General features: G+C 73.2%; 14 protein-coding genes (2 of these 14 running past the window's edge). 9 read left to right on the top strand and 5 right to left on the bottom strand.

Going from position 1 to position 57,671, the window contains the following annotated elements:
• The 7 genes from ACWD11_RS30055 to ACWD11_RS30025 form a co-directional block, all read left to right on the top strand.
• Nucleotides 1-739, top strand: part of the annotated coding region (locus ACWD11_RS30055; RefSeq protein WP_451286747.1) for a type I polyketide synthase (this coding region is incomplete at its 5' end). 10,108 nt of the annotated region lie to the left of the window's left edge; 739 of its 10,847 annotated nt are in view.
• Nucleotides 740-769: 30 nt separating this feature from the next.
• Nucleotides 770-6,403, top strand: a complete 5,634-nt coding sequence (locus tag ACWD11_RS30050) for an SDR family NAD(P)-dependent oxidoreductase (protein WP_451286745.1) — start codon at nt 770-772, stop codon at nt 6,401-6,403.
• A gap of 60 nt (nt 6,404-6,463) precedes the next feature.
• Nucleotides 6,464-19,294 (top strand): SDR family NAD(P)-dependent oxidoreductase, encoded by a 12,831-nt coding sequence (locus ACWD11_RS30045; protein WP_451286743.1) that lies wholly within the window; start codon nt 6,464-6,466, stop codon nt 19,292-19,294.
• 29 nt (nt 19,295-19,323) lie between these two features.
• A complete protein-coding gene (locus ACWD11_RS30040) occupies nt 19,324-29,808 on the top strand; it encodes a type I polyketide synthase (RefSeq protein ID WP_451286741.1) in 10,485 nt (3,494 codons plus the stop codon).
• An 11-nt stretch (nt 29,809-29,819) separates the two neighbouring features.
• Nucleotides 29,820-42,638: an SDR family NAD(P)-dependent oxidoreductase gene (locus ACWD11_RS30035; protein ID WP_451286739.1), complete on the top strand. Its 12,819-nt coding sequence runs from the start codon at nt 29,820-29,822 to the stop codon at nt 42,636-42,638.
• 40 nt (nt 42,639-42,678) lie between these two features.
• A complete protein-coding gene (locus ACWD11_RS30030) occupies nt 42,679-49,917 on the top strand; it encodes an SDR family NAD(P)-dependent oxidoreductase (RefSeq protein ID WP_451286738.1) in 7,239 nt (2,412 codons plus the stop codon).
• Nucleotides 49,918-49,994: 77 nt separating this feature from the next.
• A complete protein-coding gene (locus tag ACWD11_RS30025) occupies nt 49,995-50,918 on the top strand; it encodes an SDR family NAD(P)-dependent oxidoreductase (RefSeq protein ID WP_451286736.1) in 924 nt (307 codons plus the stop codon).
• Nucleotides 50,919-51,059: 141 nt separating this feature from the next.
• Here the strand turns inward: ACWD11_RS30025 and ACWD11_RS30020 are convergent, their stop codons facing one another.
• A complete protein-coding gene (locus ACWD11_RS30020) occupies nt 51,060-52,667 on the bottom strand; it encodes an ABC transporter permease (RefSeq protein ID WP_451286734.1) in 1,608 nt (535 codons plus the stop codon).
• Nucleotides 52,664-53,608: an ATP-binding cassette domain-containing protein gene (locus ACWD11_RS30015; protein ID WP_451286732.1), complete on the bottom strand. Its 945-nt coding sequence runs from the start codon at nt 53,606-53,608 to the stop codon at nt 52,664-52,666. Before ACWD11_RS30015 ends, ACWD11_RS30020 begins: the two co-directional genes overlap by 4 nt.
• Nucleotides 53,609-53,699: 91 nt before the next feature.
• Between ACWD11_RS30015 and ACWD11_RS30010 the strand changes: the two genes are divergently transcribed.
• Complete coding sequence (locus tag ACWD11_RS30010) at nt 53,700-54,257, top strand: GbsR/MarR family transcriptional regulator (protein WP_451286730.1); 558 nt, start codon at nt 53,700-53,702, stop codon at nt 54,255-54,257.
• A gap of 8 nt (nt 54,258-54,265) precedes the next feature.
• Here the strand turns inward: ACWD11_RS30010 and ACWD11_RS30005 are convergent, their stop codons facing one another.
• From ACWD11_RS30005 to ACWD11_RS29995, 3 genes are all read right to left on the bottom strand, one after another.
• Nucleotides 54,266-54,409: a DUF5959 family protein gene (locus tag ACWD11_RS30005; protein ID WP_451286728.1), complete on the bottom strand. Its 144-nt coding sequence runs from the start codon at nt 54,407-54,409 to the stop codon at nt 54,266-54,268.
• A gap of 197 nt (nt 54,410-54,606) precedes the next feature.
• Nucleotides 54,607-56,040: a Gfo/Idh/MocA family protein gene (locus tag ACWD11_RS30000; RefSeq protein ID WP_451286726.1), complete on the bottom strand. Its 1,434-nt coding sequence runs from the start codon at nt 56,038-56,040 to the stop codon at nt 54,607-54,609.
• 244 nt (nt 56,041-56,284) lie between these two features.
• Nucleotides 56,285-56,995 carry an FAD binding domain-containing protein gene (locus ACWD11_RS29995; protein WP_451286724.1) on the bottom strand — a complete coding sequence of 237 codons (711 nt, stop codon included), beginning with the start codon at nt 56,993-56,995 and terminating at the stop codon, nt 56,285-56,287.
• A gap of 173 nt (nt 56,996-57,168) precedes the next feature.
• Between ACWD11_RS29995 and ACWD11_RS29990 the strand changes: the two genes are divergently transcribed.
• Nucleotides 57,169-57,671, top strand: the 5' portion of a protein-coding gene (locus tag ACWD11_RS29990) for a helix-turn-helix transcriptional regulator (RefSeq protein WP_451286722.1). It continues 193 nt past the right edge of the window; the window shows 503 of its 696 coding nt (coding positions 1-503); its start codon is at nt 57,169-57,171; its stop codon lies beyond the right edge, outside the window.

The following is a 57,671-nucleotide window of genomic DNA, read 5'->3' as shown; positions in this document are numbered from 1 at the left end:
CGACCCCGAACTCGCCCTCACCGCCTTCCAGCAGGTCCTCGACCACGACGAGGTCAACATCGCCGTCGCCGACGTCGAATGGGAACGCTTCACCCAGCTCTTCACCTACGCCCGCACCACCCACTTCCTGGACGACCTCCCCCAGGCCCGGCCCCACCTCCCCACCCCCGGACAGACCGCCCCCGCCCCCGGCGCGGACACCTCCGAACTCCGCGCCCGCCTGCGCGCCCTGCCCGCCGGTGAACAGGAGCGTGAGCTCCTGGAGCTGGTACGGAGCCAGGCGGCGGCCGTCCTCGGCCACAGCGGCCCGGCGACCATCGAACCGACCCGCGTCTTCCGCGACCTCGGCTTCGACTCCCTGACCGCCGTCGAGCTGCGCAACCGCCTCGGCGCCGCCACCGGCCTCGCCCTCCCCACCACCCTGGTCTTCGAATATCCCACCGCCGACGCCGTGGTCGCCCTGCTCCGCGACGAGATGGCACTCGACGGCGACGCCCCGGGCAGCGGAGACGTGCTCACCGAACTCGGGCGACTCGAAGAGGCGTTGGCCGCGGCCACCCCTGATACCGACACCCGGCTCAAGCTCACCCGGCAGCTCCAGACCCTGCTGCTGCGGCTGAACGACGACGCGGCAGGCACCACCACCACCGGCACCGACACCACCGACGAAGGGGACCTCGAAGCGGCGACCGCCGACGAGATGTTCGCACTGATCGACCGCGAATTCGGTACCTCCTGACACCCGCTCCGGCCCGACCACCCAGCAACAGTGGAGATGTCGACGATGGCGCAGAACGAAGCGAAGCTCCTCGAATACCTCAAGCGGGTGACCACTGACCTCCGCCACACCCAGAACCGCCTCGCCGCCGTGGAGGAGAAGGACCGCGAGCCGATCGCCATCGTCGGCATGGCCTGCCGCTACCCGGGCGGCATCACCTCGCCCGAGCAGCTGTGGCAGCTCGTCACCGAAGGCGGCGACGCCATCGGCGGCCTCCCCGACAACCGCGACTGGGACCTGGACAACCTCTACGACCCCGACCCCGACCGGCACGGCAAGAGCTACGTCCGCGAGGGCGGCTTCCTCCACGACGCCGACCGCTTCGACGCCGCACTCTTCGGGATCTCGCCGCGCGAGGCGGTGGCCATGGACCCGCAGCAGCGGATCCTGCTGGAGGTCGTGTGGGAGGCCTTCGAACGGACCGGGATCCCCGTCACCTCCCTGCGCTCCACCGCCACCGGGGTGTTCGTCGGCTGCAACCCGCTCGACTACCGCTCCGGCATCCACCAGGTCCCCGAAGGCGTCGAGGGCCACCTCGTCACCGGCAGCGCCAGCAGCATCGTCTCCGGCCGGATCGCCTACACCTTCGGCCTCGAAGGCCCCGCCGTCACCCTGGACACCGCCTGCTCCTCCTCGCTGACCGCCCTCCACCTCGCCGCGCAGTCGCTGCGCGGCGAGGAGTGCGGCCTCGCGGTCGCCGCGGGCGTCGCCATCATGTCCACCTCCGACGAGTTCAGCGGCTGGAGCCGCCAGCGCGGACTCGCCGCCGACGGCCGCTGCAAGGCCTTCGCCGCCGACGCCAACGGCATGGGCCTGTCCGAGGGCGCCGGCGTCCTCGTCCTGGAACGGCTCTCCGACGCCCGCCGCAACGGCCACCGGGTGCTGGGGGTCGTCCGCGGCTCCGCCCTCAACCAGGACGGCGCCTCCAACGGCCTGACCGCCCCCAGCGGCCAGGCCCAGCAGCGCGTCATCCGGCAGGCGCTGCTGAACTGCCGCCTCAATCCGGCCGACGTGGACGCCGTCGAGGCACACGGCACCGGCACCCCGCTGGGCGACCCGATCGAGGCCCGGGCCCTGCTCGCCACCTACGGCCAGGGCCGGGACCCCGACCGTCCGCTGCTGCTGGGGTCCATCAAGTCGAACATCGGCCATGCACAGGCCGCGGCCGGTATGGCGGGCGTGATCAAGATGGTGATGGCGATGCGGGCGGGCGTACTGCCCAAGACCCTGCACGTCGACGAGCCCACCCCGCACGTCGACTGGTCCGCCGGAAGCGTCTCCCTCCTCACCGAGCCGACGCCCTGGCCCGCCACGGGCCGTCCGCGGCGCTCCGCCGTCTCCGCGTTCGGGATCAGCGGGACGAACGTCCACGTGGTGCTGGAGGAGGGTCCGGCAGAGCCCGTCGAGCCGTCATCCGCCCCGGCTGAGGTCGGCGGGCTGCTGCCGTGGGTGCTGTCGGCCGGTTCGGCGCAGGCGTTGGTGGCGCAGGCCGGGCGGCTGTCGGGGGTCGTTGCCGAGCTGGATCCGGTGGATGTGGGGTGGTCGCTGGCGACCGGTCGGGCCGGGTTGGGGCATCGGGCGGTGGTGTGGGGGCGGGACCGTGCGGAGTTGACGGCGGGGCTGGCTGCCGTGGAGTCCTCCGACGGGACGGTGGACGGGCGCCTCGCGCTGCTGTTCACGGGGCAGGGGTCGCAGCGGGCGCGGATGGGCGCTGAACTGGCCGCCGAGTTCCCGGTGTTCGCGCGGGCGCTGAACGAGGTGTGCGCCGGGTTCGAAGGGCTGCTGCCGGGGTCGCTGGTGGAGGCGCTGTCGGACGAGACGGGCGGGCTGCTGGACCGGACGGTGTTCACACAGGCCGGGCTGTTCGCGGTCGAGGTCGCCCTGTACCGGCTGGCGGAGTCCTGGGGCGTGTGTCCCGACTTCCTGATGGGGCATTCGGTCGGTGAGCTGGTCGCCGCGCATGTGGCGGGCGTGTTCTCGCTGGAGGACGCCTGCCGGCTCGTCGCGGCACGCGGGGGACTGATGGACGCGCTGCCCGGGGGCGGGGCGATGCTCGCGGTGCGCTCGGGCACTTCCCAGGTGCGCGACGTCCTCGCCACCCTCGGCAACGCGGTCGACGTGGCGGCGGTGAACGGGCCGACGTCGGTGGTGGTGTCGGGCTCGGTGTCGGATGTCGAGGCGGTGCGCGAGCGTTTCGACCTGGCGGGCATCAAGACCCGGCGGCTGACCGTCTCGCACGCCTTCCACTCCTCGCTTATGGAGCCCATGCTGGGCGAGTTCGAGCGGGTCGCCGCCGAGGTCGCGTACGCCGAGCCGCGCATCCCCGTCGTCTCGAACGTGTCGGGCCGGGTGGCGGGCGACGAGATACGCACCCCCGAGTACTGGGTCCGGCACGTCCGGGAGTCGGTGCGGTTCGCGGACGGCATGGCGTGGCTGGCCGGGGCCGGGGTGAGCAAGTTCCTGGAGCTGGGCCCGGACGCCACGCTCACCGCGATGGGCGCCGAGAACGTGGAGGGCCTGTTCCTCCCGGCCACGCGCCGGGGCCACGGCGAGGTGAAGACGTTCACGCAGGCGGTGTCCCGGCTGTGGACCAGCGGCGTCGACGTCGACTGGGCCGCCCACTTCACCGGGCGCGATCCGCACCCCGTCGACCTGCCCACGTACCCCTTCCAGCGTGAGCGCTACTGGCTCCAGGTCCACGACGGCTCCGGCGACCCCGCCGGACTCGGCCTCGCCGCGGCCGGTCACCCCTTGCTGGGCGCGGCCGTGCGCCTCGCCGCGGACGGCGGTGCCGTGCTGACCGGCCGCCTCTCCACCCGGACCCACCCCTGGCTCGCCGATCACGCGGTGGCGGGGACTGTGCTGCTGCCGGGGACGGCCTTCGTGGAGCTGGCGGTGCGTGCCGGTGACGAGGTCGGTTGCGGGAGTGTGCGCGAGCTGACGCTTCAGGCGCCCCTGGTCCTGCCTGAACAGGGTGGTGTGCAGATCCAGGTCGTCGTCGGTGCCCCCGAGGAGGACGGGCAGCGCTCCCTCGCCGTCCACTCCCGCCCCGAGGACGCGGGCCCGGACGCCCCCTGGACCACGCACGCCGAAGGCATCCTGGCCGACGCCCAGGACACGACCCCCGCCGACCTCACGGCCTGGCCGCCGGACGGCGCGGAGCCGGTCGACGTCACCGGCTTCTACGCCGCCGCCGAGACCGCCGGTTACGGCTACGGCCCCGCCTTCCAGGGCATGACCGCCGCCTGGCGCAGGGGGGAGGAGGTCTACGCCGAGATCACGCTGCCCGAAGCCGTCCGCGCGGACGCCGACGCCTACGGCCTGCACCCCGCCCTCCTCGACGCGGCCCTGCACCCGCTCGGCGTCCTCGCCGACGCCGAGACCCACACCATCCGCCTGCCCTTCGCCTGGCGGGACGTCACCCTGCACGCCGCCGGAGCCGGACAGCTCCGGGTGGCCCTCACCCCCGGCGGCCCCGACGGCACCTCCCCGGCCGTCGCCGTCGCCGACCCGACCGGCCGCCCGGTGCTCACCGCCGCATCCCTCACCCTGCGCCCGCTGCGCCCCGACCAGCTCCCGGCCGCCCCCGTCCATGGCGACCGGCTCTTCCGCCTCGACTGGCAGCCCCTCGACACGACCCTGCCCGAGACACCGCACGACGAGGCCTGGGCGACCCTCGGCCCCGACCCGCTGGCCCTCGCCGCGGGCCTGCAGTACGCCGGTACGACCGTCTCCGCGTACCCGGACCTGGCCGCGCTGACCGCCGTACTCGACGCGGGCGTCCCCGCGCCCCCCGTGGTGCTGCTTGCCTGCGCCGCTCCCGCCGACCCGTCCGCGCCTAACGCCGAAACCGCGCACGACGCCGAGACCCCCCACGACGCCGAAACCGCGCACGACGCCGTCCGGACCACCCTCGCCACCCTGCGCGCATGGCTCGCCGACTCACGGCTCGCCGAGACCCGCCTGGTCCTCGTCACCGCCGGCGCCGTCGCCACCCGTACCGGCGAGGACGTCACCGACCTCGCCCACGCCCCGCTGTGGGGCCTCGTCCGCACCGCCCAGAGCGAGCACCCCGACCGCTTCCTCCTGGTGGACGCCGAGGACGCCACCGGGGCGGAACGCGAGCTGCTGGCCGACGCGGTACGAGCCGCCCTGGCCGCGGGGGAGCCGCAGGCCGCCCTGCGCGGCGAGCGCGTCCTCGTGCCCCGCCTCGCCCGCTGGACCCCCACCGGTCCCGACGACCGCACCTCCCCCTGGCGCACCGAGGGCACCGTGCTCATCACCGGCGGCACCGGCACACTCGGCACCTTGGTCGCCCGCCACCTTGCCGGGCACCACGGCGTCCGCAGGCTCCTGTTGACCAGCCGCTCCGGCGACAACTCCCCCGGGGCGGACGCCCTCGTGGCCGACCTGGCCCGGCTCGGCACCGACGCCGAGATCATCGCCTGCGACGTCGCCGACCCCGGCGAACTGGCCACCCTCCTCGACAAGATCCCCGCCGAGCACCCGCTGACCGCGGTCGTCCACGCCGCCGGAGTCGTCGACGACGCCGTCCTGACCGCCCTCACCCCCGACCAGGTGGAGGCCGTGCTGCGCCCCAAACTGGACGCCGCCCTCACTCTCCACCACCTCACCCGCGACCTCGACCTGTCCGCGTTCGTCCTGTTCTCCTCCACCGCCAGCGTCTTCGGCGGCCCGGGCCAGGCCAACTACGCCGCCGCAAACGCCTTCCTGGACGCGCTCGCCCATCACCGCCGCGCCCACGACCTGCCCGCCACTTCCGTCGCCTGGGGCCTGTGGGGTGAGACCAGCGGGATGACCGTCCGCCTCGACCAGGCGGACCTGGACCGCATCACCCGCTCCGGGCTCGCCCCGCTCTCCTCCCCGGCGGCCCTCGCCCTCCTCGACACGGCGAGCGCCGGCGGCGACGCCCTGCTCGTCGCCGTCGAGATCTCCATGGCCACCCTGCGACGGAACGCCCAGGCCGGCATGGTGCCCCCCATCCTCGGCGGCATCCTCCCCACCCCGCCCCGGCGCGCCTTTGCCCGCGCCACCGACACCGGCGGCCCGAGCCTCGCCCGGCAACTCGCGGGCAAGGACGCCAAGGAACGCCTCGCCCTCTTCCAGGAACTGGTCCGCGGCCATGTGGCCGAAGTGCTGGCCCACGGCAGCTCCGTCGAGGTCGCCGTCGACGCCGACCGCGACTTCAACGACCTCGGCTTCGACTCGCTCACCGCCGTCGAACTCCGCAACCGGCTCGGCACCGTCACCGGACTGCGCCTGCCCACCAGCCTCGTCTTCGACTACCCCAGCCCCCGCGCGCTCGCCGCCCACCTCAACAGCCGACTCACCCCCGAGGACGAGGGGCAACCCACCGCCCTCGGTGAACTGGAGCGGCTGGAGGCGGCCCTGGCCGCCGCCCCGCCCACCGCCCGGGGCCGCTCCGCGCTCCTCAAGCGCCTCCAGTCACTGGTCTGGCGACTGGAAGCCACCGACGAGGACGACAGCCCCGAAGCGCCCGACGGCACCCCCCTGGGCGCCGGGCCGCAAGCGACCGCCTCCCTCGACACCGCCACCGACGACGAGATGTTCGCCCTGATCAACAAGGAACTCGGCCTCGGCTGACCACCCCGAGCACCCCCGCTCCCCAGCGCCCGCCCCAACCCCTCCTGGAGACAAAGGCAGATGTCCGGCAACGAAGCCAAGCTCCGTGAGTACCTCAAGTTGGTCACCGCCGACCTCCAGGAGACCCGTCAGCGCCTGCAGCGGACCGAGGCCAAGAGCCACGAGCCGATCGCCATCGTCGGCATGGCCTGCCGCTTCCCCGGCGACGTCACCTCCGCCGACGACCTGTGGCGGCTGGTCGCGGAGGGCGGCGACGGCATCACCCCCTTCCCCGTCAACCGGGGCTGGGCCGAGGACCTGTACGACCCCGACCCGGACACACCCGGCAAGAGTTACGTCACCGAGGGCGGCTTCCTGCACGACGCCGACCGGTTCGACGCCGAGTTCTTCGGCATCTCACCGCGCGAAGCACTAGCCATGGACCCCCAGCAGCGGCTCCTGCTGGAGACGGGCTGGGAAGCGTTCGAGCACGCGGGGATGGCCCCCGGCTCCCTGCGCGGCAGCCGCACCGGCGTCTTCGTCGGCGCGTCGAGCTTCGGCTACCTCACCGACATGCTGAACGTCCCCGAACAGGTCAGCGGCTTCTCCCTGACCGGCAACGCCACCAGCGTCCTCACCGGGCGCCTCTCCTACACCCTGGGCCTGGAAGGCCCCGCGGTCACCGTCGACACGGCCTGCTCGTCGTCACTGGTCGCCCTGCACCTCGCGGTCCAGGCACTGCGGAACGGCGAGTGCGACCTCGCCCTGGCGGGCGGCGTCACCGTCATGCCGAGCCCCGGCGTCTTCGTCGAGTTCAGCCGCCAGCGCGGTCTGTCGGCCGACGGCCGCTGCAAGGCCTTCGCGGCCGCAGCGGACGGCACCGGCTGGTCCGAGGGCATCGGCGTGCTCGCCGTGGAACGCCTCTCGGACGCCCGCGCCAAGGGCCACCGCGTCCTCGCCGTCGTCCGTGGCTCCGCCGTCAACCAGGACGGCGCCTCCAACGGCCTCACCGCCCCCAACGGCCCCTCCCAGCAGCGCGTCATCCAGCAGGCGTTGGAGAGCGCCCGCCTCACCCCGCGCGACGTGGACGCGGTGGAGGCCCACGGCACGGGCACGACGCTGGGCGACCCGATCGAGGCACATGCGCTGCTGGCCACGTACGGCCAGGAGCGCTCGGCGGAACGGCCGTTGTGGCTGGGGTCGGTGAAGTCGAACATCGGTCATACGCAGGCCGCCGCGGGCGTCGCGGGCGTCATCAAGATGGTGATGGCGATGCGGGCGGGCGTACTGCCCCGCACCCTGCACGTGGACGAGCCCACCCCGCACGTGGACTGGACGGCCGGCCACGTCTCCGTGCTCACCGAACCGCGAACCTGGGACGCGGCAGAGGAGGGCGGGACGCGACGCGCGGCGGTGTCCTCCTTCGGTATCTCCGGGACGAACGCGCACGTGATCCTGGAGGAGGCACCCCCAGAGCCGGCGCCGGAGCCGGTGGTCGCCGCCGGTGCTGGGTGGCCTGTAGTGCCCTGGTTGGTGTCGGGGCGTACGGCGGGAGCGTTGGCTGCGCAGGCGGGTCGGTTGGCGGGGGTGTCGGGTGAACCGGTGGATGTGGGGTGGAGCCTGTGGGCTTCGCGTACGGCGCTGGAGCATCGGGCGGTGGTGTGGGGGCGGGAGCGCGCCGAACTGACGGCTGGGCTGGGGGCGCTGGCGTCGGGTGCTGTCGCGGGTAATGCGGTGTCGGGTGCGGCTGTGGCGTCGGGTGCGCCGGTGTTCGTGTTTCCGGGGCAGGGGTCGCAGTGGTTGGGGATGGGGCGGGGGTTGTTGGAGTCCTCGCCGGTGTTCGCGGCGCGGATCGGGGAGTGTGAGGCGGCGCTGGGGCCGTTCGTGGACTGGTCGTTGAGCGAGGTGCTGACCGGTGACGATGACGGGTGGATGCAGCGGGTGGACATGGTCCAGCCGGTGTTGTGGGCGGTCATGGTGTCGCTGGCTGCTGTGTGGGAGTCCTTCGGTGTGACTCCGGCGGCTGTCATCGGTCACTCGCAGGGGGAGATCGCGGCTGCTGCGGTGGTCGGTGCGCTGAGCCTGGAGGACGCGGCTCGGGTGGTCGCGCTGCGTTCAGCTGCGATCCGGGATGAACTGGCCGGTCGTGGCGGGATGTTGTCACTGGCGACCGGTCCGGAGCAAGTGGCGGCGTGGGTGTCGTCGTATGGCGACCGGGTCTCGATAGCCGTCTACAACGGCCCCGATGCCACCGTCGTTGCCGGTGATCCGGAAGCCCTGGAGGAGATCGCTTCGGTGGCGGAGGTCGCTGGTGTTCGTGCGCGGCGGGTTCCGGTCGATTACGCCTCGCACTCCGCCCATGTGGAGGACATCAGGGCCAAGCTGCTGGAAGCCCTCGCCCCGGTGGCACCGCAGACCTCCCGCATCCCGCTCATCTCCACCGTCACCGGTGCCGTGTTGGACAGCGAGACCATGGGTGCCGCGTACTGGTACGAGGGCCTGCGCCAGCCGGTGCGCTTCACCGAAGCAGTTCAAGTCGCCCTGGAACAGGGCCACTTCCGGCACATCGAGATCAGTGCGCACCCCGTCCTCAGCACGGCCGTGCAGGCCATCGCGGAGGCGGCGGAGAAGCCGGTCACCGTCGTCGGCACCCTGCGACGGGACGAGGACGAGAGTGCCCGCCTCATCGCGAGCGCCGCCGAACTCTGGGTCCACGGCACCGACATCGACTGGTCGGCGGTCTACGCCGGCCGTGCCGCCACCCGGGTCGATCTGCCGACGTACGCCTTCCAGCGGGAGCGCTTCTGGCTGGAGTCGGCCGGCTCCGCGGGTGACCCCGCCGAGTTGGGTCTCGGTGCCGCAGGGCATCCGCTGCTCGGGGCGGCCGTCAGTCTCGCGGCGGACGGGGGACTGGTGCTGACCGGCCGGCTCTCCACCCGGACCCATCCGTGGCTCGCCGATCACACCGTCGCGGGCACTGTCCTCTTCCCCGGCACCGGCTTCGTGGAACTGGCGATCCGCGCCGGGGACGAGGTGGGCTGCGGGCATCTCACCGAACTCACCCTCCACGCCCCGCTCCTCCTCCCCGAGAGCGCGGGCGTGCAGGTCCAGGTCGTCGTCGCGGCCCCCGACGACACCGGCCGCCGGGCCCTGAGCGTCCACGCCCGGCCCGAGACCGACGCCACCGTGGACACGCCGTGGACCCGCCACGCCGAGGGCGTCCTCGCGGCCGCGACCCCCGTCGCGCCCGAGCCCGAGGCCGAGCTGACCGTCTGGCCTCCGCAGGGCGCCGAAGCCGTCGACCTCGCCGCCTTCTACACCGAGGCGGAGGCGGCCGGGTACGGATACGGCCCCGCCTTCCGCGGTCTGCGCACGGCCTGGCGGCTCGGCGACGCGGTCTACGCCGAAGTGGAACTGCCGGAGGAGCAGCACGCGGACGCCGCCCGCTTCGGTGTCCACCCGGCTCTGCTGGACGCGGCGCTGCAGGCGATCGGCCTCGGCCGGTTCGGCGGGGACGACGGCCGGGACGAGGGTGTGGTGCGGCTGCCGTACGCCTGGTCCGAGGTGGCGCTGGCGGCCGTAGGAGCGGCGGCGGCCCGGGTACGGCTGCGGCCGGTGGGTCCGGACGCCGTGACCATCGACGTCGCCGACGCGGCGGGCCGCCCGGTGGCTCGCGTGGGTTCCCTGGCGCTGCGACCCGTGCGCCCCGAGCTGGTGGCGGCGGCTGTATCGCCGAGCAGCGACGGCCTGTTCGCGCTGCGGTGGAGCTCCGTACCGGCGGTGGCGGCCGAGACTTCGGCCGCTTGGGCGGTCGTCGGTGACGACCCCCTCGGCCTGGCCGCCGCCGTGCAGGTCGCGGGCGTGGCCGTCGACTCGTACCAGGATCTCGCCGGGCTCCGTGAGGTCGTGGAGGCCGGGGTCCCGGCCCCGCGCACGGTCCTGTACGTGCCGCCCGCCGCGTCCGGCGCAGGGCTCGCCCGGGACGCGGAGGCGGTGACGGCCGCCCTGCTCGCCCTGCTCCAGGAGTGGCTCGCCGACGACGCGCCGGCGGAGTCCCGGCTGGCCGTGGTCACCCGGGGCGCGGTGGCCACCCGGACCGACGAGGACATCCCGGACCTGGCGGCGGCCGCCGTCTGGGGGCTGGTCCGTACCGCCCAGACCGAGGCGCCGGGCAGGTTCCTGCTGGTCGACCTCGACCCCGGCGAGCAGGCGGTCGACGAGGTCACCGACGCCGTCGCCGCCGCGCTGACCGCGGACGAGTCGCAGGTCGCGGTCCGCTCCGGCGAGGTGCTGGCACCGCGGCTGACCCGTGCCGACACGGGCGGCGCACTCGTGCCCCCGGCCGGCGAGCGGGCCTGGCGGCTGGACACGGCCGCCTCCGGCACCCTGGAGGGCCTGCGGCTGCTGCCCGCTCCGCAGGCGGCGGCCGAACTGGCCCCCGGTGAGATCCGGATCGGGGTCCGCGCCACCGGCGTGAACTTCCGGGACGTGCTGATCGGGCTGGGCATGGTGCCCGGCCAGACGGTCATGGGCAGCGAGTGCGCGGGCGTCGTGCTGGAAGTGGGCGCGGAGGTCACCCGCTTCGCCCCGGGTGACCGCGTCGTCGGCATCGTCGACGGCGGCTTCGGCCCGCTGGCCGTGGCCGACGCGCGCATGGTGGCGCCGGTGCCCGAGAGCTGGTCGTACGAGCAGGCCGCCTCCGTGCCGGTGGCCTACCTGACCGCCTACTACGGGCTGATGGACCTCGGAGGCATCGGACCGGGGCGCACCGTCCTCGTCCACGCGGGCGCGGGCGGCGTCGGGATCGCCGCGATCCAGCTCGCCCGGCACTTCGGCGCCGACATCCTCGCCACGGCCAGTCCCGGCAAGTGGGACGTGCTGCGCGGCCTGGGGCTCACGGACGACCGGATCGCCTCCTCCCGGGATCTCGAGTTCAGGGAGAAGTTCAGTGCCCAGCGCGTGGACATCGTTCTCAACTCCCTCGCCCGCGAGTTCGTCGACGCCTCCCTCGACCTGCTGCCGCGCGGCGGACGGTTCCTGGAGATGGGCAAGACCGACAAGCGCGACCCCGAACAGGTGGCGCGCGATCACGCGGGCGTCGTCTACCGGGCGTACGACCTGAAGGAAGCCGGAGCGGAGCGCTGCGGCGAGATGCTGGCCGAGGTGCTGGAGCTGTTCCGGCGGGGCGCGCTGCGGCCCATGCCGATCACGACCTGGGACGTCCGGCGCGGGCCCGAGGCGTTCCGGCACATGAGCCAGGCCAAGCACACGGGAAAGGTGGTCCTCACCGCGCCGCCCGCCCTCGACCCGGACGGCACGGTCCTCATCACCGGCGGCACCGGCACGCTCGGCTCGCTCCTCGCCCGCCACCTGGTCACGGACTATGGCGTCCGCAACCTCCTCCTCACCAGCCGCACCGGCCCGGCGGCACCGGGAGCAGCCGAACTCATAGCCGAGCTGGGCGAGTTGGGGGCGACCGCGACCGTCGCCGCCTGTGACGCAGCCGACCGCGACCAGCTCGCCGCCCTCCTGGACGGCCTGAACCTGACGGGTGTCGTCCATGCGGCGGGCGTCCTCGCCGACGGCCTGGTCACCTCCCTCACCCCGGACCAACTCGCCGCCGTCTGGCGGCCCAAGGTCGACGCCGCCGTCAACCTCCACGAGCTGACCCGCGACGCCGACCTCGCCCTGTTCGTGCTCTACTCCTCCGCCTCCGGCGTCTTCGGCGGGCCCGGACAGGCCAACTACGCCGCCGCGAACGTCTTCCTGGACGCGCTCGCCCAGCACCGCCGCGCCCAGGGACTGCCCGCCACCTCCCTCGCCTGGGGTCTGTGGGCACAGGCCAGCGCCATGACCGGACACCTCGCCGACACCGACATCAACCGGGTCGCGAAGAACGGCTTCGTCCCTCTCACCGACCGGACCGGCATCGCCCTCTTCGACGCCGCCGCCGCCCGTGACGAGGCCCACTTCGTCGCCGCCCAGGTCGACACCGCCGCCCTGCGCGCCGCCGTCGCCGGAAGGCCGGTGCCGCCGCTGCTCCGCGGCCTCGTGCGCGGCACCGCCCGCCGCACCGCCGAGACCGGGGAGGCGGACCGCACCGGCTCCCTCGCCGGACTCGCCGCACGGATCGCCGCGCTGGCGCCCGCCGAACGCGAACGTCACCTGCTCGACCTGGTCCGCTCCCATGTCGCCGCCGTCCTCGGCCACACCACCCCGGGCTCCGTCGACGCCGAACGCCCCTTCAAGGACCTCGGCTTCGACTCCCTCACCGCCGTCGAGCTGCGCAACCGCGTCAACGCGGCCACCGGTCTGCGCCTCCCGGCCGCCCTCACCTTCGACCACCCCACCCCGGCCGCGGTGGCCCGCCTCGTCGCCGGTGAGCTGTCCGGCGTACGGGACGACTCCGCCACCGCCCCCGTCACGGCGGCGGTGCCGGACGAACCGATCGCGATCGTCGGCATGGCCTGCCGCTTCCCCGGCGGCGTCGGCTCGCCCGAGGACCTGTGGCGCCTCGTCGGCGACGGCCGCGACGCCGTCACCGTCTTCCCCGCCGACCGCGGCTGGGACATGGAGTCGCTCTACGACGCCGACCCCGACGTCCGCGGCAAGACCTACCTGCGCGGCGCCGGACTGATGGCCGACGTCGCCGGGTTCGACGCCGAGTTCTTCGGGATCTCACCGCGCGAGGCCCTGGCCATGGACCCGCAGCAGCGGCTCGCGCTGGAGGTCTCCTGGGAGGCCGTCGAACGCTCCGGCATCGACCCGGCCTCGCTGCGCCGCAGCCAGACCGGAGTCTTCGTCGGGGCACTCAACTCGGAGTACCTCTCCCGGCTCGACTCGGTCCCCGACGAGGTCGAGGGCTTCCTCGGCACCGGCAACATGCTCAGCGTCACCTCCGGCCGCATCGCCTACCAACTGGCCCTCGAAGGCCCGGCGGTCACCGTCGACACGGCCTGCTCCTCCTCCCTGGTCGCCCTGCACATGGCCGTCCAGGCGCTGCGCAGCGGCGAGTGCGACATGGCCCTCGCCGGCGGGGTGACCGTCGTCTGCACCCCGGCCGGATTCGTCGAGATGAGCCGCCAGCGCGGCCTCTCCCCGGACGGCCGCTGCCGCGCCTTCTCCGCCGACGCCGACGGCTTCGGCCCGGCGGAAGGCGTCGGCATGCTGCTCGTGGAGAGGCTGTCGGACGCCCGCGCCAACGGCCACCGCGTCCTCGCGGTCGTCCGCGGCTCGGCCGTCAACCAGGACGGCGCCTCCAACGGCCTCACCGCCCCCAACGGCCCCTCCCAGCAGCGCGTCATCCGCCAGGCACTCGCCGCCGCCGGGCTGACCGCCGCCGAGGTGGACGCGGTGGAGGCACACGGTACGGGGACGACGCTCGGTGACCCGATCGAGGCCGCCGCCCTCCTGGCCACCTACGGCCAGGACCGGGACCCCGACCGGCCGTTGTGGCTCGGCTCGATCAAGTCGAACATCGGGCACACGCAGGCCGCGGCCGGTGTCGCGGGCGTCATCAAGATGGTGATGGCGATGCGGGCGGGCGTACTGCCCCGCACCCTGCACGTCGACGAACCCACCCCGCACATCGACTGGACGGCAGGCGGCCTACGACTGCTGGCCGAGGAGCAGGACTGGACGGCGAACGGCCACCCCCGCCGGGCCGGAGTGTCGTCCTTCGGGATCTCGGGAACCAATGCCCACGTCATCGTAGAAGAAGCCCCGGAGGACACCCGGGCCGAACCGGCGCCCGTCGTGGTCGCCGGTCCCGAGGGCCTGTCCGTCTCGCCCGTCGTGCCGTGGCCGCTCTCCGCCCGCAGCGCGGCAGGACTCACCGCCCGCGCCGCCTCCCTCGCCGAAGCGCTCACGGACGCCGACCCCGTCTCCGCCGGCTGGACGCTCGCCTCCGGCCGCTCCCCGTGGGAACACCGTGCGGTCGTCTGGGGAGGGGACACCGGTGAGCTGACCGGGGGCCTGGCCGCACTGGCGTCGGGTCGGGTGACGGGGAACGTCGTCTCCGGTGTGGTGGGTTCAGGCTCCGGCGCTGTGTTCGTGTTCCCGGGGCAGGGGGCGCAGTGGCTGGGGATGGGGCGGGGGCTGCTGGAGTCCTCGCCGGTGTTCGCGGCGCGGATCGGGGAGTGCGAGAGAGCGCTCGGGCCGTACGTGGACTGGTCGTTGACCGAGGTGCTCACCGGCGACGACGACGCCTGGATGCAGCGGGTCGACATGGTCCAGCCGGTGCTGTGGGCGGTCATGGTTTCCCTGGCGGCTGTATGGGAGTCATTGGGCATCGAGCCCGCTGCCGTCATCGGCCATTCGCAGGGGGAGATCGCGGCTGCGGTGGTGGCTGGTGCGTTGAGTCTGGAGGACGCCGCCCAGGTGGTGGCGCTGCGGTCCGCCGCGGTCCGGGACGAACTGGCCGGCCGTGGCGGGATGCTGGCGCTGGCGACCGGCCCGCAGCAGGCATCGCAGTGGGTGTCGTCGTATGGCGAGCGGGTCTCGATAGCCGTCTTCAACGGTCCCGATGCCACGGTCGTTGCCGGTGATCCGGAAGCCCTGGAGGAGATCGCCTCGGTGGCGGAGGCCGCTGGTGTACGGGCCCGGCGGGTCCCGGTCGATTACGCCTCGCACTCCGCCCATGTCGAGGACATCAAGGCCCAACTCCTCGACGTCCTTACGCCGGTGACACCGCAGACCTCCCGCATCCCGGTGATCTCCACCGTCACCGGCGAGGTGTTGGACACGACGACCATGAACGCCTCGTACTGGTACGAGGGCCTGCGCCGTCCGGTGCGCTTCACCGAAGCAGTCCAAGTAGCCCTGCAACAAGGCAATTACACCCTCATCGAGGTCAGCGCCCACCCCGTGCTCACCATGGGCGTGCAGGCCATCGCCGAGGCGGCGGAACAGCCGGTCACCGTCGTAGGCACCCTGCGCCGGGACGAGGACGAAAACGCCCGCTTCCTCGCCAGTGCCGCCGAACTCTGGGTCCACGGCACCGACATCGACTGGTCCGCCGTCTACGCCGGGCGCCCCGTCAATCGCGTCGACCTGCCCCCGTACGCCTTCCAGCACCAGCGCTACTGGCTGGAGGCCAGCGCCACCACCGCCGATGTCAGCGGCGCAGGTCTGGCCACCACCGATCACCCGCTGCTGGGTGCCGCCGTCAGTCTCGCCGCGGACGGCGGGGTCGTGCTCACCGGGCGGCTCTCCACCCGTACCCACCCCTGGCTCGCCGACCACGCCGTCGCCGGGACGGTCCTGCTGCCCGGTACCGGGTTCGTCGAGCTGGCGATCCGGGCCGGGGACGAGGTCGGCTGCGGGCACCTCGGCGAACTCACCCTGCACGCGCCCCTGGTCGTCCCGGCGGACTCGGGAGTGCAGGTCCAGGTGGTCGTCGGAGCGCCGGACGAGGGCGGGGTGCGCGAACTGGCCGTCTACTCCCGGCCCGAGGGCGCCGAGCACGACCATCCGTGGCTGCGGCACGCGGAAGGGCTGGTGAGTGCGGAGCCGGTCGATCCGGCGTCCGCGATCGACCTCACCGCCTGGCCGCCGCCCGGCGCCGAGGCGGTGGACGTGTCGGCGTTCTATCCGACGGCCGCTGCCGCGGGATACGGCTACGGGCCCGTCTTCCAGGGCCTGCTGGCCGTCTGGCGGCGGGGCGAGGAGGTCTTCGCCGAGGTCGCCCTGCCGGAGGAGGAGCACGCCTCGGCGGCCCGCTTCGGCGTTCACCCCGCGCTGCTCGACTCCGCCCTGCACGCCATCGGTTTCGGCTCCTTCGGCGGCGATCCGGCCGCGCTGCGGCTGCCGTTCGCCTGGACCGGTGTCTCGCTGTTCGCGGGCGGTGCCGAGCGGCTCCGGGTGCGGATCGCCGCGGCCGGGGAGGACTCCCTGAGCGTTCAGGTCGCCGATGTGACCGGCGCTCGCGTGGCCGCCGTGGACTCACTGGTGCTGCGGACCGTCACCGCCGATCAACTCGCCGCCTCCGAGGCGCCGGAGGCCGACTCCCTCTTCGTCGTCGACTGGATCCCGGTGCCGGTGCCGGACGGCATACGCGCGGACCGCTGGGCGGTGCTCGGCGACACGGTGCCGTTGCCCTCCGGCGCGGTCGCGCACCACGATCTGGCGGCGCTGCAGGCGGCCGTCGAGGCGGGCGCGCCGGTTCCCGAGGCGGTTCTCTGGTCGCCGCCCGCCCCCGGTGCCGGTTTCCCGGCCGACTCGGCTCGGCAGGTCACCGCGGACGTCCTCGCCCTCGCCCAGGAGTGGCTGGCGGACGAGCGGCTGGCGGACTCCCGGCTCGCCGTCGTGACCAGGGGCGCGGTCTCCACCGGCCGGGACGCCGACCTCACCGACCTGGCCGCCGCGCCCTCCTGGGGCCTGATCCGCTCCGCCCAGTCGGAGAACCCGGGCCGCTTCCTCCTGCTCGACCTGGACCCGGCGGAGGAACCCGGCGGCGCCGCCGTCGCAGCGGCGCTCGCCGCCGCCCTGGCGGCCGACGAGACCCAGGTCGCCGTGCGCGAGGGCACCCCGCTGGTGTCCCGGCTGGTGCGCCCCGGAGGATCGGACGCCCTGGTCCCGCCCCCGGGCGCCGCCTGGCGGCTGGACACGGCCACCTCCGGAACCCTGGACGGGCTGACCCTCCTGCCGTACCCGGAGGCCACCGCGCCGCTCGCCGCCGGAGAGGTCCGGGTCTGCGTCCGTGCCGCGGGCGTCAACTTCCGCGACGTCCTGATCGGCCTCGGCATGGTCCCCGGCCAGACCGTCATGGGCAGCGAGGGCGCCGGAGTCGTCACCGAGGTCGGGCCCGGCGTCACGCGGTTCGCCCCCGGTGACCGGGTCCTCGGCCTCATGGGCGGCGCCCTCGGCCCGCTCGCCGTCACCGACCAGCGGGTCCTGGCCCCCGTACCGGAAGGATGGTCGTTCGAGCAGGCGGCGTCCGTGCCGGTGGCGTTCCTGACCGCGTACTACGGCCTGGTCGACCTCGGCTCCGTGAAGGAGGGCGACTCCGTCCTGGTGCACGCGGGCGCGGGCGGCGTCGGAATGGCCGCGATCCAGCTCGCCCGGCACTTCGGCGCCACCGTCCTCGCCACCGCCCACCCCGCCAAGTGGGAGGCGCTGCGCGAACTCGGTCTGCCGGACGAACGGATCGCCTCCTCCCGGGACCTCGACTTCCGCGACACGTTCAAGTCGGCCACCGGCGGTTCCGGCGCCGACATCGTCCTCAACTCCCTGGCCGGCGAGTACGTCGACGCCTCCCTCGACCTGCTGCCGCGCGGCGGCCGGTTCCTGGAGCTGGGCAAGACCGACCGGCGTGACCCCGCCCGCGTCGCCGAGGACCACCCCGGTGTCTCCTACGCGGCCTACGACCTCGCCGACGCCGGGGCCGGCCGCATCGGCGACATGCTCACCGACATCCTGCGGCTCTTCGCCACCGGAGCGCTCCGGCCGCTGCCCGTGACCACGTGGGACGTCCGCAGGGCCCCGGTGGCGTTCCGGCACATCAGCCAGGCCCGGCACACCGGCAAGGTCGTCCTCTCCATGCCGCCGGTCCTCGACCCCGACGGCACCGTCCTGATCACCGGCGGCACGGGCACCCTCGGCTCCCTCCTCGCCCGCCACCTGGTCGCCCGGCACGGCGTACGGAACCTGATGCTCACCAGCCGGCAGGGACCGGACGCCTCCGGCGCCGGTGACCTCCTGGCCGAACTGACCGAGCTGGGTGCCACCGCCGAGATCGTCGCCTGCGACACGGCTGACCGCGAGCAACTGGCCCGCGCCCTCGCCGCCGTACCCGCCGCGCATCCGCTCACCGGCGTCGTCCACGCCGCCGGGGTCCTGGCCGATGGTGTGCTCGCCGCGCACGGGCCCGAGACGCTGGCCCAGGTGTGGCGTCCCAAGGCGGAGGCCGTCATGCATCTGCACGAGCTGACCCGCGACCGCGACCTCGCCCTGTTCGCGCTCTACTCCTCCGTGGCCGGGATCGGCGGCGGCGCCGGACAGGCCAACTACGCCGCCGCCAACACCTTCCTGGACGCCCTCGCCCACCAGCGGCGCGCCCAGGGACTGCCCGCCCTCTCCCTCGTCTGGGGCCTGTGGGAGCAGGCCAGCGCCATGACCGGCCACCTCGACCGCACCGCCGCCGACCGGGTCCGTCAGAACGGACTGGTCAAGCCGATGGACAGCGACACCGGCCTCGCCCTCTTCGACGCCGCCCGCCGACTGGACGAGACCCTGGTCCTCCCCGTCCGGCTCGACCTGCCCCTGATGCGGGCCCGCGCCCGCACCACCGCCGACGTCCGCCCCCTGTTCCGCGCCCTGGTCAAGGTCAGCGGGCGGGGCCGCGCCGCCGACACCCGGTCGACCGCGGACGGCGCCGCCGCCCTCACCGCCGCCCTCGCCGGACTCAGCGCCCCCGAACGCGAGCACCACCTGCTGGACCTGGTGCGCACCCACGCGAGCGCGGTCCTCGGCCACACCGGCCCCCGGGCCGTCGAAGCCAACCGGCCCTTCAAGGACCTCGGCTTCGACTCCCTGACCGCGGTCGAACTGCGCAACCGGCTCGGCGCCGCCACCGGCGTCCGCCTCGCCACCACCGTGGTCTTCGACCAGCCCACCCCGCTCGCCCTCAGCCGGCACCTCCTCGCCAAGGTCGCGCCGGACACCGGAACCACCGCCGCACCCGCCGCCCCGGACCAGGAGACCGGGGACGCCGAACTCGGCCGCGCGCTCGCCGCCATCCCGCTCCACCGCCTCCGCGAGGCGGGCCTCGCCGAGACGCTGCTGCGGCTCGCCCGGGACGAAACCGCACCGAACACCCCCAGCGACGACGACGGAACCACCGAAGCCATCGCGGACATGGAGGTCGACGACCTCGTCCGGATGGCCCTCGGGGATGCCGACTCCGACTGCTGAGACGACAGACCCGAGAAGACGGAGGCGACATGACCACCGCGCACGGAAATGACAGGAACGACAAGGTCGTTGCCGCCCTGCGCGCCTCGCTGACCGAGGCGGAACGGCTGCGCAAGCAGAACCGGCAGCTCCTGGCGGCCGCCCGGGAGCCCATCGCGATCGTCGCCATGGCCTGCCGCTACCCCGGCGACGTCCGCTCGCCCGAGGACCTGTGGCACCTCGTGGAGACGGGCACGGACGCCATGTCCGCCTTCCCCGCCGACCGCGGCTGGGACCTCGACACCCTCTACCACCCCGACCCGGACCGCCCGGGCACCTCCTACGTCCGCGAAGGCGGCTTCCTCCACGACGCCGCCGACTTCGACGCCGACCTCTTCGGCATCTCCCCGCGCGAGGCGCTGGCCATGGACCCGCAGCAGCGGCTGCTGCTGGAGACGTCGTGGGAACTCCTCGAACGGGCCGGCGTCGACCCGGCCCGGCTGCGCGGCCGACCGGTGGGCACCTTCGTCGGCGGCGGCCACTCCGGCTACGGCGTCGGAGGCGCCCGCCTCCCCGAGGGCGCCGAGGGATACGCCCTGACCGGCAGCACCTCCAGCGTCATGTCCGGCCGGGTCGCCTACACCTTCGGCTTCGAGGGCCCCGCCGTCACCGTCGACACCGCCTGCTCCTCCTCCCTGGTCGCCCTGCACATGGCCGTCCAGGCGCTGCGCAGCGGCGAGTGCGACATGGCCCTCGCGGGCGGCTCCGCCGTCATGCCCACCCCGTTCACCTTCGTCGAGTTCAGCCGTCAGCGCGGGCTGGCCGCGGACGGTCGCTGCAAGTCCTTTGCTGCGGCTGCGGACGGCACGGGCTGGGGTGAGGGCGCGGGCGTGCTGCTGCTGGAGCGCCTGTCGGACGCGCAGCGCAACGGCCACCAGGTGCTGGCGGTGGTGCGGGGTACGGCGATCAATCAGGACGGCGCGTCCAATGGCCTCACGGCGCCCAACGGGCCGTCGCAACAGCGCGTGATCCGTGCCGCGCTCGACAACGCCGGGCTGACCGCCGCCGACGTGGACGCGGTGGAGGCCCACGGCACGGGGACGACGCTGGGCGACCCGATCGAGGCCCACGCGCTGCTGGAGACGTACGGCCAAGGCCGGGACCCGGAGCGGCCGTTGTGGCTGGGGTCGGTCAAGTCGAACATCGGGCACACGCAGTACGCGGCCGGTGTCGCGGGTGTCATCAAGATGGTGATGGCGATGCGGGCGGGAGTGCTCCCGCGCACCCTGCACGTCGACGAGCCGACCTCGCACGTCGACTGGACGGCAGGCGCCGTCGAACTCCTCACCGAAGGCATCGACTGGCCCGAGACGGGCCGCCCGCGCCGGTCTGCCGTGTCGGCCTTCGGGATCAGCGGGACGAACGCCCATGTGGTGTTGGAGCAGGCACCGGAGGTCGCGGAGGCGGTTGAGTCTGCGCCTCGGGTGGGTGGGGTGCTGCCGTGGGTGTTGTCGGCCGGTTCGGCGCAGGTGTTGGTGGCGCAGGCCGGGCGGTTGTCCGGGGTGGTCGGTGGGCTGGATCCGGTGGATGTGGGGTGGTCGCTGGCGACCGGTCGGGCCGGGTTGGGGCATCGGGCGGTGGTGTGGGGGCGGGACCGTGCGGAGTTGACGGCGGGGCTGGCTTCGGTGGAGTCCAGCGGCGGTGTGGTGCACGGTCGCCTTGCGGTGTTGTTCACGGGGCAGGGGTCGCAGCGGGCGCGGATGGGGGCGGAGCTGGCGGCTGAGTTCCCGGTGTTCGCGCGGGCGTTGGATGAGGTGTGTGCCGGGTTCGAGGGGCTGTTGCCCGGGTCGCTGGCGGACGTGTTGGCGACTGATACCGACATGTTGGACCAGACCGTGTTCACGCAGGCCGGGTTGTTCGCGGTGGAAGTGGCGCTGTACCGGCTCGCTGAATCGTGGGGTGTTCGTCCCGACTTCGTGATGGGGCATTCCATCGGTGAGTTGGTCGCCGCGTATGTGGCGGGGGTGTTCTCCCTTGAGGACGCCTGTCGCCTGGTCGCCGCCCGCGGTTCGTTGATGCAGGCGTTGCCCGGCGGTGGGGCGATGCTCGCGGTGCAGGCCGGTGTCGAGGACGTCCACGCGGACGGGGTTGATGTGGCTGCCGTCAACGGGCCGACCTCGGTGGTGGTTTCGGGAGCCGAGGCGGATGTCGAGGAGGTGCGGGAGCGGCTGACGGCGGCCGGGGTCAAGACGCGGCGGCTGGCGGTCTCGCACGCCTTCCACTCCTCCCTGATGGAGCCGATGCTGGCCGACTTCTCCGAGGTGGCCGCGAGCGTCGACTACGCCGAGCCCCGCATCCCGGTGGTGTCGAACCTCTCGGGCCGGGTGGCGGGCGAGGAGATCCGCACCCCGGAGTACTGGGTACGGCACGTCCGTCAGACCGTGCGCTTCGCGGACGGGATGGCGTGGCTGGCCGGCGTAGGGGTGAACAAGTTCCTGGAGCTGGGCCCCGACGCCACGTTGACCGCGATGGGTGCCGAGAGCGTCGAGGGGCTGTTCGTCCCGGCCACTCGGCGGGGCCATGGCGAGGTGGAGACGTTCACGCAGGGCGTGTCCCGGCTGTGGGCGAGCGGTGTCGACGTGGACTGGGCCGCCCTCTTCGAAGGCCGCAACCCGCACCGCGTCGACCTGCCCACCTACGCCTTCCAGCACGAGCGCTACTGGCTGGAGTCCGCCGGCACCCCCGCAACGGCACCCGAGGACCCCGAGGAGCTCCGGTTCTGGGAGGCCGTGGAGCGGGAGGACGTCGTCGCGGTCGCGGAGGCGGTGGACGCCGGTCACGACGGCACGGATGCCGCTCTGCGCGAGGCGTTGCCCGCGCTCGCCGCCTGGCGTCGGCGTCGGCGGGAACAGAGTGCGGTCGACGGACTCCGCTACACGGTGACGTGGAAGCCCATGACCGGTAGGGAGGTGACGGCCGCCGGGCGCTGGCTCGTTGCCGTTCCCGAGGCCCCCGCAGATCCGGCGTTCCAGGCCGCCGTCCTGGCCGCCCTCACCGCGGCCGGGATCGAGCCGGTCACCCTGACCGTTCCGCTCACCGGCACGGACTGGGCCGAACGGCCCGCCCAGGGCGCCCCGTACACCGGTGTGCTCTCCCTCCTGGGCTGCGACCCCGCCGCCCTCGCCCCCGACGCCGACGGGCTCGCGCCCGCCGTCACCGCCACCGTCGCCCTGCTGCACGCCCTCACCGCCGCCGGGACCGACGCGCCCCTGTGGTGCGCCACCCGGGGTGCCGTCAGTGCCGCACCCTCCGACGCCGCGCCCGACGCGGGCGGCGCCTCGCTCTGGGGGCTCGGCCGGGTCGTAGGGCTGGAGCTGCCCGATCTGTGGGGCGGTCTCGTCGACCTGCCCGCGACGTTGGACGAGCGGACCGGCCGGTTGCTCGTCTCCGCCCTGCGCGGCGCCGGAGGCGAGGACCAACTCGCCGTGCGCTCCTCCGGGTTGCTGGCCCGGCGGCTCGTGCGGGCGACCGGTGGTGCCCGGGAGGAGGGGGAGTGGCCGCCGCGCGGCACCGTCCTGATCACGGGTGGCACCGGCGCGCTCGGCGCCCATGTCGCCAGGGCCCTCGCCGATGCGGGCGCCGACCATCTGCTGCTGCTCAGCCGACGGGGGCCCGAGGCGCCCGGCGCCGACGCCCTCGCCGCCGAACTGCGCGCTACGGGAACCCAGGTGACGGTCACCGCATGTGACGCCGCCGACCGGGACCGGCTCGCCGAGGTTCTGGCCGGAATCCCGGAGGAGCTGCCGCTCACCGCCGTCGTCCACACCGCCGGAATCGTCGAGGACGGCGTGGCGGCCTCCCTCACCGAGGACGCACTGCGCCGGGTCCTGCGTCCGAAGACGGCCGCCGCCCACCACCTCCACGAACTGACGGCACGTCACCACCTGTCGGCCTTCGTGCTGTTCTCCTCCGTCTCCGGCACCGTCGGCACCCTCGGCCAGGCCGCCTACGCCGCCGCCAACGCCTCCCTGGACGCGCTGTCCGCGCGGCGCCGGGCCGACGGGCTTCCCGCCACCTCCGTCGCCTGGGGGCCCTGGGCCGGAGCGGGCATGGCGGGGGAGCAGGTCGTGGAGAGCGGGGTGCGGCGCGCCGGTCTGGTGCCGCTGGACCCCGCGCGTGCCGTGGCCGCGCTGCGCCGGGCCGTGCTCGGCGGCACCGATCCCGCCGGTGCCGTCGCCGTACTGGACGTGGAGTGGGACCGCTTCGCCACCGCCTTCACCGGCAACCGCCCCAGCCCGCTGCTCGCCGACCTCCCCGACGTGCGCCGGGCCCTCGCCGGCCGGGTCGTCGGCGGCGACCGTACGGCCGACGCCGACGACCTCGCCACCCGGCTCGCCACGCTGCCCGCCCGCGACCGGGAGCGGGCCGTGGTGGACGTCGTACGCGGCCATGTGGCCGGAGCGCTCGGGCACGCCTCCGCCCAACGCATCGACCCCGAAAGGCCGTTCAAGGAGCTGGGCTTCGACTCGCTGACCGCCGTGGACCTGCGCAACCGGCTCATCGCCCACACCGGGCTGCGGCTGCCCACCACCCTCGTCTTCGACTACCCCACCACCACCGCCCTCGGCCGCCACCTCCTCACCCACCTCCTGCCGGAGACGGAGGAGAACGGCAGCGCGACAACGGCCACGGGGCCGGGCGGCGACCTCGACGACGACCCGGTCGTCATCATCGGCATGGGCTGCCGGCTGCCCGGCGGGGTCGACTCGCCCGAAGCGCTGTGGGAACTGCTGGCCGAGGGCCGCGACGCCATCACGCCCTGCCCCGACGACCGCGGCTGGGACATCGAGGACTACTACGACCCCGACCCCGAGCGGCCCGGCAGCACCTACGGCCGCGCGGGCGGCTTCATGACCGGCGCGGACACCTTCGACGCCGGGTTCTTCGGGATCTCGCCGCGCGAAGCCCTCGCCATGGACCCCCAGCAGCGGCTCCTGCTCGAATCGAGCTGGGAGACCATCGAAGGGGCCGGGATCGACCCGCACAGCCTGCGCGGCAGCAGGACCGGCGTCTTCGTCGGCCTCGTCGCCTTCGACTACGCCGGCGCCTACGGCCCCGGACAGGAGGACCTGGAAGGCTTCCTCGGCATCGGCAACTCCGCGAGCGTGGCCTCCGGCCGGGTCGCCTACACGCTCGGCCTCGAAGGCCAGGCGCTCACCGTCGACACGGCCTGCTCCTCCTCGCTGGTCGCGCTGCACCTCGCCGCGCAGGCCCTCCGCAGCGGCGAGTGCTCGCTCGCGCTCGCCGGTGGCGTCACCGTCCTGCCCTCGCCCTCCATCTTCCTGGAGTTCAGCCGTCAGCGCGGACTGTCCGCCGACGGCCGCTGCCGCGCCTTCTCCTCCGACGCAGGCGGCTTCGCCCCCGCCGAGGGCGTCGGCATGCTGCTCCTCGAACGGCTCTCCGACGCCCGCCGCAACGGCCACCGCGTCCTCGCCGTCGTCAAGGGCAGCGCGATCAACCAGGACGGCGCCTCCAACGGCCTCACCGCCCCCAACGGCCCCTCCCAGCAGCGCGTCATCCGGGCCGCCCTCGACGGCGCCGGACTCACCACCGCCGACATCGACGCCGTCGAGGCGCACGGCACCGGCACCACCCTCGGCGACCCCATCGAGGCGCAGGCGCTGCTCGCCACCTACGGTCAGGGCCGGGAGGCGGACCGGCCGCTGTGGCTCGGCTCGGTGAAGTCCAACCTCGGCCACACGCAGGCCGCCGCCGGGGCCACCGGCATCATCAAGATGGTGCTGGCGATGCGGGCGGGCGTACTGCCCAAGACCCTGCACGTCGACGAGCCCACCCCGCACGTCGACTGGACCGCCGGTGACGTCGCCCTGCTCACCGAGCCGACGCCGTGGCCGGAGACGGGCCGGGTCCGCCGCGCGGGCGTCTCCTCCTTCGGGATCAGCGGCACCAACGCGCACGTCATCCTGGAGGCCCCGGAACCGCAGGACGCGGCCGGTGCCGTGCGGCCGCCCGGCTCCGGCGAGCCGGTCTGGCGGGACGGGCCCCCGCCGTGGCCCCTGTCCGCACGCGACGCCGACGCACTGCGCGCCCAAGCCGCCCGGCTGGCCGACCACTTGGCCTCCGGTGACGACGACCCGGCGGACGTCTCCTACGCCCTGCTGACCCAGCGCGCCGCCCTCGAACACCGCGCCGTCCTCCTCGGCCGGGACCGCACCGCCCTCCTGGGCGCCGCCCGCGCCCTCGCGGCGGATAGGCAAGCCCGGACGCGCGGCACCCCGGCGGACACCGACGCCGCCGGTCTCGTCGTCACCGGGCGTGCCGGCTCCGCCGGCGGTGTCACGTTCGTCTTCCCCGGGCAGGGCTCGCAGTGGCTCGGCATGGGCCGTGAACTCCTCGCCACCAGCCCCGTCTTCGCCGCCCGCGTCGCCGATTGCGAGGCGGCCCTGGCGCCGTACGTCGAGTGGCGGCTCACCGACCTGCTCAACGGCCCTGCACCCGGTTCCCGTTGGGCGGAGTGGACGGAGCACGTCGAGATCATCCAGCCCGTGCTCTGGGCGGTCATGATCTCACTGGCGGCCGTCTGGGAGGCCCTCGGCGTCACGCCCTCCGCCGTCATCGGCCACTCCCAGGGCGAACTGGCCGCCGCCGTCGTCGCCGGGGCGCTGAGCCTGGAGGACGGGGCCCGCATCAGCACCGCCCGCGCGGCGCTCGGCGTGCCGTTCCAGGAACGCGGCGGCCTGGTGTCCGTCGCCGAGGGCGCCGAGGGAATCACCGCGCGGCTGGCCGCCCGGCACGGCACGCTCTTCGTCGCCGCCGTCAACGGACCCTCCTCCACCGTCGTCGCCGGCACCCACGAGGCGCTGGCCGACCTCATCGCCGAGCTGGAGACGGACGGCGTCTGGTGCCGCCGCGTCGCCCACTCCTACGCCTCCCACTCACCCCACATGGAGGAGATGAAGGAGGACCTGCTCGCCGCCATCGGCACCCTCGAACCCCGGCCCGCCCGCGCCGCCTTCCTCTCCACCGTCACCGGCGGCCCTTACGACCCCACCGCCCTGGACGCCGCCTACTGGTACCGCAACCAGAGCGAGCAGGTCGCCTTCCGTACCGCCGTCGAGGCCGCGCTCGACCTCGGCCACACCACCTTCATCGAGGTCAGCCCGCACCCCGTGTTCACCGCCGCCATCGAGGAAACCGCCGCCGCCGCCGACCGGTCCGCCGCCGTCACCGGGACCCTCCGCCGCAACGAAGGCGGACCCGACCGGTTCGCGACCGCCGCCGCCACCCTCTGGGCCGCCGGAGCCGACATCGACTGGACCACCCTGCACACCGGCCGCGCCCCACGCCGCGTCGACCTGCCCACCTACCCCTTCCAGCGACGCCGCTACTGGCTCACCGCCCCCGCCGGCGCCACGGGCGACCCCGCGGGCCTGGGCCTCACCGACACCGGCCACCCCCTGCTGGGCGCCGTCGTCCACCCCGCCGACGACGACACCCTGCTGCTCACCGGCCGGCTCGCCGCCCACGGCCACCCCTGGCTCGGCCAGCACCGGGTGCTCGACACCGCGCTGCTCCCCGGCTCCGCCCTGACCGAGCTGGCCGTCCGCGCCGGCGACGAAGCGGGCTGCGGCCACCTGCGCGAACTCGTCCTGCGCAGCCCGTTGGTCCTGCCCGAGCGGGGCGGCGTACGGATCCAGGTCACCGTCGGTGCCCCGGGCGCCGACGGCGAACGCACCGTCGCGATCCACTCCCGCCCCGAGAGCGGCCCCGACGACGAGCCCTGGACTTGCCACGCGGAAGGAGTCGTACGCCCCGAGACCGGCTCCGAACCGGAACCGGCGGGCCTGACCACCTGGCCGCCGCTCGGCGCCGAACCCCTCGACGTCACCGGTTTCTACGACACCGCCGAGGCCGCCGGGTACGGCTACGGCCCCGCCTTCCGCGGCCTGCGCGCGGCCTGGCGGCTCGGCGAGGAGATCTACGCCGACGTAGCCCTCCCCGAGACACTCCGCTCCGAGGCCCAGCGCTACGGCCTCCACCCCGTCCTCTTCGACGCCGCCCTCCACGCGGGCGCCCTGACGCAACCCACCGATCCCGCCACGACCGCCCTGGCCTCCGGTGTCACGGCCCCGGCTCCCGCTGCCACGGTCCCGGTCCCCGGCGCCACGGCCGCAGCCCCCGGTGTCACGGCCCCGGCCTCCGCCTCCGGCGCTCCGGTCCCGGCCTCCGGCGTCACGGCCCCGGCCTCCGCCTCCGGCGCTCCGGTCCCGGCCTCCGGCGTCACGGCCCCGGCCTCCGCCTCCGGCGCTCCGGTTCCGGCCTCCGGCGTCACGGCCCCGGCCTCCGCCTCCGGCGCCCCGGTCCCGGCCCTCGGCGTCACCGCTCCGGCCCCCGCTGCCCCGGCCTCCAGCGCCACCGCCCCGGCCTCCGCTGCCACCGCCCTGCGGCAGCCTTTCGCCTGGACCGACGTACGCCTGCACGCCACCGGTGCCACCGAACTCCGGGTCCGCCTCACCCCCGTGGGCCCCGACAGCACCCGGATCCTGCTCGCGGACCCGGCGGGCCGTACCGTCGCCGAGGTCGCCGCACTGGTCCAGCGCACCGTCGACGCCAAGCAGCTCGCCGCCGCGGCCACCGCCGACGACGTCCTCCTCCACATCGAGTGGACCCCGCTGACCGAGCCGGAAACCACCGTGCCCGGCGACGAGTTCGCCACCTGGGCCGTCCTCGGGGACGACCCGCTCGACCTCGCCGCCGCCCTTCAGGACGGCGGCCACCCCGTCAGCGACCACCCGGACCTCGACGGCCTCCTCGCCGTCCTCGACGCGGGCGTACCCGCACCGGAGTGGGTCCTGCTCCCCGCCGCCACCCGCGACCCGGCCGCCCCCACCCCCGCGATCCAAGCCGAGGAGGACCGTGCCGCGGCCCTCCTGGACCGCTGGCTCGCCGACGAACGACTGACCGACATCCGGCTGGCCGTCGTGACCCGCGGAGGCGTCGCCACCCAGGGTTCCGGAACCGTCGCGACCGACCCGGCGGGCGCCGCCGTCCACCACCTCGTCCGCCGCACCCAGGCCGAACACCCCGGCCGCGTCGTCCACCTCGACCTGGACGCCGCCCCGGAACCGGACCTGCCGCACGCCCTGCGCACCGCCCACGCCACCGCGGAACCGGCCCTCGCCCTGCGCGACGGCACACTCCTCGTACCGCGCGCCCGCCGCCTGCCCCTGCCCACCACCGAGGAACACCCGCCCCTGAACGGCACCGTCCTGCTCACCGCCGCAGGCGACGGCGCCCCCGCCGCGGCCCTCGCCCACCACCTGGTGACCGAACGCGCCGTCCGCACCCTGCTCATCGCCGCCCCCGCCACCGACCCCCTCACCGAACTGACCACCGCCCTCGACGCCGACCTGCTCCGCAGCCATGGAGTGACCCTGCAACGGGCCACCGGCGACCCCACCGACCGCGGCTGGCTCGCCGGACTCCTCGACGCCCTGCCCGCCGAGCAGCCGCTCACCGCCGTCGTCGACACCGCGGCCGACCCCACGACCACTCTCCACCTGCACGAACTGACCACAGACCGCGCCCTCGGGGCCTTCGCCGTACTCGCCGCCGCACCCGACGCCCGCCTCACCGCCCTGGCCCACCACCGCCACGCCGCCGGACTCCCCGTCGCCCTCGTCACCAGCGCCCCCTGGGACCGCCGTACGAAGGCACCCGCGGCACCCGAACCGGACCCGGCCCCGCAAGCCGCGCCCCCGTCCGCCGCCCGCGTCCTCGCCGCCGCCCTCCACCTGAGCCTGCCGCCGCTCGTCACCACCCGGCTCGACCCGACGGACCTGCGCCGCCACGCCGCCGCCGGCACCCTCCCCCCGGAACTGCGGGAACTCGTACCCGCCGGCCCGACCCGCCGCCGCGGCGCCGCGGGCGCGGCCCAGGGCACCGACCCGGACGGCGGCGACGCCCTCCTCACCAGGCTCGCCGGCCTCACCGCCGACGAACGCCTCCGCCACCTCACCGACCTGGTACGCCGGGAAGCCGCCGCCGTCCTCGGCCACGACTCCGCGGACGCCGTCGACGCCCAACGGCAGTTCAAGGAGGTCGGCTTCGACTCGATGATGTCCGTCCAGCTCCGCAACCGCCTCGGCGCCGAGACCGGTCTCGACTTCCCGGCCACCCTCGTCTTCACCTACCCCGCCCCCGCCACCCTCGCCGCCCACCTCGACGAGCGGCTGCGCCTGGCCGACAGCGGCCCCGCCACCGACCGTACCGACCGCGTCCTGGCCGAGATCGAACGGCTCGACACCGCCCTCGCGGCCGTCGAGACCGACCTCACCGACCACGCCGCCCGCGCCCGCGTCGTCAAGCGTCTCCAGTCCGTGCTCTGGCGATGGACCGGCAACACCACACCCACGGGCGACAGCCCCGGCGAGGGCGTCATCGACGACACCGCCCTCGACTCCGTCACCGACGACGAGATGTTCGACCTGATCGACCGCGAGCTTGGAGCCTAGGAGTAACCGAGATGCCGACCAACGAAGACAAGCTCCGCGAATACCTCAAGCGCGTCACCGCCGACTACTCCCAGGTCCGGCAGCGGCTGCGCGAACTCGAGGCCAAGGACCAGGACCCCATCGCGATCGTCGGCATGGCCTGCCGTTTCCCCGGCGGCGCCGCATCGCCCGAGGAACTGTGGCGCATGGTCTCCGACGGCGTCGACGGCATCACCCCCTTCCCCACCGACCGGGGCTGGGACGAGGACCTGTACGACCCCGACCCCGACGCCTACGGCAAGAGTTACGTCGTCGAGGGCGGCTTCCTGCACGACGCCGCCGACTTCGACCCCGAGTTCTTCGGCATCTCACCGCGCGAGGCCCTGGCCATGGACCCGCAGCAGCGGCTCCTCCTCGAAGCCTCCTGGGAAGCCATCGAACGGGCCGGCATCGTCCCCGCCGGCCTGCGCGGCACCCGCACCGGCGTCTTCGCCGGAGCCGTCGCCTCCGACTACGCCGCACGCCTCGACTCCGTCCCCGAGGAGATCGAGGGCTTCCTCGTCACCGGCAACATGACCGCCGTCGTCTCCGGCCGCGTCTCCTACGTCCTGGGGCTGGAGGGCCCCGCGGTCACCGTCGACACCGCCTGCTCCTCCTCCCTCGTCGCCACCCACCTCGGCGTCCAGGCCCTGCGCAACGGCGAGTGCGACTACGCCCTCGCCGGCGGCGTCACCGTCATGCCCACCCCGTCGGGCTTCATCGGCTTCAGCCGCCAGCGCGGCCTCGCCCGCGACGGCCGCTGCAAGGCCTTCGCGGCCGCCGCGGACGGCACCATCTGGTCCGAGGGCGTCGGCGTCCTCCTCCTGGAACGCCTCTCCGACGCCCGCCGCAACGGCCATCGCGTCCTCGCCGTCATCCGCGGCTCCGCCACCAACCAGGACGGCGCCAGCAACGGCCTCAGCGCCCCCAGCGAACTGGCCCAACGCCGCGTCATCCAGCAGGCCCTGGAGAGCGCCCGCCTCACCCCGCGCGACGTGGACGCGGTCGAGGCCCACGGCACGGGCACGACGCTGGGCGACCCGATCGAGGCGCAGGCGCTGCTGGCCACCTACGGCCAGGGCCGGGACGCCGACCGGCCGCTGTGGCTCGGGTCGATCAAGTCGAACATCGGCCACTCCGGTGCCTGCGCGGGTGTGGCCGGCGTCATCAAGATGGTGATGGCCCTCCGCGAAGGCGTCCTCCCGCGCACCCTCCACGTCGACGAGCCCACCCCGCACGTCGACTGGACCTCCGGCGACGTACGGCTGCTCACCGAACCCCGCGAGTGGGTCCCCCAGGGCGACCGGGCCCGCCGCGGCGCGGTGTCGTCCTTCGGCGTCTCCGGGACGAACGCGCACGTGATCCTGGAGGAGGCGCCGGCCGAGTCGGAGCCGGGGCCGGTGGTGGCTTCGGGTCCTGAGGGGTTGTCGGGGTCGGCGGTGGTGCCGTGGCTGGTGTCGGGGCGTACGGCGGGGGCGTTGGCTGCGCAGGCGGGTCGGTTGGCGGGGGTGTCGGGTGAACCGGTGGACGTGGGGTGGAGCCTGTGGGCTTCGCGTACGGCGCTGGAGCATCGGGCGGTGGTGTGGGGCCGGGAGACCTCCGAACTGACGGCTGGGCTGGGGGCGCTGGCGTCGGGTGCTGTCGCGGGTAATGCGGTGTCGGGTGCGGCTGTGGCGTCGGGTGCGCCGGTGTTCGTGTTTCCGGGGCAGGGGTCGCAGTGGTTGGGGATGGGGCGAGGGTTGTTGGAGTCCTCGCCGGTGTTCGCGGCGCGGATCGGGGAGTGTGAGGCGGCGCTGGGGCCGTTCGTGGAGTGGTCGTTGAGCGAGGTGCTGAAGGGCGATGACGATGCCTGGATGCAGCGGGTGGACATGGTCCAGCCGGTGTTGTGGGCGGTCATGGTGTCGCTGGCTGCTGTGTGGGAGTCCTTCGGTGTGACTCCGGCGGCTGTCATCGGTCACTCGCAGGGGGAGATCGCGGCTGCTGCGGTGGTCGGTGCGCTGAGCCTGGAGGACGCCGCCCGGGTGGTCGCGCTGCGTTCGGCTGCGATTCGGGATGAACTGGCCGGTCGTGGTGGCATGTTGTCGCTGGCGACGAGTGCTGAGCAGGCTTCGGCTTGGGTGTCGCCGTACGGGGATCGGGTCTCGATAGCGGTTTACAACGGTCCGGACGCCACGGTGGTGGCCGGTGATCCCGAGGCCCTGGATGAGATCGCCTCGGTGGCGGAGGCCACTGGTGTTCGTGCGCGGCGGGTTCCGGTCGATTACGCCTCACACTCCGCCCATGTCGAGGACATCAAGACCAAGCTGCTTGAGGCACTTGCCCCGGTGACACCGCGGGTCTCGCGGGTTCCGGTGATCTCCACGGTGACTGGCGATGTGTTGGACACGACGACGATGGACGCCTCGTACTGGTACGAGGGCCTGCGCCAGCCAGTGCGCTTCACCGAAGCGGTCCAAGTAGCCCTCGAACAGGGCCACTCTCGCTTCAGCGAAGTGAGCGCCCACCCCGTCCTCATCATGGGCGTGCAGTCGATTGCCGAGGCGGCGGAACAGTCGGTCACGGTCGTCGGTACCCTGCGACGGGACGAGGAGGAGAACGCCCGCTTCCTCGCGAGCGCCGCCGAACTGTGGGTGCACGGCACCGACATCGACTGGTCCGCCGTCTACGCGGGCCGTACCGTGCACCGCGTCGACCTGCCCACCTACGCCTTCCAACACCAGCGCTACTGGCTGGAGTCCGGTGGTGCAGGCACCGCCGATGTCAGCGGCGCAGGTCTGGCCGCCGCGGATCACCCGTTGCTGGGGGCCGCGGTGAGCCTCGCCGCTGACGGAGGGCTGGTCCTGACTGGCCGGCTGTCTCTTCGTACGCACCCTTGGCTTGCGGATCACGCCGTTGCGGGCAGTGTTCTCCTCCCTGGCACCGGGTTCGTCGAGCTGGCGATCAGGGCCGGGGACGAGGTGGGCTGCGGCCACCTCACCGAACTCACCCTCCAAGCCCCGCTCCTCCTCCCCGAGCAAGGCGCCGTCCACCTTCAAGTCGTCGTCAGTGCCCCCGGCGCCCAAGGCGAGCGCGGACTTACGGTCTACTCCCGGCCCGAAGGCTCCGTGCCCGACCAGGAGTGGGCCCTCCACGCCGAGGGCCTGCTCAGCCCGGCGCCGGTCAACTCGCCCGGCATCGGGCTCACCGCATGGCCGCCCCCGGGCGCCGAGGCTGTCGACATCTCCGGGTTCTACGCGGGCGCCGAGGCTGCCGGTTACGGCTATGGCCCCGCGTTCCAGGGTCTGCGTACGGCCTGGAGGCGCGGTGGCGAGGTGTTCGCCGAGGTTGAGTTGGGTGAGTCGGAGCGGGCGGAGGCGGCGCGGTTCGGGATTCATCCGGCGTTGTTGGATGCGGCGTTGCATGCCAATGGCTACGGCGATTTCGGTGGTGGCGGAGAGGTGTTGCGGCTGCCGTTTGCCTGGACGGGTGTTTCGCTGTTCGCGGCGGGGGCTGACCGGTTGCGGGTGCGGATCAGTGCGGCGGGTGAGGATGCGCTGGCTGTGGAGGTGGCCGACGGTACGGGGCAGCCGGTTGCCGAGGTGCGCTCGCTGGTACTGCGCCCGGTCTCGGCGGCTGCGTTGGGCAGCGGCCGGGGCGCGGAGGACGACGATCTCTACCGTGTGGACTGGACGTCTCTGCCGGTTCCCGAGGAGGTCACCGGGGCCGGGGTATGGGCCGTCCTCGGTGCGGAGGATCCGTACAACGTCGGTGCTGCCGTCCAAGGCGCCGGGCTCGCCGTGGACTCCTATCTGGACATCGAGGGGCTGCGTGCGGTCCTCGACGCCGGGGTTCCGGCACCCGAGGTCGCCATGGTCTGCGTCTCGTCGACGGACAGCGGGGAAGGGCTGGCCGAGAGCACTCGCCAGGTGACGGCGGATGCGCTGGCCTTGGTGCAGGAGTGGCTGGCGGTCGATGCGTTGGCCGACACCCGGCTGGTGGTGGTGACGCGGGGCGCTGTGGCGGCGCGTGAGGGTGAGGACGTACGGGATCTGGTGGCCGCTCCGGTGTGGGGGCTGGTCCGGTCGGCGCAGTCGGAGAATCCGGGTCGGTTCCTGCTGCTTGACCTGGACCCGGCCTCGGAGTTGGGCGCTGATCTTGTCGCCGAGGGTGTGTCGGCGGCGTTGGAGGCGGGGGAGTGGCAGCTCGCGGTGCGGGGCGGGGATGTCCTGGTGCCGAGGCTGGCGCGCGCTTCTTCCGGTACTGCGCTGGTTCCGCCGGCCGGGGAGCGGGCCTGGCGGCTGGACACCGTGGCCTCCGGCACCTTGGAAGGGCTCACTCTTTTGCCGGTCCCCGAGGCGACCGCGCCGCTTGCCGCCGGACAGGTGCGCATCGCCGTCCGGGCCGCGGGCCTCAACTTCCGGGACGTCCTCATCGGTCTGGGCATGGTGCCCGGTCAGACCGTGATGGGGAGCGAGTGCGCGGGCGTGGTGGCCGAGGTCGGCGAGGGGGTCACTCATCTCGCCGTCGGCGACCGTGTCATGGGCTTCGTGACGGGCGGCCTTGGGCCGTTCGCGGTCACCGACGCCCGGGTGGTGGTGCCTGTTCCCGAGGGGTGGTCGTTCGAGCAGGCGGCGTCCGTCCCAGTGGTGTTCCTGACCGCGTACTACGGCCTGGTGGACCTTGCCGCCGTCCAGCGGGTCGACACCGTGCTGGTGCATGCGGGTGCGGGTGGGGTCGGTATGGCGGCGATCCAGCTGGCCCGGCACTTCGGAGCCGAGGTCCTCGCCACGGCCAGTCCTGGGAAGTGGGATGTGCTGCGGGGGCTGGGTCTGACGGATGACCGGATCGCCTCTTCTCGGGATCTCGAGTTCCGGGAGAAGTTCAGTGCCAAGGGTGTGGACGTCGTCCTGAACTCCCTCGCCCGGGAGTTCGTCGACGCCTCCCTCGATCTGCTGCCTCACGGTGGCCGATTCCTGGAGCTGGGCAAGACCGACATCCGGGACGCCGAAGAGGTCGCCGCCGAGCGCTCCGGTGTCACCTACCTTGCCTACAGCCCCGGTGACGGCGGCCTGGACCGCGCGAGCGAGATCCTGCGGACCGTCGTCTCCCTCTTCGAGTCGGGTGTGCTGGAGCCGTTGCCGGTGCGGGCGTGGGATGTGCGCAGGGCTCCGGAAGCCTTCCGGTTCATGAGCCAGGCCAAGCACGTCGGCAAGGTGGTGCTCACCATGCCCCCGGTCCTCGACCCGGAGGGCACGGTTCTGATCACGGGCGGCACCGGCACCCTCGGCGCGCTCCTGGCCCGTCACTTGGTGACCGAGTACGGCGTACGGAACCTGCTGCTGACCAGCCGCACCGGACCCGATGCCCCAGGCGCTCAGCAACTCGTCGCTGAACTTCAGGAGTTGGGCGCAACCGCGACCGTCGCTGCTTGTGACGCCGCCGACCGTGACCAGCTCGCCGCCCTGCTGGAGGGCCGTACGCTCACCGGTGTCGTCCACGCGGCCGGCGTCTTGGCCGATGGCGTGTTGACCTCGCTCACCCCGGAGCAGCTGGCGACGGTCTGGCGGCCGAAGGCCGAGGCCGCCGTGAACCTGCACGAGCTGACCGAGGGCTGCGACCTCGCCCTGTTCGCTCTCTACTCCTCCGCCTCCGGTATCTTCGGTGCGCCGGGCCAGGCCAACTACGCGGCGGCGAACGTCTTCCTGGACGCGCTCGCCCAGCACCGCCGATCCCACGGCCTGCCCGCCACCTCCCTGGCCTGGGGCTACTGGGAGCAGGCCAGCGCCATGACCGGCCACATGGAGAACCGCGACCGCGCCCGCCTCTCCCAAGGCGGCCTGATCGCGCTCTCCTCCGAGCACGGCCTGGCCCTCTTCGACCGAGCCCACAGCTTGGACGAAGGGTCGCTCCTCGCCAGCCCGCTGGATTTTGCGGAGCTGCGCGCCCATGCGGCGAGTGGCGTGCTGCCGACGTTGCTGCGGGGCTTGGTGCGTGCGCCGACCGTGACTCGGAGGGTAGCGGCCTCGACGGGGGCGGCCGGGGATGCGAGTTCGCTCGCGGAGCGGCTGGCCGGCCTGAGCGAGCCCGAACGGGAGCGGTTCCTGCTGGACTTGGTCCGTTCGCACGTCGCGGCGGTGTTGGGGCACGCCAATCCGCAAGCCGTCGACGCCGAACGCCCCTTCAAGGACCTAGGCTTCGACTCGCTCACCGCGGTGGAACTGCGCAACCGCCTCAACACCGCCACCGGCCTCCGCCTGCCCGCGACCCTCGTCTTCGACCACCCCACCCCCACCGCCCTCACCCGACAGATCCGTTCGGAGATATCCGGGCTGCCCGCCGCCCAGGAGCCGGGCGCCGTCGCTCGCACGGCGGTCACCGGTGGCCTGGCGGACGAGCCGATCGCGATCGTCGGCATGGCCTGTCGCTTCCCCGGCGGCATCGAGTCCCCGGAGGAACTGTGGCGGCTGGTGCGCGCCGGGGAGGACGCCATCACCGCCTTCCCGCAGGACCGTGACTGGGACGACGACCTCTACGACCCCGACCCCGAGGCCCAGGGCAAGACGTATGTCCGGGGCGGCGGGTTCGTGGCGGACGCGGCCGGGTTCGACGCCGCGTTCTTCGGGATCTCACCGCGCGAGGCGCTGGCGATGGACCCGCAGCAGCGGCTCCTCCTCGAAGCCTCCTGGGAGGCCGTGGAGCGCGCGGGCATCGCCCCCGGCTCCCTGCGCGGCACCCGGACCGGCGTCTTCGCCGGGGCCCTGGCCTCCGAGTACGTGGCGCGACTCAACGCCGTACCGGACGGCATCGAGGGCTTCCTCGGCACCGGCAACATGTCCAGCGTCACCTCCGGCCGCGTCGCCTACCAACTCGGCCTGGAGGGACCGGCGGTGACCGTCGACACGGCCTGTTCGTCGTCACTGGTGGCGCTGCATCTGGCCGTGCAGTCGCTGCGCCAGGACGAGTGCGACATGGCACTCGCGGGCGGTGTGACGGTGATGTGCACGCCCACGGGCTTCGTGGAACTGAGCCGTCAGCGCGGTCTCTCGCCGGACGGCCGCTGCAAGGCGTTCGCGGCGGCCGCCGACGGCTTCGGTCCGGCGGAGGGTGTCGGCGTCCTCGTGGTCGAGCGGCTCTCCGACGCCCTCGCCAAGGGGCACCGGGTCCTCGCCGTGGTGCGCGGCTCGGCGATCAACCAGGACGGCGCGTCCAACGGCCTCACGGCGCCCAACGGTCCGTCCCAGCAGCGCGTCATCCGTGCCGCACTCGGCACCGTGGGTCTCTCGCCGACCGACATCGACGTGGTGGAGGCGCACGGCACGGGCACGACGCTCGGCGACCCGATCGAGGCGCAGGCGCTGCTGGCCACCTACGGCCAGGGCCGGGACGCGGAACGGCCGCTCTGGCTGGGATCGGTGAAGTCCAACATCGGGCACACCCAGGCCGCGGCGGGCGTCGCGGGTGTGATCAAGATGGTGATGGCGATGCGGGCGGGCGTGCTGCCCCGCACCCTGCACGTGGACGAGCCGAGCCCGCACGTCGACTGGACGACGGGTGAGGTCAGGCTCCTGACCGAGGAGCGGGACTGGGCGGCGAACGGTCACCCGCGCCGGGCCGGGGTATCGTCCTTCGGCATCTCCGGGACCAACGCGCACGTGATTCTGGAGGAGGCGCCCGCCGCCTCGGAACCGGGACCGGTGGTGGTGTCCGGCCCGGAAGGGCTGTCGGGCTCGCCGGTCGTGCCTTGGCTGCTGTCCGGGCGGAGTGCGGGGGCGTTGGCCGTGCAGGCGGGTCGGCTGGCGGGAGTCACGGGCGATCCGCTGGACGTGGGGTGGCAACTGATCTCGGGGCGTACGGCGCTGGAGCATCGGGCGGTGGTGTGGGGGCGGGAGCGCGCCGAACTGACGGCTGGGCTGGGGGCGCTGGCGTCGGGTGCTGTCGCGGGTAATGCGGTGTCGGGTACGGCTGTGGCTTCGGGTGCGCCGGTGTTCGTGTTTCCGGGGCAGGGGTCGCAGTGGTTGGGGATGGGGCGGGGGTTGTTGGAGTCCTCGCCGGTGTTCGCGGCGCGGATCGTCGAGTGTGAGGCGGTGCTCGGGCCGTTCGTGGACTGGTCGTTGAGCGAGGTGCTGAAGGGCGATGACGATGCCTGGATGCAGCGGGTGGACATGGTCCAGCCGGTGTTGTGGGCGGTCATGGTGTCGCTGGCAGCTGTCTGGGAGTCCTTCGGTGTGACTCCGGCGGCCGTGATCGGTCACTCGCAGGGGGAGATCGCGGCTGCGGTGGTGGTCGGTGCGCTGAGCCTGGAGGACGCGGCCCGGGTGGTCGCGCTGCGTTCGGCTGCGATCCGGGATGAACTGGCGGGTCGTGGTGGGATGTTGTCGCTGGCGACCGGTCCGGAGCAGGCATCGGAGTGGGTGTCGTCGTATGGCGAGAGGGTCTCGATAGCGGTTTACAACGGTCCGGACGCCACGGTGGTGGCCGGTGATCCGGAAGCCCTGGAGGAGATCGCCTCGGCGGCGGAGGCCGATGGTGTTCGTGCGCGGCGGGTTCCGGTCGATTACGCCTCGCACTCCGCCCATGTCGAGGACATCAAGGCCAAGCTGCTGGAAGCCCTCGCCCCGGTGACACCGCAGACCTCCCGCATCCCGCTCATCTCCACTGTCACCGGCGGGGTGCTCGACACGACGACGATGGACGCCTCGTACTGGTACGAGGGCCTGCGCCAGCCGGTGCGTTTCACCGAAGCGGTCCAAGTAGCCCTCGAACAGGGCCACTCTCGATTCAGCGAGGTGAGCGCCCATCCCGTCCTCATCATGGGCGTGCAGTCGATCGCGGAGGCGGCGGAACAGTCGGTCACGGTCGTCGGTACCCTGCGTCGGGACGAGGAGGAGAACGCCCGCTTCCTCGCGAGCGCCGCCGAACTGTGGGTGCACGGCACCGACATCGACTGGTCCGCCGTCTACGCGGGCCGTACCGTGCACCGCGTCGACCTGCCCACCTACGCCTTCCAACACCAGCGCTACTGGCTGGAGTCCGGTGGTGCAGGCACCGTTGATGTCAGCGGCGCAGGTCTGGCCGCCGCGGATCACCCGTTGCTGGGGGCCGCGGTGAGCCTCGCCGCTGACGGAGGGCTGGTCCTGACCGGCCGACTGTCTCTTCGTACGCACCCCTGGCTCGCCGACCACGCCGTAACCGGCACGGTCCTCTTCCCCGGTACCGGGTTCGTCGAACTGGCGATCCGCGCCGGGGACGAGGTCGGCTGCGGCCACCTCACCGAACTCACCCTGCACGCCCCCCTCCTCCTCCCCGAGCGCGGCGCCATCCACCTCCAAGTGGTCGTCGGCGTACCGGACGAGAGCGGGGACCGGGCAGTGACCGTGCACTCCCGCGCGGAGGGCGCGGAGCCGGACGCCCCGTGGACGTGGCACGCCGAGGGGGTGCTCGGAGCGAAGACGGTCGAGCCACTCGCGACCGACCTCACCGTCTGGCCCCCGCAGGGTGCGGACCCGCTCGATGTGTCCGGCTTCTACGCGGGCGCCGAGGCTGCCGGTTACGGCTATGGCCCCGCGTTCCAGGGTCTGCGTACGGCCTGGAGGCGCGGTGGCGAGGTGTTCGCCGAGGTTGAGTTGGGTGAGTCGGAGCGGGCGGAGGCGGCGCGGTTCGGGGTTCATCCGGCGTTGTTGGACGCGGCGTTGCATGCCAATGGTTACGGCGATTTCGGTGGTGGGGAGGTGTTGCGGCTGCCGTTTGCCTGGACGGGTGTTTCGCTGTTCGCGGCGGGGGCTGACCGGTTGCGGGTGCGGATCAGTGCGGCGGGTGAGGATGCGCTGGCTGTGGAGGTGGCCGACGGTACGGGGCAGCCGGTTGCCGAGGTGCGCTCGCTGGTACTGCGCCCGGCTACGGCGCTGGGCGATGGCCCGGGCAGGGAGGCCGACGACCTCTTCCGTATGGACTGGGCGTCCTTGCCCGTTCCCGAGGAGGTCACCGGGGCCGGGGTATGGGCCGTGCTCGGTGCGGAGGATCCGTACGGCGTCGGCGCTGCCGTCCAAGGCGCCGGAATGGCCGTGGACTCGTACCCCGATCTTGGCGGGGTGCGAGTGGTGATGGAGGCCGGTGTACCAGCGCCCGAGGTGGTGCTCGTCTGTGTTCCGCCGGTGGACGGGGCTGACGGGCTCGCCGGGGCCGCGCAGCAGGTGACGGCGGACGTCCTGGCGCTGCTGCGGGACTGGCTGGCGGACGAAGGGCTGAGCGACACCCGGCTGGTGGTGGTGACGCGGGGCGCTGTGGCGGCGCGTGAGGGTGAGGACGTACGGGATCTGGTGGCCGCTCCGGTGTGGGGGCTGGTCCGGTCGGCGCAGTCGGAGAATCCGGGTCGGTTCCTGCTGCTTGACCTGGACCCGGCCTCGGAGTTGGGCGCTGATCTTGTCGCCGAGGGTGTGTCGGCGGCGTTGGAGGCGGGGGAGTGGCAGCTCGCGGTGCGGGGCGGGGATGTCCTGGTGCCGAGGCTGGCGCGCGCTTCTTCCGGTACTGCGCTGACTTCCCCCGCTGGTGAACGGGCCTGGCGGTTGGACACCGTGGCCTCCGGCACGCTCGACGGGCTGGCGCTGGTGCCGGCTCCGGAGGCGGCCGAGCCGCTTGCCGCCGGGCAGGTCCGCATCGCCGTCCGGGCCGCCGGAATGAACTTCCGCGACGTCCTGATCAGTCTCGGGATGTACCCCGGACAGCCCATCCTGGGGAGCGAGTGCGCGGGCGTGGTGGTCGAGGTCGGCGAGGGGGTCACCCATGTCGCCCCGGGCGACCGAGTCATGGGGGTCGTCCCGCACGCGTTCGCTCCGCTGGTCGTCGCCGACGCCCGGCTCGTGGTGCCGATCCCGGAGGGGTGGTCGTTCGAGCAGGCGGCGTCCGTCCCAGTCGTCTTCCTGACGGCGTACTACGGCCTGGTGGACCTGGGTGGCCTCAAGCGGGGTGACACCGTGCTGGTGCATGCGGGTGCGGGTGGGGTCGGTATGGCGGCGATCCAGCTGGCGCGGCACTTCGGCGCGGAAGTCCTCGCTACGGCCAGTCCTGGGAAGTGGGATGTGCTGCGAGGGCTGGGTCTGACGGACGACCGGATCGCCTCCTCCCGGGACCTGGACTTCCGGATGAAGTTCAGTGCCGAGTGCGTGGACGTCGTCCTGAATTCCCTCGCCCGCGAGTTCGTCGATGCCTCCCTCGAACTCCTCGCTCCTCAGGGCCGGTTCGTCGAAATGGGCAAGACGGATCTGCGTGACCCTGAGCGGTTGTCGCAGGCCAATCCGGGCATGAAGTACGCGCCCTTCGAACTGGGCGAGGCGGGGGCGCAACGGATGGGCGAGATCCTGGCCGAGGTGATGTCCCTCTTCGCGGCGGGTGTGCTGGAGCCGTTGCCGGTGCGGGCGTGGGATGTGCGCAGGGCTCCGGAGGCCTTCCGGTTCATGAGCCAGGCCAAGCACGTCGGCAAGGTGGTGCTCACCATGCCCCCGGTCCTCGACCCGGAGGGCACGGTTCTGATCACGGGCGGTACCGGCACCCTCGGCGCGCTCCTGGCCCGTCACTTGGTGACCGAGTACGGCGTACGGAACCTGCTGCTGACCAGCCGCACCGGCCCGGATGCCCCGGGCGCTCAGCAACTCGTCGCTGAACTTCAGGAGTTGGGCGCGACCGCGACCGTCGCTGCTTGTGACGCCGCCGACCGTGACCAGCTCGCCGCCCTGCTGGAGGGCCGTACGCTCACCGGTGTCGTCCACGCGGCCGGCGTCTTGGCCGATGGCGTGTTGACCTCGCTCACCCCGGAGCAGCTGGCGACGGTCTGGCGGCCGAAGGCCGAGGCCGCCGTGAACCTGCACGAGCTGACCGAGGGCTGCGACCTCGCCCTGTTCGCGCTCTACTCCTCCGCCTCCGGTATCTTCGGTGCGCCGGGCCAGGCCAACTACGCGGCGGCGAACGTCTTCCTGGACGCGCTCGCCCAGCACCGCCGATCCCAGGGCCTGCCCGCCACCTCCCTGGCCTGGGGCTACTGGGAGCAGGCCAGTGCCATGACCGGCCACATGGAGAACCGCGACCGCGCCCGCCTCTCCCAAGGCGGACTCGTCCCGCTCTCCTCCGAGCACGGCCTCGCCCTCTTCGACGAGGCTCTGCGCCTCGACGAGGGGCTGCTGGTGGCCAGTGGCATCGATCTCACCGAACTCCGCTCCCTCGCCGCCCGCGGTGTGCTGCCGGGGCTGTATGGGGGATTGGTGCGTCCGCCGGCCGTGACTCGGAGGGTAGCGGCCTCGACGGGGGCGGCCGGGGATGCGAGTTCGCTCGCGGAGCGCCTGGCCCGCCTCAGTGAGACCGAACGGGAGCGCTTCCTCCTGGACCTGGTCCGCTCGCATGTTGCCGCCGTCCTCGGCCACGCCAACCCGCAAGCCGTCGACGCCGAACGCCCCTTCAAGGACCTAGGCTTCGACTCGCTCACCGCGGTGGAACTGCGCAACCGCCTCAACACCGCCACCGGCCTCCGCCTGCCCGCGACCCTCGTCTTCGACCACCCCACCCCCACCGCCCTCACCCGGCAGATCCGCTCCCAGCTCCCGCTAGCCGAGGCGGCCGACACGGCGCCGACCCTCGCGGCGGAGCTGGAGCGGCTGGAGCGGGTCATCGGTGCGGCCGACTCCGACGACGTCGTCAGCCACCGTGTCACCGACCGGCTCCGGGCGCTGCTGGCGGCCCTGGAGGGCGCGGCGACCGCCGCCGACCCGGCGGAGGACGACGACCTGGACGGCGCCACGGACGACGAACTGTTCGACCTCCTCGACAGCGAGTTGGGGACAGCGTGAACCGATCCGGCCGACTCGACGCGCCCACGGGAGACCTCCGATGAACAACGAGCAGAAACTCCGCGACTACCTCAAGCGGGCGACTGCCGACCTCCGTCAGGCCCGCCGTCGCATCAAGCAGCTGGAGGAGCAGCCCGCCGTCGCGATCGTCGGCATGGCCTGCCGCTACCCGGGTGGCATCGCCTCGCCGGAGGACCTCTGGCGGCTCGTCCTCGAAGGCGAGGACGCCATCGGACCCTTCCCCGAGGACCGCGACTGGGACCTCGACGGCCTCTACGACCCCGACCCGGACGCCGAGGGCAAGACCTACGTCAAAGGCGGCGGCTTCCTGCGATCCGTCGGTGACTTCGACGCCGAGCTGTTCGGGATCTCACCGCGTGAGGCGCTGGCGATGGACCCGCAGCAGCGGCTGCTGCTCGAAGCGTCCTGGGAGGCCGTCGAGCGGGCGCGCATCGACCCGCACAGCCTGCGCGCCACCCCGACCGGCGTGTTCACCGGCGCCCCGTCGTCCGAGTACGTGTCCCGGCTGAACAGCCTTCCCGACGGCCTCGAGGGCTACATCAGCATCGGCAACGCCGTCAGCGTGGCCTCCGGACGGGTCGCCTACACCCTCGGCCTGGAAGGCCCGGCCGTCTCCGTCGACACCGCCTGCTCCTCCTCACTGGTCGCCCTGCACCTGGCGATCCAGGCACTCCGCAACGGCGAGTGCACCCTGGCGCTCGCGGGTGGTGTCACCGTCATGCCGACGCCCGCGACCTTCGTGGAGTTCGGCCGCCAGCGCGGGCTGGCCGAGGACGGCCGCTGCAAGGCGTTCGCGGCGGCGGCCGACGGCTTCGGTCCCGCGGAGGGTGTCGGCGTCCTCGTCGTGGAACGGCTCACGGACGCCGTCCGCAACGGCCACCCCGTCCTTGCGGTGGTCCGTGGTTCGGCCGTCAACCAGGACGGCGCCTCCAACGGCCTCACCGCCCCCAACGGCCCCTCCCAGCAGCGCGTCATCCAGCAGGCCCTAGCCAACGCGGGAGTGGCCGCCGCCGACGTCGACGTGGTGGAGGCGCACGGCACGGGTACGACGCTCGGCGACCCGATCGAGGCGCAGGCGCTGCTGGCCACCTACGGATTGGACCGGGACGCGGACCGGCCGCTCTGGCTCGGTTCCGTGAAGTCCAACATCGGGCACACCCAGGCCGCGGCGGGTGTCGCGGGCGTCATCAAGATGGTGATGGCGATGCGGGCGGGCGTCCTGCCGAAGACCCTCCACGTCGACGAACCCACCCCCCACGTCGACTGGACGACGGGCGAGGTCAAGCTCCTCACCGAGTCGCGCACTTGGACCACGGCCGACGAACGGCCCCGCCGCGCCGCTATCTCCTCCTTCGGCATTTCCGGTACGAACGCCCACGTCGTCCTGGAACAGGCCCCCGCGGACGAGCACCCCGGGCCCGAGCCGGTCCCGGCCGACGGTGGCCTCGCCGGTTCCCCGCTGATCCCCTGGCTGGTCTCGGCCCGTACCGCCGAGGCACTGGCCGCCCAGGCGGAGCGCCTCGCGGATGCCGTGGCCGGCACCGACCCGATCGACGTTGGATGGAGCCTGCTGACCTCCCGCGCCACGCTCAACCACCGTGCGGTGGTGTGGGGTTCGAGGACGGAGGAGCTGACCTCCGGCCTGCGCGTCCTGGCCTCGGCCGGAGTCGCGCCCAATGTCGTGACAGGTGCGGCGGACACGGGCGGCTCCGGCGTCGTGCTCGTCTTCCCGGGCCAGGGGTCGCAGTGGCTGGGGATGGGACGGGGACTCCTCGACTCCTCGCCGGTGTTCGCGGCGCGGATCGGGGAGTGCGAGGCGGCGCTCGGGCCGTTCGTCGACTGGTCGTTGACCGACGTGCTGAAGGGCGATGACGACACCTGGATGCAGCGGGTCGACATGGTCCAGCCGGTGCTGTGGGCGGTCATGGTCTCCCTGGCGGCGGTCTGGGAGTCACTGGGCATCGAACCTGCCGCCGTCATCGGCCATTCGCAGGGGGAGATCGCGGCCGCCGCGGTGGTCGGTGCGCTGAGTCTGGAGGACGCGGCCCGGGTGGTCGCCCTGCGCTCGGCTGCGATCCGAGATGAACTGGCGGGTCGCGGTGGGATGTTGTCGCTTACGACCGGCCCCGAGCAGGCGGCGGCGTGGGTGGCGCCGTATGGCGACCGGGTGTCCATAGCCGTCTACAACGGCCCCGATGCCACGGTCGTTGCGGGCGACCCCGAGGCCCTGGACGAGATCTGCGCGAGGGCGGAGGCCGCCGACGTTCGCGCCCGGCGGGTTCCGGTGGACTACGCCTCGCACTCCGCCCATGTCGAGGACATCAAGGCCAAGCTGCTGCAAGCCCTCGCCCCTGTAGTACCACGGACCTCCCGCGTCCCGGTCATCTCCACGGTCACCGGCGGGGTGCTGGACACGACGACGATGGATGCCACCTACTGGTACGAGGGCCTCCGCCGGCCGGTCCGCTTCACCGAGGCGATCACCACTGCCCTCACCACCGGCCACACCCGCCTGGTCGAGGTCAGCGCCCACCCCGTGCTCACCATGGGCGTGCAGGCCATCGCGGAAGCCGCGGAGCAGCCGGTCACCGTCGTAGGCACCCTGCGCCGGGACGAGGACGAGAACGCCCGCTTCCTCGCGAGCGCCGCCGAACTCTGGGTCCACGGGACCGACATCGACTGGTCCGCCGTCTACGCGGGCCGTACCGTGAACCGCGTCGACCTGCCCACCTACGCCTTCCAGCACCAGCGCTACTGGCTGGACGCAGGTTCCGCCGAGGCCGATGTCGTCGGCGCCGGACTGGTCCCCACCGGTCACCCGCTGCTGCGAGCCGCCGCCGGGCTTGCCGCGGACGGCGGAGTCGTGCTCACCGGCCGGCTCTCCACGCGCACCCATCCCTGGCTGGCGGACCACGCCGTCGCGGGCACGGTCCTCTTCCCCGGTACCGGGTTCGTGGAGCTGGCGATCCGCGCCGGGGACGAGGTCGGCTGCGGGCATCTCGCCGAACTCACCCTCCAGGCACCGCTGGTCTTCCCCGAGCAGGGCGCGGTACAGGTGCAGGTGTTCGTGGAACTGCCCGACGGCTCCGGGCGGCGTGCCGTTTCCGTGCACTCCCGGCCCGAGGGCTCGGACGGCGCCGCGGAGGAGTGGACCTTGCACGCGGAGGGCGCCCTGCTGCCAGAACAGCCTGCCCCTGCCGAGCCGTTCGGTGAGGTGTGGCCCCCGGCGGGCGCGGAGCCGGTGGACGTCTCCGGCTTCTACACCGCCGCGGCCGAGGCCGGCTACTCGTACGGGCCCGCGTTCCAAGGCCTGCGCGCCGTGTGGCGGCGCGGTGCCGACATCTTCGCCGAAGTGGCGCTGCCCGAGGGCCAGAAGGGCGACGCCGCCCGCTTCGGCCTGCACCCGGCGCTGCTGGACGCCGCCCTGCACGCCCACGGCTGCGCTCCCGCACCGGAGGAAGCCCCAGGACCGGACGGGACGCTGCGGCTGCCCTTCGCGTGGAACGGGGTGACCCTCTTCGCCACGGGCGCCGACCGGCTGCGCGTCCGGCTCCGCGCCGAGGCCGCCGACGCCGTACGCCTCGACCTCGCCGACGGTACCGGCGCGCCGGTCGCCTCCGTCGACTCCCTGCTGGTCCGCCCGGTGACGGCGGCCCAGCTCGCGGCGGCCCGGACGCCGCCGACGCACGACATGTTCCGGGTCCGCTGGATCCCGGTGCCCTGCGATCCGGAGGCCGTGCGCCACGCCACCTGGGCCGTGGTCGGGGACGACCCCTACGGCCTGGGCGCGGCGGTGCAGGGCGCGGGGCTGGCGGCCGACGCCTACCTCGACGTGGCGGGGGTCCGTGGCGTCCTGGAGTGGGGGGTGCCCGCCCCGCACGTCACCCTGCTCGCGGTGGCCCCGGCCGCTGACCCGGCCCCCGGCGACCCGGCGAGCGCGGCCCAGGAGACGGCCGAGCGGATCCTGGCCGTCGTCCAGGAGTGGCTGGCCGAGGAGGGTCTGGCCGACTCCCGGCTGGTGTTCGTCACCCGGGGTGCCGTGCCCGCGGGCGGCGACGACACGCTGACCGACCTGACCGGCGCCCCGGTATGGGGTTTGATCCGCTCCGCGCAGTCGGAGCACCCGAACCGGTTCCTGCTGGTCGACCTGGACCCGGCCGAGCAGCCGGGCGGCCCGGACGCCGACCTGCTGCCGGCGGCTGTCACGGCCGCGCTGGACACCGGTGAGGGCCAGGTCGCGGTGCGCGGCGGGACGACCCTGGTGCCCCGGCTGGTGCGGCCCGGCGCCGAGGAGGCCCTGGTGCCGCCCGCGGACGCGGATGCCTGGCGGCTGGACGCCACGGGCAGCGGCACCCCGGACGGGCTGACCCTGGTGCCCGCCCTCGAGGCGGACGCCCCGTTGGCGTCGGGCGAGATCCGGGTCGCCGTGCGTGCCGCCGGTGTCAACTTCCGCGATGTGCTGCTGACCCTGGGCATGTATCCGGGGCGGCCGATCCTCGGCAGCGAGGCGGCCGGGGTGGTCCTGGAGGTCGGCGCCGACGTCACCGGCATCGCCCCGGGGGACCGTGTGATGGGCCTGATGACGGAGGGCTTCGGCCCGCTGGTCGTCGCCGACGCCCGGCTCGTGGTGCCGATCCCGGAGGGGTGGTCGTTCGAGCAGGCGGCGTCCGTCCCAGTCGTCTTCCTGACGGCGTACTACGGCCTGGTGGACCTGGGTGGCCTCAAGCGGGGTGACACCGTGCTGGTGCATGCGGGTGCGGGTGGGGTCGGTATGGCGGCGATCCAGCTGGCGCGGCACTTCGGCGCGGAAGTCCTCGCTACGGCCAGTCCTGGGAAGTGGGATGTGCTGCGAGGGCTGGGTCTGACGGACGACCGGATCGCCTCCTCCCGGGACCTGGACTTCCGGGAGAAGTTCAGTGCCGAGCGCGTGGACGTCGTCCTGAACTCCCTCGCCCGCGAGTTCGTCGACGCCTCACTCGAACTCCTCGCTCCTCAGGGCCGGTTCGTCGAAATGGGCAAGACGGATCTGCGTGACCCTGAGCAATTGGCGCAGGCCAATCCGGGCATGACGTACGCGCCCTTCGAGCTGAGTGACGCCGGTGCCGAGCGGATCCAGGAGACCCTGGGCGAGCTCATGCGGCTGTTCGAGTCGGGTGTGCTGGAGCCGTTGCCGGTGCGGGCGTGGGATGTGCGCAGGGCGCCGGAAGCCTTCCGGTTCATGAGCCAGGCGAAGCATGTCGGCAAGGTCGCTCTGACCATGCCGGTGCCGGTGGATCCTGACGGCACCGTCCTGATCACCGGCGGGACCGGCACCCTCGGCTCGCTCCTGGCCCGGCACCTCGTGACCGAGCACGGCGCACGGAACCTGCTGCTGACCAGCCGCAGCGGACCGGAGGCACCGGGTGCGCAGGAACTCATCGCCGAAATAGAGGAGTTGGGGGCGGCGATCCAAGTGGCGGCCTGTGATGCCGCCGACCGTGATCAGCTCGCGGCCCTGCTGGACGGCCGTACGCTGACCGGTGTCGTCCACGCAGCAGGGGTCCTGGCCGACGGTCTGGTCACCGCCCTCACCCCGGAGCAACTGGCCACGGTCTGGCGCCCCAAGGCACAAGCCGCCCTGCACCTGCACGAACTCACCCAGGACTCCGACCTCGCCTTCTTCGCGCTGTACTCCTCCGCCTCCGGCGTCTTCGGCGGTGCCGGGCAGGCCAACTACGCCGCCGCCAACACCTTCCTCGACGCCCTCGCCCATCACCGCCGCGCCCAAGGGCTGCCCGCCACCTCCCTCGCCTGGGGCTTCTGGGCCGAGACCAGCGCCCTGACCAGCAGCCTCGGAGAGACCGAACAGGCCCGGATGACCCAGGGCGGGATGCTGCCGCTCACCACCGAGCGCGGGCTCGCCGTCTTCGACGCGGCCACCGGCTCGGACGGCGCTGTGGCCGTGGCCGCCGCGCTCGACACGGGCGGGCTGCGCGATCGGTCCCCCCAGCACGTGCCGCCGTTCCTGCGGGAGTTGGTCACCGTGACCCGGCGGCGGCGCGGCACCGCGGCCAACGAGGTCGTCGAGTCGGCCTCCGGGTTGGCCAGGCGGCTCGCCGGACTGGACTCGGCCGGCCGGGACGAGGCGCTGCGCGAGCTGGTGCGGAGCCATGTGGCCGTGGTCCTCGGCCACTCGGATGCCGCCGCCCTCGACATGGCACGGGAGTTCGTCGCCCTGGGCTTCGACTCGCTCACCGCCGTCGAGCTGCGCAACCGGCTCGGCACCGCCACCGGTCTGGCACTCCCGGCGACGCTGATCTTCGACCACCGGACGCCGGAGGCGCTGGCCCGGTACCTCTCCGGTGAGTTGGCGGGCAGCGGCGAGGCGGCGGATGGCGGACCCGTCACCGTCGTCACCGCGGAGTCCCGGCCCGCGGATCCCGACTCGCTCAGCGGGATCTTCCTGCGTGCCTGCCGCGAGGGCCGGTTCGCGGAGATCAGCACGGTGCTGCGGACGGCGGCCGACTTCCGTGAGAACTTCAGCGGCCCGGCGGAGCTGGCCAAGCTGCCGCAGCTCACCCCGCTGGCCCGGGGCGCCCGGACGCCCCAGCTGATCTGCTTCCCGACCTTCGCCTGGAAGCCGAGCGTCTACCAGTACCTCCCCTTCGCCTCCGCGCTCAGCGGCACCCGAACCGTCTCCGCCCTCTCTCTTCCGGGGTTCATGACCGGCGAGTCGATCCCGGCCGACCTGGACGCACTGGTGCGGACACTGGCCGAGGCGATCCGGCAGAACGCCGGGGACGAGCCGTACGCCCTGCTCGGCTATTCCAGCGGCGGCCTGATCGCCAGCGCGGTTGCCCGGCATCTGGAGGAGGCGGGGTCCGGTCCGGCCGGACTGGTGATGGTGGACACCCACTGGTGGGACACGGCGGGCGGTTTCGACCTCGATCCGTGGGCGAACAGCGTCCTCAGCGGGTTGCTGGACCGGGTCGGGGAGAGCGAGCACCAGGGGGAGAACTGGGGCGACGCCTGGGTCACCGCTCGTGCCCGCTACCTGTATCTGGACTTCCACCAGGCCGAGTTGGCGGCCCCCACGCTGCTGGTGCGGGCGGCCGACTCGCTCGGTCCGGAGGGCTCACGGCGGCGCGCCGACTGGGGCTACGAGCACACCGCCGTCGAGGTGCCGGGCGACCACTTCACCTTGATGGAGGGGGAGTTCGCCGCCGGAACCGCCGGGGCCGTGGACAGCTGGCTGCGGGCGCTGCCTGTGAACGACTGACCGACGACCCGTTTTCCTCGTCCTTCACCACCCCATCGACCACCACCCCCATCAACACGCACAGGAGAGGAGGCGCGGTGTTCGAACTCGCGGGACGGACCGCCTTCATCACCGGCGGCGCCCAGGGCATCGGACTGGGCCTGGCCCGGGCGCTCGCCAAGGAGGGCGTACGGCTCGCCCTCGCCGACATCGACACGGACGCGCTCGCCGCGGCCGACGTCGAGCTGTCGGCGCTGACCGGGGTGGCCACCTTCACCCTGGACGTCACCGACCGCGCCGCCTATAGCCGAGTGGCCGACGAGGCCGAGGAGCGCCTCGGTCCGGTGACGCTGCTCTGCAACAACGCGGGTGTCGGCGGCAGTTACCCGGTCAACGCGATGAGCTACGAACTGTGGGACCTGTTCCTCGGCGTCAACGTCGGCGGGGTGGTGAACGGTCTGCAGACCTTCCTGCCCCGCATGATCGCCCGCGGGGAGCCGGCGCACATCGTCAACACCGCCTCCACCGCAGGGCTGGCGCCCCAGGGCGGGCAGGCGGGCTACATGTACGAGGGGACCAAGGCCGGGGTGATCGGTCTGTCCGAGGGGCTTTCCCGGCAGTTGGCGCACGAGGGGCATCCCATCGGGGTGACCGTGTTCTGTCCGGGCCTGGTGGCCACCAACATGGTCGCCACCGGCCGGGCCGCGCGCCGCCGCATCGGCGGTGACCTCGGGCTCACCGCCGAGCAGGAGGAGGACCGGGAGCGGCTCCTCACCGAGCAGGACTTCTATCTGCGCCAGCTCGGGCACTCCCCGGACGCCGTGGGGGAGATGCTGGTGGAGGGGCTGCGGTCCGGAAAGCCGTACGTGATCACCGATCGAGGGGTGGCGGAGCCGCTGGCCGCCCGCTCGAAGGCCCTGTTCACGGCGCTGCCGCCGGAGACGGAGCACGACCGGCGGATCGCCCGCCATGTCGCGGCTCAGCTGCGGGAGGCCGCCCGCTCGGGCAGCAAGACCCACTGAGTCGCCCGTGAGGACGTGAGGAGGGGCCACCGCGCGAGGCGGACCTGCATGCGGGGTGGCCCCTTTGCCGTTGCGGCCCCGGGGGAGGTCGGCCGCAGCGGCTGGGATGTCCGGGGCCGGACGCCCGGCGGTGTCCGGGGGTCAGGCGACGTCGCGCCGCCGGAAGCCGCTCAGCCCCGCCGCGATCAGCGCGGCGGCCAGCAGCACCAGCAACAGCAGCGGGGTCGCCCGGAAGTCCGCCGACGGCAGATCGGGAACATGGGTGAACGGGGACAGGTTCATGACCATCTGGTCGAGCTTGAGCACCTCACCGAACTGGCCGATGACCAGGACGACGGCCAGCACCGCCCACGCGACGGCCGTGTAGCGGGGCAGCAGCCCGAAGAGCAGCGCGCACAGACCGATCAGCGTCCATACGGCGGGCACCTGCGCCAGGGCGGCGCCCAGTACCCGGGGCACCTCACCGGCCACGTCACCGCTGTTGATGCCGTGTGCCAGGCCGGCCGAGAGTCCCGCCGAGGTGAGCATGACGACCGAGCCGAGCGCGGCGACGGTGAGATGACTGCCCGCCCAGCTCAGCCGGTTGACGGCCGTGCTCAGCACCGGGTCGATCCGGTGGGCGGACTCCTCGCCGGACAGCCGCAGCGCCGACTGGACGGCGTAGGCGCCGACGACGACGGCGATGAGCGAGGTGATGGTGGCCAGGAAGACGTCCACGATGCTGCCGCTGCCGCCGAGGTCGCGCAGCAGCTCGTCGATGTTCGGGTTGTCCTCGGCGACGTCGACCATGCCGTCCGCGACCCCGCCGAACGCGGCGCCGACGACCACGAAGGCGAGCGCCCAGCCCAGCATGGAACCGCGCTGGAGCCGCCAGGCGAGGGCGAAGGGGGAGCGCAGCGCGGGGGTCGCCTCGTTGGGCCCGAGCGAGGGCGGCAGCACACCGGCGCCGACGTCCCGCCGGCCGATGAGCACGCCGACCGCGGCGACGAGCACGGCGGCGGCTGCGACGAACAGCAGGGCCACCGCCCAGTTCTCGTCGGTGTACGGGCGCATCATCTGGGCCCAGCCGATAGGGGAGAGCCAGGTCAGCCACGACAGTCCGCCGTCGGAGGCGCTGGCCGCGTCACCCGTGGCGCGCAGCAGGTAGGCGAGGCCGAGGACGGTGGCCGCGATGCCGTTGGCGGAGCGCGCGTGGTCGGTGAGCTGGGCGGCGATCCCCGCCACGAGCGCGAAGAAGATGCCGACCCCGGCGCAGCCGAGCGCGAAGGCCCAGGAGCCCGTCGCGGGCAGATCGGTGTTCTGCAGGCCGAGTCCGAGGAGCAGCGCGATGACCAGGTTCATCCCGGTGACCAGCAGCAGCGAGCTGGCGAGCCAGGCCTTGCGGCCGAGGACCGCCGAACCGGCCAGTTCCGCGCGGCCGCTCTCCTCCTCGGCGCGGGTGTGCCGCACCACCATGAAGATGCTCATCAGGCCGATGATCGTGGCCATGAAGGCGACCAGCTGGTAGGCGTTGACCCCGCCGGTCGTGGTCAGGTCGAAGGCGCGGCCGCCGAGGGCGAGCATCGCCGGGTTGGTCTCGACCGTCTCGGCCAGCTTCTCCCGCTCCTCGGCCGTGCCGTACAGGTCGTTGTTGCTCTGGGCGGATGCCGTGGTGAACAGCACGATGCCCAGGATCCAGGCGGTGGCGCGGACCCGGTCGAGCCGGAGGGCGAGCCGCAGCAGCGTCCCGGTGCCTGCGTAGTCCCTCACCGCGCGGCCTCCGCCCGGTCGTCGGCGCCTTCGGCGCCTTCCTTGTCCTGCGCGGTGGTGTAGTGGCGCATGAACAGGTCCTCGAGCGTGGGCGGCCGGCTGACGAGACCCCGCAGGCCCAGGGTCGTCAGATGCTGTACGGCGGTGTTGAGGTCGCCGGCGTCCACGTCGAAGGTGACGGTGTGGCCGTCCTCGCTGCCGATCCGCACGTCATGCACGCCCGGGAGGCGGGAGAGGTCGCGGACGGGCTCGGTCAGTTCGGCGCGGATCGAGGTGCGGGTGAGGTGGCGCAGCTCGGTGAGGGTGCCGGACTCCACCGTACGGCCGCCGCGGATGATGCTGACCCGGTCGCACAGCCGCTCGACCTCGGACAGGATGTGGCTGGACAGCAGCACGGTCCGGCCCCGGCCGCGCTCCTCGTCGATGCAGTCCTGGAAGACGGATTCCATCAACGGGTCCAGGCCCGAGGTGGGTTCGTCGAAGATGAGCAGTTCGACGTCGGAGGCGAGGGCGGCCACCAGGGCGACCTTCTGCCGGTTGCCCTTGGAGTAGGCGCGGCCCTTCTTCTTCGGGTCCAGCTCGAACCGCTCGATCAGGTCGTCCCGGCGCTTCTTGGTCGCGCCGCCGCGCAGCCGCCCCAGCAGGTCGATGACCTCACCGCCGGAGAGGGTGGGCCAGAGCGTCACGTCACCGGGGACATAGGCGAGCCGCTTGTGCAGCTCCACGGCGTCCGCCCACGGATCTCCGCCGAGTAAGGACAGCCGGCCGCTGTCGGACCGCATGAGCCCCAGCAGGATGCGGATGGTCGTCGTCTTGCCGGAGCCGTTCGGGCCGAGGAATCCGTGCACCTCCCCGGCCTCCACGCTGAGGTCCAGCCCGTCAAGAGCCCGGACGGGGCCGAACGTCTTGACCAGTGAGGAGATTGAGATGGGTGGCGTCATGATTTTAAGAGTACTTGAACATTCGGAAATTTGGGAGAACTGGAAGAAGCCCGAATGGCCGGTTAAGGTGGCTGCAGGAGGTGCAGAACACGTGTCCACAGGCAGAGCAGAGTCAGCGGGCGATGCGTACACGGGACCGGAGGGGTCGGCCGGAGGCGAGAGCAGGGCCGTGGAGCGGCTCGCGAGCCGGTTCGCCGAGACGGGCCTGCCCCGTATGTCCGCACGCGTCTTCGCCGCTGTGCTGGTGTCCCCGAGCGGCGCGCTCACGGCGGCCGAGATCGGCCAGTTTCTTTCCATCAGCTCCGGCACCGTCTCCACGGCCCTGCAGAGCCTCGTCCGGATCGGCCTGATCAACCGGGAGAACCAGCCCGGCTCCCGCCGGGACCTCTACCGAGTGCGGGAGGACCCCTGGCCCGACGTCTTCGCCATCCGCAGCCTGTGGCTGAGGGAGTTCGCGAAGGGGGCCATGGAGGACATGGAACTGCTCGACGAGGCCAACACCGGTGGCCGCGCGCGCCTGATGGACATGCGGGACTTCGGGCTCTTCGTCATGCCCAAGCTGGAACAGATCGTCGCCGACTGGCGCGAGCACCGGGCCTCCGGCGCCTCCGACGTCCCGTCCGACGATGCCGGAGGCGCCCCCGCCTGACCAGCCCGTTAGGGGGAGGGGGCGACTCGCAGGGCGGGTCCGCGTGCGAACTCCCGCCACGCGATGTCCTGCCCGGCGTCGAGCGCGTCCAGCGCCTCCTGCCACTCCCGCAGGTCCCGGGGGGAGACCCACAGGTCGAGACCGCCCTTCACGAAAGGCGTCTCGACGACGAGGTCACCGGTCAGGACGCCGTCCGGGGCGCCCCCGCGGAGTCCGTGCCGGTGATCCTCAGGACGACGCTGTTCCCGCCGCCCTCCAGCCGTACCAGGTCCACCGGCCGGTCCGTCATGGATGCTCCCCCGTTCGCTCAACTGGCCGAAGAGTAGCCCGCGTCAGGAGGCGAAAGGTGTCAGGGGACCGGAGGCATGTCGATCGGGCGGGAGTCCAGGCCCGTGCGGTGCTTGACCCAGGAACCGCGGGTGAAGTCGGGGACCGCCACCAGACGGCCGCCCGCCGCGAGGGACTTGACGCTCAGCGGGATCGGGGAGCACCAGACCGCGCCGTCGTAGACGTCCATGTCGGGGACCAGCCCGGCGCGCATCAGCTGAACGGTGCGCCACTGCAGGACGTAGTCCATGCCGCCGTGGCCGCCGTTGTTGGCCGCGTCGTCGCCGATCTTCAGCCACAGCCAGTGGTCGAACTCCTTGCGGTAGGCGTCGAACGCCCGCCAGGTGTGGCCGCTGTGGTCGGGTTCGAGATAGATCCGGCCGCCGCCCGCGGACGTCACGCCCGCGTAGTCCTCGAAGATGCCCCGGCTGCCGGCGAGCGAGTTGATACGGCTGTACGGCCGCGGTGAGCTCACCTCGTGCTCGGCGCGGATCACCCGGCCCTCGGCGGTGTCGATCAGGCAGGTGACGAGGTCACCGTTGATGTACGTCTCCTTCCAGCTCGGGTGGGATTTGGGGATGAAGCGCTCGCGGTAGTCGGCCAGCCCCCGGGGCTCGGTCGCGGTGGCCCGCAGCGTCGTCATGCGGTCGCCGCGGTTGATGTCCATCGCCGCCGCGATCGGGGCCAGGCCGTGCATGGCGTAGAAGGACGCGGTGCTGCGGGTGTGCCACAGCCGCCGCCAGGAGTCGGTGTAGTAGGTGTCCGAGAACAGCAGGGCCCGCAGGTCGTGCAGATAGCCGCCGTGACCGTTGGTCACCTCGCCGAACAGGCCGTCGTGGGCCATCTTCAGCATCGCCAGCTCGTTGCGGCCGTAGGAGCAGTTCTCGGAGAGGATCAGATGGCGGCGGGTGCGCTCGCTGGTGTCCACGAGGTCCCACAGTTCGTCCAGCTCGGTGGCGATGGGCAGTTCGACCAGCGCGTGCTTGCCGGCGAGCAGGGCGGCGCGGCCCTGCTCGTGGTGGAACTCCCAGGGCGTCGCGATGTACACGAGGTCGATGTCGTCGCGGCGCAGCATGCGCGCGTAGGCGTCGGCCGAGCCGCCGTACTCGGCGGGGCGGGGGCGGCCCTCGGCGACGAGCCGGTCGGCGGTGCGTCTGGCGCGGTCGGCGCGGATGTCGCACACGGCCGTCACCGTGCAGCCCGGGACCGCGGCCCAGCCCGAGGACATCCCGTGGCCCCGGTTCCCGAGACCGATCAGACCGACGCGGACGGTCGGGTACGCGCCGAACGGCACGTCGATCATCGATTTCTGCCCCGGGCGCCGCGACGGGGTCACGTCGGCGGTCGGGGCCGTGGGGGCGGCGGAGGCCTGGGTGCCGAGTCCGGCGACGACGGCTCCGGAGGCCAGGGCCCCGCCCATGAGGGTACGGCGTGAGACAGCAGGGATTTCAGGCATGGCGCGGATCGCTCCCTTATGCGTGGCGGCCGGCTGCTCTTGCTGCCGCATGACTTTGTCCACGCGAGCGCCCTGTGTCAATAGGTGCTTGAAAAGAAGGTGTTGCGAGCAGAAACGAGCATGCGGTTCTCAAGTGGCCAAAGTCCGCCGGTCCATGGGCAACGCGAAGGCCCCGCCGCCGGTCGGTGTCGGTGACCGGTGAACGGGGCCTTTCCGCGGGCCGGTTGGGCCCGGCGTGCGGTGGTCAGCGGGCGAGTACGTCCCTGATCCGGCCGTGGATCACGTGCCGCGCGTCCTCGGGAAGCGCGCCGAGGTCCGTGTTCTCGACGGCGTGCAGGACCGTTTCGACGTCGGTGTCGCAGGGCGTGGTCGCGGTGAGGAACTCGTAGCCGTCGCGGACGGCGACGCGCAGGCGCCTGGTGCCGCCGGGCTCCGCGTGCACCGCGGTGGCGACGACGAACGGCGGCGGGCCGCCCGGGTCGCCCTCCTGCTTCAGGTAGCCGCTGACCAGCGGGGTGCGCCAGGTGATGCCGAGCAGGACGGGGCGCTTGGCCAGGAGTTCGGTCAGGTCGGTCTCGTAGACGCCCGTCGTGTCCAGGACCGTCGCGCGGGTGTCCAGGACGAGCGCGGCGGGGAGCAGGCAACGCAGGGTGCTGCCCACGATGTTGCCGCCGACCGTGGCCGCGCGGCGCACGGCGCCGGTGCCTATGCCGCCGGCCGCCCGGCGCAGCACCTCCGGCACCCGGTCGTCGATCCGCTGGAGCACCACGGCCGAGCCCAGGGCCTCGGGCCCGAGGGCGTTCGCCTCCGGCAGGTTGCGCAGGGACATGGCCCGGTCGGGGAAGCCGTCGCGCTGGAAGGACGCCCAGACGAGCGTCGCCCCGCCGATCGGCAACGCCCCCTTGGCAAGGTGCTGTTGGACCTCGGACACGGATGTGGGCAGATGCAACAACACGGAGCGGCCTGCTTTCGCGACGGGTCTGTGGTGAACGCGTACCGCATTCTCCCCGCCGGGCAGGGGGCGCATGCAGGGTTCACCGGGTCACTCCGCGCACCCCTGATGCTGGACTTTCTGTATAGCATCTGGACGTGTAGTCTAGGCGCAGGCTGACGGACAGGGAGTGAGCGATGGCGGGTGAACCGGGCCTGGAAGCCGAGCGGGACGCGATCATCTCGGCGCTGACGCCGGTCGTGGACGGGCTCGTGGCGACCTTCGGGCCGCTGTGCGAGGTGGTGCTGCACGACTACCGCCGGCCCGAGCGATCCGTCGTCGCGGTCGCCGGTTCCGTGACCGGGCGGACCGTCGGCGGGGCGATGAGCGAGATCGGCATGCGGATCGTCGCCCGCGGCGCCGAGGCGGACGACGACCTGAACTACGTCACCCGCACCCGGACCGGGAAGCTGGTCAAGGCGTCCACCATGGTGCTGCGGGACTCCACCGGCGAGGTCTTCGGCGCCCTGTGCGTCAACCTCGACGTCACCGCCGTCAACGAGGCCCACGCCCTGCTCGGCGCCCTCGCCGGCATCGGCCGGGACAGCGCCGAGGCACCGGTCACCACCTTCGGCAACGACATCGACTCCGTCGTCGACGCCATCCTCGACGCCCACCAGCTCCGCCAGAACCGCGGCTG

It is taken from the genome of Streptomyces sp. NPDC002776, from assembly GCF_053592195.1.
Note: the sequence above shows the minus strand (reverse complement) of the source record. Positions and strands in the feature narration are given on the sequence as shown.

Excerpts from the sequence above, each read along its gene's own strand:
- ACWD11_RS30045 (WP_451286743.1), top strand. The coding sequence starts at position 6,464 with ATGTCCGGCAACGAAGCCAAGCTCCGTGAGTACCTCAAGTTGGTCACC.
- ACWD11_RS30040 (WP_451286741.1), top strand. The coding sequence starts at position 19,324 with ATGACCACCGCGCACGGAAATGACAGGAACGACAAGGTCGTTGCCGCC.
- ACWD11_RS30035 (WP_451286739.1), top strand. The coding sequence starts at position 29,820 with ATGCCGACCAACGAAGACAAGCTCCGCGAATACCTCAAGCGCGTCACC.
- ACWD11_RS30030 (WP_451286738.1), top strand. The coding sequence starts at position 42,679 with ATGAACAACGAGCAGAAACTCCGCGACTACCTCAAGCGGGCGACTGCC.
- ACWD11_RS30015 (WP_451286732.1), bottom strand. The coding sequence starts at position 53,608 with ATGACGCCACCCATCTCAATCTCCTCACTGGTCAAGACGTTCGGCCCC.
- ACWD11_RS30000 (WP_451286726.1), bottom strand. The coding sequence starts at position 56,040 with ATGCCTGAAATCCCTGCTGTCTCACGCCGTACCCTCATGGGCGGGGCC.